The following is a 56,167-nucleotide window of genomic DNA, read 5'->3' on the forward strand; positions in this document are numbered from 1 at the left end:
CGGCGCTGGCCCGCGAGCGCGGCCGGGCCGACGTGGCGCTGCTGGACGAGGACGGCTGGGAGCAGCTCGAAGCCCGCTCGCCCAGCCCCTTGCCCGACCCGCTCGCGGCCCTGGGCGCGCGGCGCGAGCAGGTGCTCGTGGACGCCGCCCTGCGCCAGCTGACTCCGCCGATGCGCGAGGTCATCGTGCTGCGCGAACTCGAAGGCCTGGACTACCGCGACATCGCCTACATCGCCGGCATCCCCATCGGCACCGTGATGTCGCGGCTGTCGCGCGCCCGCGCCCAACTCAAACGCGAGCTGCAACTCGCAGGTCTGCCCTGATGAACGACGACGACCTCACCCGCCTGCTGCAGCAGCACGCCAGCCGCCACCCGGCCGGCGAGGGCCTGCGCGCCAAGCTGCGCACGCAGCTGACGCTGCAGGCCGCCGCGCAGGAGCAGCCACGCCCGAGGCCGGGTTGGCGCGAACGACTCGCTGCGTTGACACGCATCCACCCGGCCTTCGCCGGCGCCGGTGGCCTCGTCGCCGGTGTCGCGCTGACGCTGGCGGCCGTGCTCGTCGCGCCGCGGCTGATGCCCGACGGCCAGTTGCCCGACGAACTCGTCGCCGCCCATGTGCGCGCGCTGCAGGTGGGGCCGCTCTACGAGGTCGCCTCCAGCGACCGCCACACGGTCAAGCCCTGGTTCCAGGGCCGGCTGGACTACGCGCCCACCGTGCTCGACGCGCCGCTGCGCGAGCAGGGCTTCGCGCTGCTCGGCGGGCGCGTGCAGGCCCTGCAGGGCCGGCCCACGGCGGTGCTGGCCTACCAGGTGCGGCTGCACAAGATAGCCCTCTACCAATGGCCGGCCGAGCGCGGCACGGCGCCCGAGAAGCTGCAGCGCCGCGGCTTCAACCTCGTGCGCTGGAGCGACGGCGCGATGCAGTTCTGGGCCGTGTCGGACCTGGACGGCGCCGAGCTGGAGCGTTTTGCCGCCGCCTGGCGCAAGGCTCAGAACCTGTAGCTCAGGCCCAGCGTCAGGTAGCGGCCGACGGCGCCCTCCTGGTGCAGCGACGGGTTGTAGTGCGCACCGCCCGACGACACGCCGCCACCCGTGGAGCCCGACGCGAACGCGTCGATGGGCGCGGCGCGGTCGAACAGATTGGCCACCGACGCACGCAGGCTGAAGCGCTCGCTGACCTGCCAGCTGCCGCTGAGGTTGACCGTCGTGAACGAGGGCACGCGGCACAGCGGCGAGCCGCCGGCCGGCAACCCATTGGGGAAGATCGTCGACAGCGCCGAGGCGCAGTCCGGCAGGTTGTAGCTGGCGTCTTCCACGCGCATGCCGCTGGTGTAGTTCAGCGTGCCGGTCAGCTCCACGGGGCCGCGCGCCCAGGTCAGCGCCAGCGCGCCACGCTCGCGCGGCGTGCCGGTGTTGGTGGACACGAAGCTCGGCCCATGCGTGCCCGCCAGCTCGTAGACCTGGCCCGGGCCGCGGTCGATGGTGTAGCGGATCATGTGCGTCCACTGCAGCTGCGGCGTGAACCGGCCCCAGGCGCCGCCGTCGAGCTTGAGGCGCAGGTCCAGGTCCAGGCCGCTGCTGCGGGCGCTGCCCAGGTTGATGAAGGGGTAGGTGCCGTAGAGGATGGTGTCGTCCGGCCCGGTGGGCGCGGCGTTGGCCGTCGTCGGGCTGTGCACGCGGTAGAGCCTGGTGCCGTAGGCATCGGGCGTGTCGATCTGGTACTGGCCGAACAGACCCACCGACACGATCTGGTTGCTGATCTTGACGTCGTAGTAGTCCAGCGACAGGTTGAAGGCCGGCCCCGGTTCGAACACCAGGCCCAGCGTGTAGCTCTTGCTCTTTTCGGGGCGCAGATCCTTGCCCGGCAACTGCAGCTGGGTGCCGCCCACGTAGATGTCGCAGGGCTGGCCGGGCTTGACGACGGCGCACAGCGCCGTGTCCAGCAGCGGCGGCAGATAGCCGGCGCTGGAGCCCGAGATGCCGATCTCGACCGGGTTGGGCGCGCGGAAGCCGCCGGCATAGGTGCCGCGTAGCGTCAGCTCGCGCAACGGCAGGAACTTGAAGCCGAGCTTGGGCGTCGTCGACGAGCCATAGGTGTCGTAGTGGTCCACGCGCGCGGCGGCGTCCACCTCCAGCTGCCTGGTCAGCGGCGCGGCCAGCTCGACGTAGGCCGCCGAAATGGTCTGCTTGCCGACGCCGAAGGCGTAGATGTTGCTGGCCTGCAAGCCGCTGGCGAAGCCATCGGGGAAGCGCTCGTCCAGCGAGCGCTTCGTGAACTCGAGGCCGGTGCCCAGCGCGAGGTTGCCGCCGGCCAGCTTCATCAGGTCGCGGCTGGCGCGCAGCGACACGAAGTTCAGCGTGTTCGACGACGTGGAGCGCCCCTCGGGCGTCAGGCTGGCCAGCACGTCGGCGGGGTTGTTGGCGCCGATGACGTATTTGCCGCTGTTCAGCGCCGCCTGCAACGCCGGCAGGCTGATGAAGTTGCGCATCGTCAGCTCGGTGGCCACGCGGGTCAGGCCGAGCGCCGCCTGCACGTCCCAGCCGGCCCAGCCGCCGGAGAGCTCGGCGACGAAGCGGGTCGAGCGCGTGGCGGTGCGCGAGCGCTGCGCCGGCAGGTCGGCGAAGGTCTGGTCCACCGGGTTGCCGCTGACGGGGTCGATGACGTTGCTGCCGTTCAGCGCCGTCGGCGTGGGCAGCGGGTGGTCGGGACCGAAGGCGAAGGTCGTGATGCCCCCCTTGGGCGACACGCCGTTGAGCAGGCCCACCTGCGTGGCCGAGCTGCCCAGCACCGAGCCGGCCAGCGACAGCGTCCAGTCCTGCGGCAGCAGCGCCGTGAGCTTGCCGAGCAGGCTGTAATTGCGCGTCTGCGGCGACACCTGCAGCTCGGGGTTGGCCGTGAGGCCCAGGTTCTGGCCGCCGTAGCGCGTCCAGTCCGAGCCGCCCAGGGCCGGCCGGTCGCTGAGCAGGATGGGCTGCTGGCGGCGCGCGCTGGCGGCCACATAGCCGGCCATGCCGTCGCGGTCCAGGTCGCCGAAGCCGCGTGCGCCCGAGAGCTTGACCGAGCGGCCATCGCCCCGGCTGGCGCTGCCCACCTCGGCATGCAGCGCCCCGCCCTGCTGGCTGCGCTTGAGGATGACGTTGACGACGCCGGCCATCGCGTCGGAGCCGTAGATGGCCGAGGCGCCGTCCTTCAGCACCTCGACGCGCTCGACCGCGTCCACCGGGATGGAGGCGATGTCGACGAAATCGCGCTGGCCGTCGTCGGGCAGCGGGTAAGGGGCCATGCGGTGGCCGTCGATCAGCACCAGCGTCGCGCCGACCGTCATGCCGCGCAGCGAGATGCCCGAACCGCCGGCCCCGAAGGCGCCCGGCGTGGCCTGGCCCAGCGAGCCCATGTTGTTGGCCGACAGATGCTGCAGCACCTCGCCCAGCGTGCTGTAGCCGCTGCGCGCGATGTCATCCGCCGTGAGCTTCTGCACCGGGCTGGGCGTCTCGCCGTCGCTGCGGCGGATGTTGGAGCCGGTGACGACCACGCGGGCCAGCGCCGCCTTGTCACCCTCGCCCGCCGCGCCGTCCCCGGTGGCCGACTGGGCCCACAGCGCCGGGGCAAAGCAGGACAGCAGGGCCGCGGCGAGCGGCAGCAGGGGCGAGCGGACGGGCATGTTCACGGCGGGTTCACCTGTGGGGGAGGGCTGAAAGGGCGCGATTCTCGGATCAGCAAGAAGCGCGCCGCACGCTGGCCACGACAAATCCGCCGCCAGCGTCGGCTCCTGACAACGCCGGCCGGGCTCAGGCGCTGGCGATCCAGCCTTCCAGCGGGTCCACGCCCTCGGGCCAGCCGTAGCGCGGCCGGCCGGCCGCCCAGGCGGCCTGCAGCATCGCCAGCACCGCGTCCAGGCTGTCGCCGCTGGCGTCGGCCACCAGCGCGTCGCGCTGCGCATGGCTGAGCTTGAGGCGCAGCCCGAGGCGGCTGCGGCCCTGCTCCAGCGCATCGACGACATCCTTGCGCGCGATCAGCCGCTCGGGCGTCTGCGCGGCCCTGGCGTCGCTCTTGTAGGAGCGCCGCGCGATCAGCTCGCGCGCCAGCAGCCCCGGGTAGGTCTCCAGCGCGACGCGGCCCGGGTCGCCGTCCAGCAGGCCGGGCAGGTGCACGCCGGCCGCGATGAGGCGCGGCACGCCGGCATGCAGCATCCAGGCCACCGGCGGGTTGACCCATTTCATGCTCGGGCTCGCGCCGGCCGGCCCGTCGCAGCCGCGGTGGGCGAACTTGGCGCCGGCCGGCCGCGCGTCGCAGAAGGCCGCGAAGCGGTCGCGGATCTCGGCCCGGCTCAGCGCCGCGTAATGGGCCATCAGCGCGGCATAGCCGGTCGGCCAGCCCAGGGTCTCGACGAGTTCGCGCGGCAGCCCGAAGGGCAGGTCGAAACCCGCCACCCAGGGCCCCGGGCGCGTCAGCCAGGCCGAGAAGGCGTCCAGGCTGCCCAGCGCCTCCAGGCCGGCCAGGCGCACGACACCGCCCTGGCGCTGGCCGGCCGCGACGCGGATGGGCTTGCGCGCACTGGGCGCACTCGTGAAGTCGATCCCGAAAAAGCTGGCGTCACGCATGGCCGGCATTCTGGGCCTTGGCACAATCAGGAATTCCCCATGTCAGACCTGCTCGACCTCCCAGCCACGCCCGCCGATGCCGTCGGCTTCGAGGCCGCTGCCTTCGATCGGGCGCTGGCCGAGCAACGCCGCCGCGCCGCGGCCGGCGCCTACCAGGCGTCCACCGAGGCGCTGGAGCAGTTGCTGCAGGCCTGCCCGGCCACCGAGCTGCGCCGCCGCGCCGACGCGCTGACGCTGCTGGCCCAGCAATACCCGCGCATCGGCCGGCTGACGGCCAGCGCGCGCTGCGCGGCCTCGGCCCTGGGCCTGGCCGAGCGCCTGGAGGACGACGGCCTCGTCGCCGACGCGCTGACCGCCCAGTCCTTCGTCTACGGCCAGTTGCTGATGGCCCGCGAGGCGCTGGAGGCCGGCATGCGCGGCCTCGCCGCCGCGCGCCGGGCGGGCGACGCCGTCCGCGAGGCCTGGGCGCTGAACCGCGTCGGCGCGGCCTATTGCAGCCTCGAGAACCCGGTGCAGGCCTGCGCGTCGACGGAGCAGGCGCTGGAGATCGCCGCGCGCGCCGAGTCGGCCGAGGTGCTGTTCTCCTGCCAGAACAACCTGGCCTATTTCTGGCTGCGCCGCGTCGACGATGCCGCCGCGCTGCGCCAGGCCGAGCCGCTGGCCGAGGCCATCGCCGAGGCCCGCCGGGCCGCCGAGCACGCCCATGCCATCGCCTGCCGTTCGGGCAGCGCCTTCAAGGTCGCCGTGGCGATGTCCAACCTCGTCAACGCGCTGCTCGCGGGCGGCCATGTCGACGCGGCCCTGCCCCTCATCAACGAGTTCAGCCACCTCGCGCACAACCACGGCTACCCCATGCTGGCCATCGAGGCCGACGTGCAGCGCGCCATCTTCCTGCGCCTGAGCGGCGAACCCCTGCAGGCCACGCGCATGCTCAAGGCCCTGCTGCACGCGGTGGCCGAGCCGCCGCCGCGGCTGCGCCGGCTGCTGGTGCGCTCGCTGTACGAGACGCACAAGGCCAGCGGCGAGTTCGGCGAGGCGCTGGGCTGGCTGGAGGAACTGCTGCGGCTGGACCTGCAGATCCGCCGCGACAACCTCGTGCTGCAGACCGAGGTCATCCTGATCCGCGACCAGGTCGAGCAGGCCCAGGCCCGCGCCGACAGCGCCGTCGCCGATGCCCGCCGCGAGCGCGCCCGCGCCGCCCACCTCGAGAGCGAGCAGCAGCGCCTGCGCGAGCACGCGATGGCGCTGGACCGCGCCGCCCACGAGGACGTGCTGACCGGCCTGCACAACCGCCGCCATGCCGAGTTCGCGCTGCCGCTGCTCGTCGAGGGCGCGCGCGTGGCCGGCCAGGTCATCAGCGTCGCGGCGCTGGACGTCGACCATTTCAAGCGCATCAACGACAGCCACGGCCACGCCGTCGGCGACGCGGTGCTGCAGCAGCTCGCCCAGCTGCTGCGCCACCGGCTGCGCAGCGCCGACCTGATGGCCCGCATCGGCGGCGAGGAATTCCTGGCCGTGCTCGTCGGCATCGCGCCGCCGCAGGCCGCCGAGATCTGCGAGCGCCTGCGCCTGGCCGTCGCCGAGCATGACTGGGCCGCGATCGCGCCGGGCCTGGTCGTGCGCATCAGCGTCGGCATCGCGGGCGGCACGCCGCCGCTGCAGGCCGACGCGCTGCTGGACCGCGCCGACCACGCCCTCTATGCGGCCAAGCGCGGCGGGCGCAACCGGGTGCACGTGGACTGATCTGCGGATTCCGCGCTCGACGAGCACAGGCAGGCAACTACGGCAGGGGTCACTCGCCCAACGTCAGCCGCAGGCTGGAAGGAGTCGCTGCCGTGAGAATAGTTGTCTTACTCTCGACAGAGACCATGGATGATCTTTACAGCCTGCTGCGCGAAGAGGCCTTGCAACTTTCGAGCGAGTTCCGCAAGGCTTCTATCCAAGGGCGAGGCACCTCCCAAGAGGTAGCAGATTTCCGCGAGAACGCCGTCCAAGCATTTCTAGGGCGGTACTTCCCCTTTCCGCATCGGATCGCCAAAGGAAAAGTCCGTGACTCGTTCGGCAACGTCTCGGCGTCGATTACCCGGTTTTGACGACCCACAAGTCCGCCAAGCTCTTCGAGCAATCACTCACCCGCAGGGATAGCGGTTCGATATTGGTCGTTTCATGTCTGGACGCCGCTCCGACCGTCGGCTTCCGCTGCAAACAAGCCATCCGACTCACACCACGGCCGCCGGCAGCGTCCGCCGCGGCAGCCGCATGAACGCCAGCGCCGACAGGCAGGCCCCGATGCCCAGTGCGAACGCGCCGATGAAGAGCCAGGCATAGCTGGAGAACGCGTCGTAGATCAGCCCGCCCAGCACCGGCCCCAGCGCCATGCCGATGCTGCTGGCCATCGTCGTGCCGCCGATCACCGTGCCCATCATGCGCAGCGGGAAGTTCTCGCGCGCGATGACGGCGAACAGCGGCATCACGCCCGCGTAGGTGAAGCCGAACAGGGCCGCCACGGTGTAGAAGCTGCCCAGCTTGCGCGCATAGAGGTAGCCGAGCACGACGACGGCCTGCCCGAGCAGCGCCAGCACCAGCGTGCGCGCGGCGCCGAAGCGGTCGCCCAGCAGCCCGAACACGAGGCGGCCGCCCATGCCGGCCAGGCCCTCCAGGCTGTAGATCGACACGGCCGCCATCAGCGGGATGCCGCAGCTGACCGCATAGCTCACCGTGTGGAAGATCGGCCCCGAGTGCGTGGCGCAGGTCAGGAAGCTCGTCAGCACCAGGATCAGGAAGGGCGCGGAACGCAGCGCCTGCCCGACCGACGGGCCTGGCTCATGCGGCGTGGCCGCGGCCTGGGCCAGCGCGGGCGGGCGGCGCACCAGCAGCGCCACGGGCAGCATCACGCCCGCCACCAGGGCCGCGACGATCTGCAGCGTGCTGCGCCAGTCCTGCCCCTGCACCAGCCAGGCGACCAGGGGCGACATGGTCAGCGGCGCCATGCCCATGCCGGCCGACACCAGGGACACGGCCAGGCTGCGCCGCGTGTCGAACCAGCCGGTGACGCAGGCCATCAGCGGCACGAGGACCGCCGCCGCGCTGACGCCGACGAGCGCGCCGAAGCCGAGTTGGAAGGCCGGCAGCGAGGTCGCGAGGCTGGCCAGCACGAGGCCGGCGGCCAGCAGCAGCGCGCCCGCCAGCACGACGATGCGCGGGCCGACGCGGTCGGACAGCGCGCCCCAGCCCATGCTGCCGACCGCCAGCGCGACGAAGGCGAGGGTCATCGCGGCGGAGATGCCGGTGGTGGACCAGCCCGTGTCCCGCGCGATGGGCCGCAGCAGCACGGGCAGGCAGAAGAGCGCGCCGATCGCGACGCAGCCGAGCAGGCCGCCCGCGGCCACGATGACCCAGCGGTAGTGCTCGCGCAGGGCGTTCGTCCGGGAAGACATGGCCGTTCCTTTGCGGGTTGGATGCGTCATGGCGAGCATCAGGCCTTGCAGCCGAATTCCGGGCCGTCGAGCTGGCGCACCTCGCACTCGATGTCCCAGTCGCTGCCATGCACCTGCAGGAAGCGCCGCGTCAACGCGAGCGCCTCGTCGCGCGACCCCACCTCCAGGATGGCATAGCCGCCGATGACCTCCTTGGTCTCGGTGAAGGGGCCGTCCAGCACCGACAGCCTGCCGCCCCGCTGCAGCCGCACGCGCACGCCTTCCGACGTGGGCCGCAGCCCGGCGGTGCTGACCAGTTGCCCGCTGCGGGTCAGCTCCTCGATCAGCCGGCCCATGTCGGCCATCAGCTGCTCGCTGGGCGCCTGGCCGGCGGTCTCGTCGATGCGGATCATGGAAAGGAATCTCATGCTCAAGTCTCCTGGATCACGGCGCGGCGGACCGATTTCCGCCGCTTCACCCGCTACGACGAACGAGGCCCCGCCGAATCGACAAGCGGCACGCCGCCTAGACTCGCCGCATGAACCCCATCCTCATCGAAGTGCTGCGCGGCGGCACGGTCGAATCACGCCACGCCGGCGCGCTGGCCATCGTCGACGCGTCGGGCACCGTTCACACGGCGCTGGGCGACATCGACCGGCCCGTCTTCCCGCGCTCGGCCGTCAAGCTGCTGCAGGCCCTGCCGCTGGTGGCCAGCGGCGCGGCCGAGGCCTTCGGGCTGGGCGACGCCGAACTGGCCCTGGCCTGCGCCTCGCACAGCGGCGAGCCCGAGCATGTGGCCACGGCCGCCGGCCTGCTGGCCAGGCTGGGGCTGGACGAGACGGCTCTGGAATGCGGCACGCAATGGCCCAGCCGCGAGCCGGTGCTGCGCGGCATGGTCGCGCGCGGCGAGCTGGCCACGCCGCTGCACAACAACTGCTCGGGCAAGCACAGTGGTTTTATGTGCGTCGCCTGTTTGATGGCGCGCAACGCGGGCGCGGAAGCCGCCGAGTTCGCGCGCGGCTATGTCGCGGTCGGCCACCCGGTCATGCGCGAGGTGTCGGCCGCGCTGTCTGCCGCGACGGGCCTGGACGTCGAGCAGGCGCCGCGCGGCACGGACGGCTGCTCCATCCCGACCTTCGCGCTGCCGCTGCGCGCGCTGGCGCTGGCCTTCGCGCGCTGCGGCACCGGCCAGGGCCTGTCGGACGGCCACGCCCGCGCCGCGCGCCGGCTGCGCCAGGCCGTCGCGGCCGCGCCCTTCATGGTCGGCGGCACGGACCGCTTCGACACGCGCGTGATGCAGGCCTTCGGCGAGCGACTGTTCTGCAAGGTGGGCGCCGAGGGCGTCTATTGCGCGGCCCTGCCGGAGCTGGGCCTGGGCGTCGCGCTGAAGATCGACGACGGTGCCGTGCGCGCGGCCGAGGCCGCGATGGCCGCCGTCGCCCAGGCGCTGCTGCGGACCGAGGACGAACTGCTGCGGGGCTACAGCCACCTGGCGCTGCGCAACTGGCGCGGCCTGGACGTCGGCGCGCTGCGGCCGGCCGCGGCGCTGGCAGCTCTCAGCCGAGCTTGAACACCGCCACCGAGCGCGCCAGCTCGTCGGCCTGCTGCTGCAGGCTCTGGGCGGCGGCCGCGGATTCCTCGACCCGCGCGGCGTTCTGCTGCGTCATCTCGTCCAGCCGCGAGATGGCCTGGCCGATCTGGCCGATGCCGGTGCTCTGCTCGCCGGTCGCATGGCTGATCTCGGCCACGATGCCGCTGTCGACGTTCTCGCCGCTGCGCGTGATGAGGGCCTTGATCTCCTTGGCCGCCTCGGCGCTGCGCTGGGCCAGCGTGCGCACCTCGGCGGCGACGACGGCGAAGCCGCGCCCCTGCTCGCCGGCGCGCGCCGCCTCGACAGCCGCGTTCAGCGCCAGGATGTTGGTCTGGAAGGCGATGCCGTCGATGATGTCGCCGATCTTGTGCGAGCTGCTGCTGATGCGGTCCATCGTCGCGACCACCTCGCCGACGACATCGCCGCCGCGGCGCGCCACCTGGGCCGCGTCGCCGGCCAGCCGGTTGGCGCGCGCCGCCGCCTCGGCGTTGTGCGTGACGCTGGCGGTCAGCTCCTCCATCGCCGACGCGGTCCCCTGCAGATTGGACGCCGCCTGCTCGGTGCGCGAGCTGAGATCCTGGCTGCCGACGGCCACCTCGCGGGACGCGGTGGCGATGCTGTCCGTCGCGCCGCGCACCTGGCGCGCGATGCCGGCCAGCGCGTCCTGCATGGCCGCCATGCCGTGCATCAGCTGGGCGGTCTCGTCGCGGCCGCGGGCCTGCACCTCGCCGGTCAGGTCCTGGCGCGCGATGCGCTCCGCCGCAGCCACGGCGCGCCGCAGCGAGCCGAGGATGGACTGCGAGTTGGCCTGCAGCAGCAGCAGCACGACGACGGCCACCACCAGCAGCGCGATCAGGCCGGTGCGCGACGACGCGAAGCGCGCGTCGATCTGCGCGATCTGCGTCTCGGCGTTGTCGTCGATCAGCTTGGTCAGCGCGGCCAGCTCCTTGTCCAGCGCGCGCACCGGATCCTTGATCGCGCCCATGCCCTTGTTGGCCTCGGCGGTGTCGGCGAACTCGCCCCTGCCGACCCGGTCGGCAAAGGGCAGGAAGCCCTCGCGGCAGGCCTTCAGCGCGCGCTGGGCCCCGGCGCCTGGATCTCGGCGCTGAGCTTCAGCGCCGCCGCCTTGTCGAGGGCGGCGCGGGCCTTGGCCTCGGCCTCGTCCCAGTCCCGGCGGTATTTGGCGACGGTCTGGGCGTCGGCCATGTTGATCAGCGTGTCCTTCTCGTAGCGCCGCAGGTTGCCGACCGCGGCACGCGCATTGGACAGCTGGGCCAGGGCCTGCACGTCGTTGTCGACGAAGCGCCTGAGCTGCTCGCGCGCATCGGACTGGGCCAGCAGGCCGGAGCCGCCGATCAGCAACATGCCCAGGCCGGCCAGCACGCCGACGGCGGCCAGCCTGACCCCGATCGGGAATTGATTCATGTCGATCATCGCAACCTCCGCGCCGCCCCAGCGGATGAAGGAAGCGTAGCTATTTCTTTCTGATCGATCCGTGTCATTCCGTCGCCCAAAGCTCGCGCATGGCGGCCCCGAACGCCTCCCCCACTCGGGTGGGTGCCCGCCAGGGGTGGGCCCGGCCGGCGACCCAGACCGACTGCCAGGGCGAGCCGTTGCTGCCGAAGACGACGGCGTCGAGCAGGGCCTCGTCGGGCAGGCCGCGCAGCGCGTCGGCATCGCGGTTCAGCACCAGTGCGTCGGCGCGCGCGCCGGGCGTGAGGCCCCAGTGCGCGAAGCCGGCCGCGCGCGCACCGCCGGTGACGGCCGCGTCGAACAGCCGCGCCGCGCTGGAGGGCTGCACGGCCGGCTCGGCAGCGACATTGCGCTGGCGCAGCACGAGGCGCTGGCCGTATTCCAGCCAGCGCAGTTCCTCGACCCAGCCACGCGTGACCTGGCTGTCCGAGCCCAGGGTCAGCGGCACGCCGCCGGCCAGCCAGCGCGGCAGGTCGGCCAGGCCGTCGCCGAGGTTGGCCTCGGTGCCGGGGCAGATGACGATGCCGGCGCCGCCGGCGGCCACCGCGGCGATCTCGGCCGGCAGCGCATGCGTCGCATGCACGAGCTGCCAGCGCGGGTCCAGCCCCGCCTCGTCGGCCAGCCACCGGATGGGGCGGCGGCCGGTCGCGGCGACGCAGTCGTCCACCTCGGCCGTCTGCTCGGCGACGTGGATGTGGATGGGCAGATCGGTGTCGCCCACGAGGCCACGCAGCCGCGCGATGTCCTCGGGCGACGCGCCGCGCAGCGAGTGCAGGGCCAGGCCGGCGTTCAGGCGCGGCAGGCCGGCCGCATTGATGCGCTGGCAGGCATTCCAGGCCCAGTCGGCATCGGCCGCGAAGCGGTGCTGGTCCGGCCTGAGCCCGGCGGCGCCGAAGCCGCTGCGCGTGTAGACCACGGGCAGCAGCGTCAGGCCGATGCCGGCGTCCTCGGCGGCCTCGGCGAGCGCCCAGGCCATGGCCAGCTCGTCGTCGAAGTGCTCGCCCCGCGCCGGATGGTGCAGGTAGTGGAACTCGCAGACCTGGGTGTAGCCGCCGCGCAGCAGCTCGCCGTAGAGCTGGGTCGCGACCGCGCGCAGCTGCGCCGGCGAGATGCGCAGGGCCAGCGCATACATGCGGTCGCGCCAGCTCCAGAAGTCGTCCTGGCCGGCCTCGCGCCGCTCGGCCAGGCCGACGAAGGCGCGCTGGAAGGCGTGGCTGTGCGCGTCGACGAGGCTGGGGATCAGCGGGCCGGCCAGTCGCTCGGCATCGGGCGGCTGTGGCCGGTCGGGCTCCACCTCGGCCCAGCGGCCGTTCACGATGCTGAGCAGCACGTCGCGCTGCCAGCGGCCGTCCACCCAGGCCAGGGGGGCATGGAGACGCTTCATACCGGGCATGCGAGCAGCTCCTGCAGCATGCGCTCGATCAGCGGCGCGACCTGGGCCGCGCGCGCCTCGTCGTAGGCCGAGCGCGGGTCGGCCGCCTCGTCCATATAGCAGCGCTGGCACATCTCCAGCTGCACCGCGTGCACGCCGCGGCCGGGCTGGCCGTAGTGGCGCGTGATGTAGCCGCCCTTGAAGCGGCCGTTGACGACCTGGCTGAACTGCGTCTGCCCGGCCAGCAGCGCGCCCAGGCCCTCGGTGATCGCCGGCGCGCAGGCCGCGCCGTCGGCCGTGCCGAGGTTGAGCGCCGGCAGCTCGCCGTCGAACAGCCAGGGCAGCTCGGAGCGGATGCTGTGGCCGTCGAACAGCAGCGCGCGGCCGTGCGCGGCGCGCAGGCGTTCGAGCTCGGCGGCCAGGGCCTCGTGGTAGGGCCGCCAGCAGGCCTCGCGGCGCGCGGCGACCTCGGCCGCGTCGGGCGCGGCGCCGTCGCGGTAGAGCGGCTCGCTGCTGAAGAAATGCGTGGGCACCAGGCCGGTGCCGCCGGCCGCGCCGGGGTAGAGGGGCCGGTCGTCCGGCGGCCGGTTCAGGTCGATGACGTAGCGGCTGTAGCGCGGCACGATGAGGCTGGCGCCGAGCTTCTCGGCGAGCGGCCGGTACAGGCGCTCCAGATGCCAGTCGGTGTCCTCGCTGGCCAGCGCGCGCGGCACGAGGCGCTCGTGCAGCTCGGGCGGCAGCTCGGTGCCGACATGGGGCAGGCTGATGAGCAGCGGCGCGCGGCCCTGCTGCAGACGGTAGACGCTCATGACTCTCCCTGATGGCTTCCCTGCCAGACCCGTTCTTTCAGCGGGTTATGGCCGAAGCATGCTGCCAGCTCGCGCGGATGCGCGCTATCCCAGATGCAGAAGTCGGCGCGCTGGCCGGCGACGAGGCGGCCACGGTCGTGCAGGCCCAGCGCGCGTGCGCCGTTGACGGTCAGGCCGCGCAAGGCCTCCTCGGGCGTCAGCCGGAACAGCACGCAGGCCATGTTCAGCATCAGCAGCGGCGACAGCGTCGGCGAGCTGCCGGGGTTGTGGTCGGTCGCGATCGCGATGGGCACGCCGGCCTCGCGCAGCGCGGCGATCGGCGGCAGCTGGGTCTCGCGCAACGCATAGAAGGCGCCGGGCAGCAGAACGGCCACGGTGCCGGCCTGGCCAAGAGCCTGCACGCCGGCAGGGCTGAGAAACTCGAGGTGGTCGCAGCTCAGCGCCCGGTAGCCGGCGGCGAGCTGGGCGCCGCCCTGGTCGCTGAGCTGCTCGGCATGGAGCTTGACGGGCAGGCCCAGGCGCTGGGCCGCGTCGAAGACCCTGGCCGTCTGCGCGGGGCTGAAGGCGATGTGCTCGCAGAAGGCGTCCACCGCGTCGACCAGGCCCTGCTCGTGCAGCTCGGGCAGCCACCGGCAAACGGCGGCGATGTATTCGTCGGCATCGCTGAACTCGGGCGGCAGCGCATGGGCGGCCAGGTAGGTCGTGCGCACGTCGATGCCCAGGCCGCCGAGCTGGCGCGCGACGCGCAGCATGCGCGCCTCGGTGGCAGCGTCGAGACCATAGCCGGACTTGACCTCCAGCGTCGTCACGCCTTCGCGCATCAGCGCCCGGGCGCGCCGCGTGGCGCCGGCCAGCAGCTCGGCCTCGCTGGCGGCGCGCGTGGCCGCCACCGTCGAGCGGATGCCGCCGCCGGCCTTGGCGATGTCGGCATAGCTCGCGCCCAGCAGGCGCTGCTCGAACTCGTTGGCACGGCTGCCGCCGTAGACGAGGTGGGTATGGCAGTCGACGAAGCCCGGCGTGACGAGGGCGCCGCCCAGCTCGACGACCTCGGCCCCGGTGGCCTCGGGCGGCAGTTCGCCCGCCGGGCCGACCCAGCGCAGCCGGCCCTCGTCGACGAGCAGCGCGCCGTCGTCGACCAGGCCCCAGCCGCTGTCGCCGGCCAGCGTGGCCAGCAGGCCGCCGCGCCACAGCCTCATTCGCCGCTCCAGGTCAGCCACCAGGCCTCGCCCTCGCCGGTGAAGACGCAGCTCTGCACCACCGGCGCCTCGCACCAGGCCAGCGTCAACGGCGCCATCGGCATCGCGCGGTGGCCATGCTCCAGCAGGCCGCCCTTGACGGTGAACAGGCCCACCCAGGGCGTGCGCGGCAGCAGCACATGGCGGGCCGACTCGACCTGCAGATTGCCGCGCCTCTCCATCACGTTGAAGACCTGGGTCTCGCCGTGGATGAGCTCGGCCGCGGGCGCGAGGCCGCCGTCGAAACGCAGCGGCTCGTCGCCCACGCCCTGCGGCCAGTCGAACAGGCGCAGGCCCGCGCCGCCGATGACGGCCAGCCAGCGGTGCACGCCGGGATAGGCCGAGAACGACCCGTCGCGCTCGACGCGGGCGACGCTGACGCGCAGCGCCCAGTCGTGGCTGTGCGGCCAGGCGAGCAGCTCGCGCGTCGTGCCGCCCTGGTTCTTCCAGGCCTGCGGCTGCACATCCGCCGCGCTGACCTTGCTCCAACTCATGCTCTCAACCTCGCACTTGGCCCGGCTTGCGGTGACCCGGGCATTTTGCGCAGACCCATGCCGTCCGGATCATGCCGAGAAGCTCCCTTGCAATTGGTAACGCGCCCCGGGGTGGGTCAGCTTCACGCTCGTGACCGCGACGCCGCGGCTGTAGGTGATGCGCTTGACGACCAGGCAGGGGGCGCGCCGGCTGATGCCCAGCAGCCTGGCCTCGACCTCGCCGGGCAGGGCCGCCTCGATCATGTAGCGCGCCTCGGACAGCGGCGCCACGTCCAGCAGATAGTGGGTCGGCGTGAGCCGCGTGAAATCCTGGGCCAGGTAGTCCGGCGCGCAGGCCGGGTTGACGACGCGCTCCTCGCACTGGATGGGATGGCCGTTCTCCAGATGCGTGATCAGGCTCAGGAAGACCGGCGCGCAGCGCTTCATCCCCAGCTCGGCGGCCTGCTGCGGCGTGGCCTTGCCGCGCGTCAGCGCATGCACGCGCGACTCGTAGGCATGGCCGCGCTCGACGATCTCCTCGTGCACGTCGCGCACGTTCAGCGTGGACGAGATGCGGTGCAGCTGGGCGACGAAGCTGCCCACGCCCTGCACGCGCTCGATCAGCCCCTCCTGCACCAGCTCGCGCAGCGCCCGGTTCACCGTCATGCGGCTGACCTCGAACTGCGCCACCAGCGCGCCCTCGCTGGGCAGCAGATCGCCGGCCACCCAGTGGCCGCTCGCGATGCCTTCGCGCAGATGGTTCTTGACCTTGAGGTATTGCGGCTCGGGGCCGGCGGCGTTGCTTCTGGCAGTTCTTGCAGCTCGGGACATGGGGACATCCTAGTTGACTTGACTTGTATATACAACTAGAGTCCACCCCACTTTCAGGAGAACCTGCATGACCTCCCTGCCCCGTCCCCATCCTCGTGAAGTCCGGGCACCCACCGGCACCCAGCTGCATTGCAAGAGCTGGCTCACCGAGGCCGCCTACCGCATGATCCAGAACAACCTCGACCCCGCCGTGGCCGAGAACCCGGACGCCCTGGTCGTCTACGGCGGCATCGGCAAGGCCGCGCGCAGCTGGGAGGCCTTCGACGCCATCCTGAAGTCGCTGCGCGAGCTGAACGACGACGAGACCCTGCTCGTGCAGTCGGGCAAGCCGGTCGGCGTGTTCCGCACGCACCCGGATGCGCCGCGCGTGCTGCTGGCCAATTCCAATCTCGTCCCCGCCTGGGCGACGTGGGAACACTTCCACGAGCTGGATCGCAAGGGCCTGATGATGTACGGCCAGATGACGGCCGGCAGCTGGATCTACATCGGCAGCCAGGGCATCGTGCAGGGCACCTACGAGACCTTCGCCGAGGCGGCGCGCCAGCACTACGGCGGCGTGGCCACCGGCCGCTGGGTGCTGACGGCCGGTCTGGGCGGCATGGGCGGCGCGCAGCCGCTGGCGGCCACCTTCGCCGGCTTCTGCTCGCTGAACATCGAGTGCCAGCAGAGCCGCATCGACTTCCGCCTCAAGACCCGCTACGTGGACGAGCAGGCCCGCGACCTGGACGACGCGCTGGCCCGCATCCAGGCCCACACCGCGGCCGGCCGCGCGGTGTCCATCGCGCTGCTGGGCAATGCGGCCGAGATCCTGCCGGAGATGGCCAGGCGCGGCATCAGGCCCGACCTCGTCACCGACCAGACCAGCGCCCACGACCTCATCCACGGCTATTGCCCGCCGGGCTGGAGCGTCGAGCAGTGGAAGGCCGCCGCGGCCGACCCGGCCCGCCATGCCGAACTGAAGGCCGCCGCCGCCGCCGGCTGCGCCACGCATGTGAAGGCCATGCTGGCCTTCAAGGCCCAGGGCATCCCGACGGTGGACTACGGCAACAACATCCGCCAGGTCGCCAAGGACCAGGGCGTGGCCAATGCCTTCGACTTCCCCGGTTTCGTGCCGGCCTATGTGCGACCGCTGTTCTGCGAGGGCAAGGGGCCGTTCCGCTGGGTCGCGCTGTCCGGCGACCCCGAGGACATCCGCAAGACCGACGCGAAGCTGAAGGAACTCTTTCCGAAGCACGCCGCCCTGCACCGCTGGCTGGACATGGCCGCCGAGCGCATCGCCTTCCAGGGCCTGCCGGCGCGCATCTGCTGGCTGGGCCTGGGCGAGCGCCACATCGCCGGCCTGGCCTTCAACGAGATGGTGAAGAACGGCGAGCTGAAGGCGCCCATCGTCATCGGCCGCGACCATCTGGACAGCGGCTCGGTCGCCAGCCCCAACCGCGAGACCGAGGGCATGCGCGACGGCTCTGACGCCGTCTCGGACTGGCCGCTGCTGAACGCGCTGCTGAACACCGCCGGCGGCGCGACCTGGGTGAGCCTGCACCACGGCGGCGGCGTCGGCATGGGGTACTCACAGCATTCCGGCGTCGTCATCGTCTGCGACGGCACGGACGCCGCGGCCGAGCGCGTACGCCGCGTGCTGTGGAACGACCCCGGCACCGGCGTCATGCGCCATGCCGATGCCGGCTACGAAACGGCCATCGCCTGTGCCCGCAAGAACGAACTGAACCTGCCTTCCCTGTGAAGCCCCCTATGAAACTCATCCCCGGACAACTGACCCTCGCCCAGCTCGCCGACATCGCCACCGGCAGCGCCGCGCTGCAGCTCGACGACTGGAGCGCCGTCGACAAGAGCGCGGCCCTGGTGGCCGCCGCCGCCGCGGGCGACGCGCCGGTCTATGGCGTCAACACCGGCTTCGGCAAGCTGGCCAGCACCCGCATCGCCAAGGACCAGCTCGCGGCCCTGCAGCTCAACCTGATCCGCAGCCACGCGGTGGGCGTCGGCGCGCCGATGTCGCCCGAGGTCGTGCGCCTGATGCTGGCGACCAAGGCCGGCAGCCTGGCGCGCGGCTTCTCCGGCGTGCGCGACGAGGTCGTGCAGTCGCTGCTGGACGCGCTGAACGCCGGCTTTGTTCCCTATGTGCCCGCCCAGGGCTCGGTCGGCGCCAGCGGCGACCTGGCGCCGCTGGCCCACCTGACGCTCGCGCTGATGGGCGAAGGCGAGGCCCTGGTGGACGGCCGCCGCGTGCCGGCCCGCGACGAACTCGCGCGCCTGCAGCTCAAACCGCTGACGCTGGCCGCCAAGGAAGGCCTGGCCCTCATCAACGGCACCCAGGCCAGCACGGCCCTGGCCCTGCATGCGCTGCTGCGCTTCGAAGGCCTGTTCGCCACGGCGCTGGGCTCCGGCGCGATGACGCTGGATGCCGCCCGAGGTTCCGACGGCCCCTTCGACGCCCGCATCCACGCGGTGCGCGGCCAGCCCGGCCAGATGGAGGTCGCCGCCGTCTACCGCGAGCTGCTCGCCGGCAGCGCCATCCGCGCCAGCCACCGCGAAGGCGACGAGCGCGTGCAGGACCCGTACTGCCTGCGCTGCCAGCCCCAGGTCATGGGCGCCTGCCTGGACCAGGCCCGCCACGCGGCCGAGGTGCTGGTGCGCGAGGCCAATGCCGTCACCGACAACCCGCTGGTGTTCGACGACGCGATGATCTCCGGCGGCAACTTCCACGCCGAGCCGGTGGCCTTCGCGGCCGACAACCTGGCCCTGGCCATCGCCGAGGTGGGCGCCATCGCCGAGCGCCGCATCGCGATGCTGATCGACCCGGGCATCTCGCGCCTGCCGCCCTTCCTGACGGCCGATGCCGGCCTGCACAGCGGCTTCATGATCGCCCACGTCACGGCCGCGGCCCTGGCCAGCGAGAACAAGAGCCTGGCCCACCCGGCCAGCGTCGACAGCCTGCCGACCAGCGCCAACCAGGAGGACCATGTCTCCATGGCCACCTTCGCCGCGCGCCGCCTGCACGCGATGCTCGACAACACGGCCCACATCGTCGCCATCGAGCTGCTGGCCGCCGCCCAGGGCATCGACTTCCTGCGCCCGCTGAAGAGCTCGGCGCCCGTCGAGGCCCTGCATGCACGGCTGCGCCAGGACTGCGAGAGCATGCCGGCCGACCACTACCTCGCGCCGGACATCGAGCGGGCGGCGGCGCTGGTGCAGGGTGGCCAGCTGAAGGCGGCGCAGGCCCCCGGCTTCGGTCAATAACGGCCTGCCGCTCCCGCGACGCGCAGGAAGACATAGGCGAACCAGGCCACGACGGCCCGGTGCAGCATGGCGCGCAGGCCGGTGCCGCCGGCCTGGCCGACGCGGCTGGACACGGCGAGGGCCGCCTCGATCTCGCCGGCCAGCCGCGCCGCGAAGCCGGCGTCGCGCAGCACGACATTGGCCTCCAGGTTGAGCAGCAGGGACAGCGGGTCGATGTTGGAGCTGCCGACCGTCGCCCAGGCGCCGTCGACGACGGCGACCTTGGCGTGCAGGAAGGCCGGCGTGTACTCGTAGATCTCGACGCCGTGGCCGATGAGCTCGGCATACAGCGCCTCGGCGGCCCAGCCGGCCAGGCGGTAGTCCAGCTTGCCCTGCAGCAGCAGGCGCACGCGCACACCGCGGTCGGCGGCCTGGCGCAGCGCGAGGCGGATGCGCTGGCCGGGGTAGAAGTAGGGGCAGATCAGGTCGACGCGCTCGCGCGCGCCGCGGATCGCGTCGACATAGGCATGCTCGATGGTGCGGCGGCGGCGCAGGTTGTCGCGCATGACGAAGGCCGCGCAGACCGGCGCCATCCGCGGCACGGCCTGGGGCAGGCGCTGCGGGCCGCGCCAGAGCTGGGCCAGCCAGCGGCGCAGGCGGCGGCGCAGCGGGATGTAGTCGAGCAGCGCGTCGTCGAAGTCGCGGCCCAGCCAGGCACGCGACCAGATCGAGCGCAGGCCATGGCCCACCGGCTCGACCAGCGGCCCGTGCAGCTGCACGGAGAAGTCCAGCCGCGGCAGCTCGCTGAGGCCGTGGTGGATGTCGAGCCGGTCGTCGATGATGTTGACGCCGCCGACGAAGGCGGTCTCGCCGTCGACGACGCAGAGCTTCTGGTGCAGGCGGCGCAGCTGGCCGGGCTGCAGCCAGTGCCACCAGCGGTCCATCGGCCGGAACACGGCCAGCGCGACGCCGCTGCCGGCCAGGCGCTGGCGCAGCAGCGGCAGGCTGGCCTTGCTGCCGAAGCCGTCGACGACGACACGCACGCGCACGCCGCGGCGGTCGGCCGCGGCGAGGGCGTCCGCCAGCGCCAGCGCGGCGGTGTCGTCGTGGAAGATGTAGGTGGCCAGCCAGACCTCGGCATGGGCCTGCCGGATGGCGGCGAGCATGCGCGGGAAGAGTTCATCACCGCCGCGCAGCAGCTCCGCCACGTTGCCGCCGACGAAGCCGGGGTCGGTGCGGACATGGCGCCGCCGCGCGCCCTGTCGCCTCATTCGAGCACCAGCTCCACGAGCAGCGGCAGATGGTCGGACATGCGCGCCCAGGCCGCGCCGCGCGGCACCTGCACGCCGGTGCAGCGCAGGCCGCGCATGTAGACGCGATCCAGCGCGAACACCGGCAACCGCGACGGGAAGGTGGCCGAGCGTCCGCGGCCGTGCGGCAGCGCGGCGCGGCGCAGGCCGTGGCCGCGCATCGGCGCGTCCAGGCGCTCGCCCCAGTCGTTGAAGTCGCCCGCCACCAGCACCGGCGCACCGGCCGGCACATGCTCGCGCACGAAGGCCGCGAGGCGATCGACCTGGCGCACGCGGCTGGCATGGATCAGCCCGAAATGGGCGACGACGACATGCAGCTCGGCGCCCTGCCAGCGCACCGGCACATGCAGCAGGCCGCGCTGCTCGAACTGGTGGTCGGACACGTCGTGGTGGCCGATGTCGCCGATCGGCCAGCGCGACAGCAGCGCATTGCCGTGCTCGCCGTACTTCGTCGTCGCATTGGTGCGGTAGGCCACCTCGTAGCCGTCGGGCGCGAGGAACTCGGCCTGGCCCTGGTCGGGCCAGCCGAACCAGGTGCGGTCGAACTGGGCCGCCTCGCGGTGATGGAAGTGGCGCACCTCCTGCAGGCAGACGAGGTCGGCGTCCAGCGCCTCGACGCCCATCTGCAGGTTGTGGATCTCCAGCCGCTTGGCCGGCCCCATGCCGCGCACGCCCTTGTGGATGTTGTAGGTGGCCACGCGCAGCACGGCGCCGGGCGCATGCGGCGCGGGGCGCGCCACCGACCTCATGGCGCGACCTCGGCCGCGGCGAAGCGCGGCAGCTGCAGCACGGCCTCGGCGTTGGACGGCGAGAAGCAGCGGTCGGCGGCCTGCGCCCAGGGCAGCCACTGCCAGGCCAGGTGCTCGCGCGGCGACAGCCGCGGCACGACCGCCTCGGGCAGCAGCAGGCCGAAGACATGCTCGGTATTGCGCGTCACGCCGGGCGCATAGCGGTGCCGCCACTGCGGGTAGATGTCGTAGACGTTGGCGAGCTTCCAGTCGGTCAGCGTGCCGGCCGTGATGCCGGTCTCCTCCTCGACCTCGCGCCGCGCCGTGACGACCAGCGGCTCGTCGGCGCCGTCCCTGGAGCCGGTCACGCTCTGCCAGTAGCCGGGGTGGTCGGCGCGCTCGATCAGCAGCACCTGCAGTTCGGGCGTGTGGATGACGACGAGGACCGACTCGGGGATCTTGAAGGGCTTGGCCGACTGCATGCGGGAAGCATAGCGGCGCGGGAGGCCCTGCGCAGAAGTGGAAAAGCCCCGCCAGGGCGGGGCTCCGAAGCGCCGAAGCGAGGCCGGGCTTACTGGGCCGCGGCCGCCGCGTTGCGCAGGCGGATGTGCAGCTCGCGCAGCTGCTTCTCGTCGACCAGCGAGGGCGCGCCGGTCAGCAGGCACTGGGCGCGCTGGGTCTTGGGGAAGGCGATCACGTCGCGGATGGAATCGGCCTTGGTCATCATCGTGACGATGCGGTCCAGGCCGAAGGCCAGGCCGCCGTGCGGGGGCGCGCCGTACTGCAGCGCGTCCAGCAGGAAGCCGAACTTGATGCGCTGGTCTTCCGCGCTGATGTTGAGCGCCTCGAAGACCTTGGCCTGCACCTCGGCGCGGTGGATGCGCACCGAGCCGCCGCCCAGCTCCCAGCCGTTCAGCACCATGTCGTAGGCCTTGGCGATGCACTGGCCCGGGTCGCTGACCATCAGGTCCTCGTGGCCGTCCTTGGGCGCCGTGAACGGGTGGTGAACGGCCGCCCAGCGGTTGTTCTCCTCGTCATGCTCGAACATCGGGAAGTCGACCACCCACAGCGGCGCCCACTTGTCCTCGAACAGGCCGTTGGCCTTGCCGAACTCGCTGTGGCCGACCTTCAGGCGCAGCGCGCCGATGGCGTCGTTGACGACCTTGGCCTTGTCGGCGCCGAAGAAGATCAGGTCGCCGTCCTGCGCGCCGGTGCGCTTCAGGACTTCGGCGACGGCCTCGTCGTGCAGGTTCTTGACGATGGGCGACTGCAGGCCTTCGCGGCCCTTGGCGACTTCGTTGACCTTGATCCAGGCCAGGCCCTTGGCGCCGTAGATCTTGACGAACTCGGTGTAGGCGTCGATCTCGCCGCGGCTCATGGCCGCGCCCTTGGGCACGCGCAGCGCGACGACACGGCCGCCCGGCGTCGTGGCCGGGCCGCTGAAGACCTTGAAGTCCACCGTCGTCATCGCGTCGGTCAGCTCGGTGAATTCGAGCTTCACGCGCAGGTCGGGCTTGTCGGAGCCGAAGCGATGCATGGCCTCCGCGTACTTCATGACCGGGTAGTCGCCCAGCTCGACATTCAGCGCCTTGCGGAAGACGTGGCGGATCATGCCCTCGAACATCGAGCGGATCTCTTCCTCGGTCAGGAAGCTGGTCTCGATATCGATCTGCGTGAACTCGGGCTGGCGGTCGGCGCGCAGATCCTCGTCGCGGAAGCACTTGGTGATCTGGTAGTAGCGGTCGAAGCCCGCGACCATCAGCAACTGCTTGAACAGCTGGGGCGACTGAGGCAGCGCGAAGAAGTGGCCGTCATGCACGCGGCTGGGCACGAGGTAGTCGCGTGCGCCTTCGGGCGTGCTCTTGGTCAGCATCGGCGTCTCGATGTCGATGAAGCCGTGCTCGTCCAGGAACTTGCGGACTTCCATCGCCACGCGGTAGCGCAGCATCAGGTTGTTCTGCATGTAGGGGCGGCGCAGGTCCAGCACGCGGTGCGTGAGGCGGGTCGTCTCGCTGAGGTTTTCCTCGTCGATCTGGAAGGGGATGGGCACCGAGGGGTTCAGCACCTCGATCTCGTGGCACAGCACCTCGACCTTGCCGCTGACGAGGCCGGCGTTCTCGGTGCCGGCCGGGCGTGCACGCACCTTGCCGATGATCTTGAGGCAGAACTCGCTGCGAACGTCTTCTGCAATCTTGAAGCTGTCGGCGCGGTCGGGGTCGCAGACGATCTGGACCAGGCCTTCACGGTCACGCAGGTCGATGAAGATGACGCCGCCGTGGTCGCGGCGGCGATGGGCCCAGCCCATCAGGGTCACGGTCTGGTCGAGCAGCTTCTCGCTGACTTGGCCGGCATAGCAGGTACGCATGGTGTTCTTCTCCGAATTCTTTGCAGGGGGTGTCTGGTGGGCGCTGGCGGGCACTGTCGGCCCTCAGGATTGAACGCCTGCCGGGGCGCTCAACCCGGCTGATTTGACCGCCCCTGCGGGTCGGCCGAACCCTGCGGGTTTCGCGCGGGATCGAGTGGCGCACAGGGGCTGTCGGGCTGCACCTGCGGTGCCACCGTGCCCATCGAGATGATGTATTTCAGCGCCTCGTCCACCGTCATCTGCAGCGGCCGGATGTCGGCCGTCGGCACGATGAGGAAGAAGCCCGAGGTCGGGTTGGGCGTCGTCGGCACGTAGACGCTGGTGTGCTCGCCGTCCAGGTGGCAGGCCACCTCGCCGCTGGGCGTGCCGGTGACGAAGGCGATGGTCCAGCTGCCGGCACGCGGGTACTGCACCAGCACGGCCTCGCGGAAGGCGTTGCCGCTGCTGGAGAACAGCGTGTCCGACACCTGCTTGACCGAGCTGTAGATGCTCTTGACGATGGGGATGTGGGACATCAGCCGGTCCCACTGCGTCAGCAGCCACTGGCCGAAGATGTTGGCGACCAAGACGCCCGTGGCCAGCAGGCCGCCGGCCAGGATGAGCAGCCCCAGGCCCGGCACATGGCCCAGCTCCAGCAGGCCGTCGCGCAGCGAGGCCGGCACGACCAGGGCCAGCGCCGACAGCAGCGAGCCGAACACGCCGTTGACGACGCCCAGCGCCTGGGTCAGCACCCAGAGGGTGATGGCCAGCGGCAGCCAGACCAGCAAGCCGGCGACGAGGTATTTGCGAAGCGAGGCGCCCACGTCGAGCCCGTTCAATGGCAGGCGCAGGAGCCGCCGCAGGGGGTGGAGGGCGTGGGCGAGCTGGCCTCGGCCTTGGGCGCATCGGTGGCGGCAACCGCAGGGGCGGCCGCCGCGGCACCGCCCTTGAAGTCGGTCGCGTACCAGCCCGAGCCCTTCAGCTGGAAGCCGGCCGCCGTGATCTGCTTGGAAAAGCTCTCGGCCGCGCAGGCCGGGCAGGTGGTCAGCGGCGCATCGGACAGCTTCTGCAGCACGTCCTTGGCGTGGCCGCAGGCGCTGCAGCGGTAGGCGTAGATAGGCATGGCAAGCGGATGAGGGGCGAAAAGCCCGACATTTTAGCCGCTGCCTCCCAGCCTCAGCCGTGGGGCTGCAGATGGTGGCTGACGTGCTCGTGGCGGTTGGCCAGCAGCTGCGGCATCAGCGAGCCGACGACCATGCCGACGAGGGCCGCCAGCAGGCCGGCGAGCTGGCCCGGGAAAAGCTCGCCCCAGGTCGTCACCTGCGGGAAGTAGGCCACCCAGACGGCGATGCCGGCAAAGATCGAGAAGATGGCGCCCTGGGTCGTCGCGCGCGGCCAGTACAGGCCGAAGACCAGCGGCACGAAGGCGGCGACCAGCGTGACCTGGTAGGCCGCGCTGACGAGGTCGTAGATGGACGTGCCCTGCAGCGCGATCGCATAGGCCAGCACGGCGAAGGCGAAGACGACCAGCGTCACGCGCATCGCGACGAGCTGCTGCCGGTCGCTCATGCCGGGGCGGATCTGCTTCAGGATGTTCTCGACGAAGCTGGTCGTCGGCGCCAGCAGCGTGGCCGAGGACGTGCTCTTGATGGCCGACAGCAGCGCGCCGAAGAACAGGATCTGCATGAACAGCGGCATATGGCCCATGACGAAGCTGGGCAGCACGCGCTGGTAGTCGTTCTGGGCCAGCGCCAGCGCCTTGTCGCCCATGACGGCCACGGCCGCCAGCACGATGAACATGGGCACGAAGGCAAAGGCGATGTAGCTGAAGCCGCCGATCATCGCGCCGCGCTGGGCGGTCTTGGAGTCCTTGGCGGACATGACGCGCTGGAAGACGTCCTGCTGCGGAATCGAACCCAGCATCATCGTCAGGCCCGAGCCGATGAACATGGCCAGCTGCGTGAAGCCGGGCTCGGGCAGGAAGCGGCCCAGGTCGCGGCTTTTGGCCAGGTCCAGCACCTTGCCCGCGCCGCCGGCCAGGTCGGCCGCGAACACCGCGATGACGCCCAGGCCGATGACCAGCACGATCATCTGGATGAAGTCCGTCCAGGCCACGGCCAGGAAGCCGCCGATGACGACGTAGACCAGCACCGCAGCCAAGCCGACGATCATGCCGGTCTGCGGGCTCATCGCGCCGTCGGTCAGGATGTTGAAGACCAGGCCCAGCGCCGTGACCTGGGCCGCGACCCAGCCGAGGTAGCTCAGGATGATGGCCAGCGAGCAGAAGATCTCGACGCCCTTGCCGAAGCGCTGGCGGTAGAAGTCGCCGATGGTCAGCAGGTTCTTCTGGTAGAGCCGGGCGGCGAAGAAGGCACCCACCAGCACCAGGCACAGGCCGGCGCCGAAGGGGTCTTCGATGACGGCGTTCAGGCCGCCCTGCACGAACTTGGCCGGCAGGCCCATGACGGTCTCGGCGCCGAACCAGGTCGCGAAGGTGGTCGTGACAACCATGACGAGCGGCAGGCTGCGGCCGGCGACGGCGAAGTCGGACGTGTTCTTGACCCGCGTGCCGGCCCAGACGCCGATGCCCAGCGTGCCGAGCAGGTAGAGCACGACGAAAACGATCAGCGTGGTGTTCATGGGCAGAGCGCGACGGAAGGGCCGAAAAAATTGGCGCGGATTATGAAGGCGCCGTCAAGGACAGCGGCTCAGAGGCCAATGCCCAGAAAGCGCGCGGTCAGCCAGGCCAGCAGCACGCCCAGCACGAAGCCGATGACGGCCCAGAACAGGCCGGACAGCAGGCGGTTGGTGCTGCGCAGCTCCTGCACGAGTGCGCGCAGCTGCGCATCGCCGCCGCGAGCCGCCTGGGCCTTGAGCGCGTCGTGCAGCAGGCGCGGCAGCTCGGGGATGAGCTGGGCGAAGCGCGGTGCCTCCTTCATCAGCTGCTTGTTCAGCGCCGGCCAGCCGACCTGCTCGTTCATCCAGCGCTCCAGGAAGGGCTTGGCCGTGGCCCAGAGGTCGAGCTCGGGGTCGAGCTGGCGGCCCAGGCCCTCGACGTTGAGCAGGGTCTTCTGCAGCAACACGAGCTGGGGCTGGATCTCGACGTTGAAGCGGCGCGAGGTCTGGAACAGGCGCATCAGCACCTGGCCGAGCGAGATGTCCTTCAGCGGCCGGTCGAAATGCGGCTCGCAGACCGCGCGCACGGCGCTCTCCAGCGCATCGACGCGGGTCTCGGGCGGCACCCAGCCGGAGGCGATGTGCAGCTCGGCCACGCGCTTGTAGTCGCGCTGGAAGAAGGCGATGAAGTTCTGCGCCAGGTAGTCCTTGTCCACCTCGGTCAGCGTGCCGATGATGCCGAAGTCCAGCGCGACATAACGCCCGAAGGTGGCGGTCTCGACGCTGACCTGGATGTTGCCCGGGTGCATGTCGGCGTGGAAGAAGCCGTCGCGGAAGACCTGGGTGAAGAAGATGGTCACGCCGTCGCGGGCCAGCTTCTTGATGTCGATGCCGGCGGCCTCCAGCGTGGCGCGCTGCGAGATCGGCACGCCCTTCATGCGCTCCATGACGATGACCTCGGAGCTGCACAGCTCCCAGTGCATCTCCGGCACGAGCACGAGGTCCAGGCCGTCCATGTTGCGGCGCAGCTGGGCCGCATTGGCCGCCTCGCGCACCAGGTCCAGTTCGTCGTGCAGATAGGTGTCGAACTCGGCGACGACCTCGCGCGGCTTCAGGCGCCGGCCGTCGGCCGAGAAGCGCTCGATCCAGGCGGCCAGCCGGCGCATCAGCGCGAGGTCGTCGTCGATGACGTCCAGCATGCCGGGCCGCAGCACCTTGACGGCGACCTCGCGGCCGTCCGGCAGCGTCGCGAAGTGGACCTGGGCGATGCTGGCGCTGGCGACCGGTTCGGCATCGAAGCTGGCAAAGAGTTCCTCCAGCTTGCGACCGAAGGCGCGCTCGATCATCTCGCGCGACTGCGCGGCCGGGAACGGCGGCACGCGGTCCTGCAGCTTGGCCAGCTCCAGCGCGACATCGTTGGGCAACAGGTCGCGCCGCGTCGACAGCACCTGGCCGAACTTGACGAAGATGGGGCCCAGGCGCTCCAGCGCCAGGCGCAGGCGCACGCCGCGCGGCTCCCGCCAGCTGCGGCCCAGGCGCGTGAAGCGCCTCAGCAGCCGGAAACGGCGCCGGCGCAGGCCGGACAGCGCCAGGTCATCGAGGCCGAAGCGCCAGACCGTCCACAGGATGACGAGCAGCCGCGAGACAAACCTCATGCGGCGCTGCCGGCCGCGGTGGGCGCCATGCGCTGCGCCAGGCCGGACAGCGTGCGCCGCAGCGCGCGCCCGAACTGCGCCAGCTGGCGCGCCGGCAGCGGACCGACGATGCCGGCCAGGTCGTCCTCGATGTCCCAGCGCAGGTTGTCCATCAGCCAGTGCATCTCGCCGGCGAAGGCGGCATCGCCCTGCACGGTGACACCGGGGAGCTCGCCGCCGAGCGCGCCCAGGGCCAGCCTGGCGGGGTTGGACGCGTCGACCTCGATGCGCAGGCCGCCCGCACCGGCCGGCGCGGCCTCCGGGCGCTCGAACAGGCCGGCCGGCGTGACGCCCAGCACCAGGTCGGGCACGGCGGGCAGCAGCGCCGGCCAGCCGGCCAGGTGGACGACCAGGCCCCGACCCGCCAGCGGCTGCAGGCGCCGCGCCGCGATCGGCTCGCGCGACAGAACATGGTTGATCAACAGCACGAGGCGGTCTTGCAGGGCCGGCATCAGCAGCGGCGTGAGGGCGGGCAGGGGCGGCATGGGCCAGGGGGCAGGCATGCGCGGGATTGTAGGCAGCGGACCATGAACAGGGTGCCCGCGCGATGGGACTGTCAAATTTGATGATGGAGAATGCCGGATCGCCTTTTCGCCAGCCCCTCCTCCCGTGCTCCGGGACGCCAGCAACGCCAAGATGTTTGAGGACCGAAGCTACAAGAGGACGTTCTACAGCGCACCGCAGTCGGTCGAGTCGCTGATCGCGGCTTTCCTCGAACCCGGCATCATCGTGCTGACCTTCCTGGTCGTGAACGGCGAATTCAACGAGCCCGTCATGCGCCCGACGCTGACGCTGTGCCTGCTGGTCTTCGCCCTCACCTTTCCGGGCCGCAACCGCTTCAACGACCACCCGGCCAGCGCCCTGGTCGACGTGCTGTCGTCCTGGCTAGTGCTGCTGGGCATCCTGCTGCTGTGCGGCTATGCGACGAACAGCCTGCATTATTTCGAGGACAAGGTGCTGATCTGGTGGGCCGTCCTGACGCCCGTCATCCAGATCGTCGCGATCGCACTGGGGCGGCGCATCCAGCAGTGGCGGGCCAGCGACCCGGGCGCACGCCGCACGGCCGTGGTCATCGGCGCCGGGCCGCTGGGCCACAAGGTGGCGCGCGCGCTGCGCGACACCCAGGGCGTCATCTGCCTGGGCTATTTCGACGACCGCGGCCGCGAGCGCCTGCACCCCGACGCCGGCACCGAGCTGCTGGGCACGCTGGCCCAGCTCAGCGACTTCGTGCGCGACAAGGGCGTGCGCGAGGTCTACATCACGCTGCCGCTGGGCTCGCAGCCGCGCATCGTCGAGCTGCTGGAGCAGGTGCAGGGCACGACGGCCTCGCTGTTCTACGTGCCCGACGTGTTCGGCATCAGCATCATCCAGGGCCGGCTGCAGGACATCAGCGGCGTGCCCGTCGTCGGCATCTGCGAGACGCCCTTCACCGGCACCAACCAGCTCGTGAAGCGGCTCAGCGACATCGTGCTGGCGGCGACCATCCTGATCCTGATCTCGCCGCTGCTGCTGCTGCTCGCGATCGGTGTCAAGCGCAGCTCGCCCGGTCCCATCATCTTCAAGCAGCGCCGCAACGGCCTGGACGGCGACGAAATCATCGTCTACAAGTTCCGGTCGATGCGCACCCAGGACAATGGCAGCGTCGTCAAGCAAGCCACCAAGGACGATCCGCGCATCACGCCCTTCGGCGCCTTCATCCGCCGCACCTCCCTGGACGAACTGCCGCAGTTCGTCAACGTGCTTCAGGGCCGCATGAGCATCGTGGGCCCGCGGCCGCATGCGGTCGCCCACAACGAGGAGTACCGCAAACTCATCAAGGCCTATATGGTGCGGCACAAGGTCAAGCCCGGCATCACCGGCTGGGCCCAGGTCAACGGTCTGCGCGGCGAGACCGACACCATCGACAAGATGAAGGCGCGCGTCGAATACGATCTCGAATACTTGCGCAACTGGTCGCTGGCCCTCGATCTGCAGATCATCCTGCGCACGGTGCGGCTGGTGGTGTTCGACCGACATGCCTATTAAGCCCTCCCGTCCTCCCCGTCGCCGCATCCTGCTGGCCGCCCTGTCCACCGCCGCAGCCCTCTCCCAGCCGGCGCAGGCCCAGACGGACGATTCGGCGCCCTTCTATGTCGGCGCGTCGCTGGGCGTCTCGCATGTGTCCAACATCTACCGTCTGTCGGACGCGACCAACAGCGACACCGTCGTCAGCGCCGGCGTGCTGGGCGGCCTGGACCATCGCCTCGGCCGCCAGCACCTGAAGCTGGACGGCTCGCTGCAGGACAACCGCTATGCCACCAACAGCGGCCTGAACAACCACTCCTACTCGGTGAAGGCCGCGCTGGACTGGCAAACCGTCGGCGACCTGTCCGGCACGCTGAGCGCCAAGTCCGACCGCTCGCTGGCCGACTTCAACATCGGCAGCGGCGCCAAGCAGATCTCCCGGAAGAACACCGAGAGCAACGACGAATACCGGGCCATCGCGCGGCTGGGCGTCGGCACGCGCTACAGCCTCGAGGCCGGCTGGGCCTACCGCAGGCGCAACTTCAGCGCCCAGGAATACGACATCTTCGTGTTCCGCCAGAACACCGCCTCGCTGGGCCTGTACGCGACGCCGGCCGGCAATGTCACGCTGGGCCTGGTCGGCCGCCACACGCGGGGCCAATACCCGCGCTATCCGGTCGCGCTTGGCTCTTTGACTTTCATCCTGCCCAACGACTTCACGCGCAACGATCTCGACTTCACGACGCGCTGGAACACCAGCGGCAGCAGCACGCTGGACACGCGTATCAGCCGCAGCCGCACCAGCAACAGCCTGGATGCGCTGACCAACTTCGGCGGCACGACGGGTGCCATCGGCTGGAACTGGCAGGCGACGTCCAAGCTGCAGCTGGGCCTGCAATATTCGCGCGACACCGGCCAGGAGAGCCAGGTCCGCGCGGCCGACGTGAACCGCCTCTACACGACCTGGCAGGTCAACGGCAGCTATGCGCTGACCGGCAAGCTCAGCCTCAACGCGAGCGCCAGCGCCAACCGCAACCACCGCTCCAGGGACTCCGGCACCAGCCTGTTCGACGCCTTCGAGAACAACCGGTTCTACAGCGTCGGCCTGCGCTGGGCCTACTCGCGCAGCTTCAGCCTGGGCTGCCAGTACGACCACGCCAGCCGCGACAGCAGCGTGCCACAGTACGTCTACAGCGCCGGCAGCTACGGCTGCACCGGCCAGGCCATCCTGTACTGATCTGATCGGACCTCAGATGACCACCGTCTTGCTCACCGGCGCCGCCGGCTATATCGCTTCGCACACCTGGCTGGCGCTGCAGCGCGCCGGCTACCGGGTCGTCGGCGTCGACAACTTCGCCAACAGCTCGCCCGTCGTGCTGGAACGGCTGGCCGAGCTGGCCCCGGCGCCCATCGAATTCGAGCGCGCCGACGTCTGCGACGCCGCGATGCTGGACGAGGTCTTCGGCAGCTACCGCCCGGCGGCCGTCGTGCACTTCGCGGCCTACAAGGCGGTCGGCGAATCGGTCAGCCAGCCGCTGGCCTATTACCGCAACAACCTCGGCGGCCTCGTCAACACCTGCGAGGCGATGAAGCGCCACGGCTGCCTGCGCATGGTCTTCAGCTCCAGCGCCACCGTCTACGGCGCGCCCGAGCAACTGCCGCTGCGCGAGGACGCGCCGACCTCGGCCACCAACCCCTATGGCGCGACCAAGCTGATGGGCGAGCAGATCCTGCGCGACCTGGGCGTGGCCGACGCCCTGGCCATCAAGGGCGGGGCCGCCGGCCCCGCGTGGCAGACCGCCTGCCTGCGCTACTTCAACCCCGTCGGCGCCCACGAGAGCGGCCGCATCGGCGAAGACCCACGCGGCACGCCCAACAACCTGATGCCCTATGTCGCTCAGGTCGCCGTGGGCCGGCGCGACAAGCTCTCGGTGTTCGGTGGCGACTACCCGACGCCCGACGGCACCGGCGTGCGCGACTACATCCATGTGACCGACCTCGCCGAGGGCCATGTCGCCGCGCTGCGGCGCCTGCTCGACACGCCCGGCTCGCTGACCGTCAACCTCGGCACCGGCCAGGGCTACAGCGTGCTCGACCTCGTGCGCGCCTACGAGGCGGCCAGCGGCCGCAGCGTGCCCTACGAGATCGTCGCGCGCCGCCCCGGCGACGTGGCCGCCTGCTGGGCCGACCCGGCGCTGGCGCGGGAGCTGCTCGGCTGGCAGGCCCGCCTCGACCTCGCCCGCATGTGCGAGGACAGCTGGCGCTGGCAGCACCTCAATCCCCACGGCTTCAACTGATCCCGACCGATATGACCTCCCCCCCCAACAAGATCCCCGTGCTGCCCGTCATCATGGCCGGCGGCTCGGGCACGCGGCTGTGGCCGCTGTCGCGCGCCGGCTATCCCAAGCAGTTCCTCGTGCTGTCCGGGTACCGCTCGGCCCCCAGCGCCGGGCAGAAGCCCGGCGCGCCCCCCAAGGGGGTCAGTGATCTTGGGAGCGGCCCTGCGATCCCTGAGAGCCTGTTCCAGCTCGCCGCACGCCGCCTTGCCGCCCTGGCCTCGCCCGAGTTCGAGCTGAGCGGCCCCTGCATCGTCGGCAACGACGAGCACCGCTTCCTCGTGCTGGACCAGCTCCGCGAAACCAGGCTGGAACCGAGCAGCGTGCTGCTGGAGCCGCTGGGCCGCAACACGGCGCCGGCGCTGACGCTGTCCGCGCTGCAGGCGCTGGAGGGCGGCACCGATCCCGTCCTCGTCGTCACGCCGGCCGACCAGACCGTCACCGATGCCGCCGCCTTCACGGCCGCGCTGCAGCAGGCGGTGCGCATCGCGGCCGAGGGCGCCATCGCCATCCTCGGCATCACGCCCGACCGGCCCGAGACCGGCTATGGCTACATCCGCACGACGGCCGACGCCGCCGGCCTGGCCGTGGCCCGGTTCGTCGAGAAGCCCGACCTCGAAACCGCCCGGCGCTATCTCGCCGAAGGCGGCTACTACTGGAACAGCGGCATGTTCGTGCTGCGCGCCAGCGTCTGGATGCAGGCCCTGGAGCGCTTCCGCCCCGACATCGCCGCGGCCACCCGCGCCGCCTGGGCCGTGCGCAAGACCGACGCCAAGTTCGTGCGTCCCGGCAAGACCGAGTTCGCCGAAGTACCGAGCGAATCGGTCGACTACGCCGTCATGGAGCGCTGCCCCGGCACCGACATCCCGCTGCGCATGGTCGCGCTGGATGCGGGCTGGAACGACCTCGGCGCCTGGGAGGCCGTCTGGCAGGTGGCGGACAAGGACGAGGCCGGCAATGCCTGCGTCGGCGACGCGCTGATCGCCGACAGCCAGAACACGCTGGTGCATGCCACCAGCCGCCTGGTCGGCGTCGTCGGGCTGAAGGACGTCGTCGTCGTCGAGACGGCCGATGCGGTGCTGGTCAGCGACCGCGCGCGCAGCCAGGAGGTCAAGCAGATCGTCAACCGCCTCGGCGCCGAGCAGCGCGGCGAGCATGCGCTGCACCGCAAGGTGCACCGGCCCTGGGGCTGGTACGACAGCATCGACCAGGGCGAGCGCTTCCAGGTCAAGCGCATCATGGTCAAGCCGGGCGCGGCCCTGAGCCTGCAGATGCACCACCACCGCGCCGAACACTGGATCGTCGTCAGCGGCACGGCCGAGATCGTCAACGGCGACAAGACCATCCTGCTGACGGAGAACCAGAGCACCTACATCCCGCTGGGCCAGACCCACCGCCTCGCCAACCCGGGCAAGGTGCCGCTGGAAATTATTGAGGTCCAATCGGGCTCCTATCTGGGCGAAGACGACATCGTCCGTTTCGAAGACACCTACGGCAGGGCATGAGCCCACCCCCTACCGGCTTCGCCGGCCCCCTCAAGGGGGCGCACCCAGTGGCCCGGCAAAGCCGGTTCCGCGGGTGCTGCTTGGGAAGGCACTAGCCTGCGACAAAATCCACTCATGACCATACTTGTTACCGGCGGCGCCGGCTTCATCGGCAGCAATTTCGTGCTGGACTGGCTGCGCCAGTCCGACGAGCCCATCGTCAACCTCGACGCGCTGACCTATGCCGGCAACCTCGAAAACCTCGCCTCGCTGGCCGGCGACGCCCGCCACGTCTTCGTGAAGGGCGACATCTGCGACCGCGCTCTCGTCGACGGCCTGCTGGCCACGCACCAGCCGCGCGCCATCGTGCATTTCGCGGCCGAGAGCCATGTGGACCGCTCCATCCAGGGCCCCGGCGCCTTCATGAAGACGAACGTCGACGGCACGTTCACGCTGCTGGAAGCCGCCCGGGCCTACTGGAGTTCGCTGGAGGGCGACGCCAAGGCGGCTTGGCGCTTCCACCACGTCTCGACCGACGAGGTCTATGGCTCGCTGAAGCCCGCGGACCCGCCCTTCGCCGAGACCCATCCCTACGAGCCCAACAGCCCCTACTCGGCCAGCAAGGCCGCCAGCGACCACCTCGTGCGGGCCTGGCACCACACCTACGGCCTGCCCGTCGTCACGACGAACTGCTCGAACAACTACGGGCCCTATCACTTTCCCGAGAAGCTGATCCCGCTGATGATCGTCAACGCGCTCGCCGGCAAGCCCCTGCCCGTCTATGGCGACGGCCAGCAGATCCGCGACTGGCTCTACGTGACCGACCACTGCAGCGGCATCCGCGCCGTGCTGGCCGGTGGCCGTGTCGGCGAGACCTACAACATCGGCGGCTGGAACGAGCAGGCCAATATCGACATCGTCAAGACGGTCTGCGCGCTGCTCGACGAGCTCCGCCCTGCAGCCGACGGTCCCTACGAGCGCCTCATCACCTATGTGAAGGACCGCCCCGGCCACGACCGCCGCTACGCCATCGACGCGCGCAAGATCGAGCGTGAGCTCGGCTGGCGCCCCGCCGAGACCTTCGAGACCGGCATCCGCAAGACGGTGCAGTGGTATCTGGACCACCCCGACTGGGTCGCCCGCGTGCAGAGCGGCGCCTACCGCGACTGGGTGGCCAGGCAGTACGGGTGACGCGATGAAGATTCTTCTGCTCGGCAAGGGCGGCCAGGTCGGCTGGGAACTGCAACGATCGCTCGCCGTGGCCGGCGACGTCGTGGCGCTGGACTTCGACGACGGCGCCGACTTCACGCAGCCCGACCAGTTGCTGTCCCGGGTGCAGGCGCTGGCCCCCCAGGTCATCGTCAACGCTGCGGCCCACACGGCCGTCGACAAGGCCGAGAGCGAGCCCGAGCTGGCGCGCCGGATCAACGCGGCCACGCCGGCTCTGCTGGCCATCGAGGCCAAGCGCCTGGGCGCGCTCTTCGTGCACTACTCGACCGACTATGTCTTCGACGGCAGCGGCAGCCAGCCGCGCGACGAGGAAGCCCCCGTCGCGCCGCTGAGCGTGTATGGCAGCACCAAGGCCGAGGGCGAGGACGCCGTCCGCGCCAGCGGCTGCCAGCACCTGATCCTGCGCACCAGCTGGGTCTATGCGGCGCGCGGCGGCAACTTCGCCAAGACCATGCTGCGCCTGGCGGCCGAGCGCGATCAGCTCAAGGTCATCGCGGACCAGATCGGCGCGCCCACCGGCGCCGACCTGCTGGCCGACCTGACGACCCATATGCTGCGCGCGGCCCGCGTGAACCCGGCACTCACCGGCACCTACCACGCCGTCGCCGGCGGTGAAGTGAGCTGGCACGACTACGCCCGCTTCGTCATCGAATTCGCGCGCGCCCGCGGCGTCGCGATCAAGGTCGCGCCCGAGCAGATCCTCGGCATCCCCACGAGCGACTACCCGACGCCCGCCCGGCGCCCGCTGAACTCCCGCCTGTCCACGGCCAAGCTGCAGCAGCGCTTCGGCCTGCGGCTGCCGCACTGGCAGCAGGGCGTGGAGCGCATGTTGAACGAAATCCTCTGAAAGGCCCGCCATGAAACACCGCAAGGGCATCATCCTCGCCGGCGGCTCCGGCACGCGGCTGCACCCGGCCACGCTGGCCGTCAGCAAGCAGCTGCTGCCGGTCTACGACAAGCCCATGGTCTATTACCCGCTCAGCACGCTGATGCTGGCGGGCATCCGCGACATCCTGCTGATCAGCACGCCGCAGGACACGCCGCGCTTCGAGGCCCTGCTGGGCGACGGCTCGCGCTGGGGCATCCGCATCAGCTATTGCGTGCAGCCCAGCCCCGACGGCCTGGCCCAGGCCTTCATCCTCGGCCGCGACTTCGTCGGCGACTCGCCCAGCGCGCTGGTGCTGGGCGACAACATCTTCTACGGCCACGACTTCGCCGGCCTGCTCGGCAGCGCGACGAGTCAGGCCACGGGCGCCAGCGTCTTCGCCTACCACGTCCACGACCCGGAGCGCTACGGCGTCGTCGAGTTCGACGCGGCCCAGCGCGCGCTGTCCATCGAAGAAAAGCCCAAGGCCCCGAAGAGCCACTACGCCGTCACGGGCCTGTATTTCTACGACGAGCAGGTCTGCGACATCGCGGCCGGCATCAAGCCCAGCGCGCGCGGCGAGCTCGAGATCACCGACGTCAACGCGCAATACCTGCGCCAGGGCCAGCTCAATGTCGAGATCATGGGCCGCGGCTATGCCTGGCTGGACACCGGCACCCACGACAGCCTGCTGGAGGCCGGCCAGTTCATCGCGACGCTGGAGAAGCGCCAGGGCCTGAAGGTGGCCTGCCCCGAGGAAATCGCCTTCCGCTCGGGCTGGATCGACGCCGAGCAGCTCCAGGCCCTGGCCCAGCCGCTGGCCAAGAACGGCTATGGCCAATACCTGCTCAAGCTGCTGACCGACAAGGCCTTCTGATCCCGATGCAAATCACCCCCACCGCCCTGCCCGAAGTCCTGCTGATCGAACCCAAGGTCTTCGGCGACGCCCGCGGCTTCTTCATGGAGAGCTGGAACGAGGCGCGCTTCAACGCCGCGCTGGGCCAGGACGTGCATTTCGTGCAGGACAACCACTCCCGCTCCGCGCGCGGCGTGCTGCGCGGCCTGCACTACCAGCTGGCCCCGCATGCCCAGGGCAAGCTGGTGCGCTGCGTGTCCGGCGCCGTCTTCGACGTGGCCGTGGACATGCGTCGCGCCAGCCCCAACTTCGGCCGCTGGGTCGGCTTCGAGCTGTCCGCCGAGAACCACCGCCAGATGTGGATCCCGCCCGGCTTCGCCCACGGCTTCGTCGTCGTCAGCGAGACGGCGGACTTCCTCTACAAGACCAGCGGCCGCTATGCCCCCGAATGCGAGGGCGCCGTGCGCTGGGACGACCCCAGCATCGGCGTGGCCTGGCCGCTGGACGGCATCACGCCCCAGCTGTCGGCCAAGGACGTCGCGGCCCCGCTGCTGGCCGAAGCCAAGACCTTCGACTGATCAACCCCTGCCGATGCCCCGGTATTCGATCCCCAGCGCCTTCATCAGCTTGGGGTCGTAGAGATTGCGGCCGTCGAAGACGACGGGTGCCTTCAGCGTGCCCTTGATCGCGTCGAAGTCCGGCGTGCGGAACTCCTTCCACTCGGTCACGATCAGCAGCGCGTCGGCGCCCTGCAGCGCGGCCTCGGCGCGCTCGACCAGGCTCACGTCGTCGCGCGGACCCAGCACGCGGGCCGCCTCGGCCATGGACACCGGGTCGTAGGCCGCCACCGTCGCGCCGCGCCGGGTCAGCTCGTCGATGACGACCAGGGACGGCGCCTCGCGCATGTCGTCGGTATTGGGCTTGAAGGCCAGGCCCCAGACAGCGAAGCGGCGGCCCTTCAGGTCCGCGCCGAAGCGCTCGACCACCTTGTCCACCAGCACGCGCTTCTGGCGCTCGTTGGCCTCTTCCACGGCCGTCAGCACCTTCAGCGGGATGCCGGTGTCGGCCGCCGTCCTCACCAGCGCCTTCACGTCCTTGGGGAAGCAGGAGCCGCCGTAGCCCGTGCCGGCGTAGAGGAACTGGTAGCCGATGCGCGTGTCGCTGCCGATGCCGCGGCGCACCAGGTCGATGTCGGCGCCGACCTTCTCGGCCAGCAGGGCCAGCTCGTTCATGAAGCTGATGCGCGTGGCCAGCATCGCGTTGGCCGCGTACTTGGTCAGCTCGGCGCTGCGCACATCCATCACCAGCATGCGGTCCTGGGTGCGGTTGAAGGGCGAGTAGATGGCGCGCATCAGCAGCGTGGCCTGCTCGTCGTCCGAGCCGACGACGACCCGGTCCGGCTTCATGAAGTCCTCGACGGCCGCGCCTTCCTTCAGGAACTCGGGGTTGGACACCACGGCGAAGGACATGTCGCCCAGGCCGCGCTTGACCAGTTCTTCCTTGACCGCCGCGCGCACCTTGTCGGCCGTGCCCACCGGCACCGTGCTCTTGTCGACGATGACCTTGTAGTCCGTCATGCGCTGGCCGATGGAGCGGGCCGCGGCCACGACGTATTGCAGGTCGGCCGAGCCGTCCTCGTCCGGCGGCGTGCCCACGCCGATGAAGAGCAGCGTGCCGTGCTGCACGGCCATGTCGACATCGGTCGTGAACTGCAGGCGGCCCGCGGCCACGTTGCGCTTCACCACCTCCTCCAGCCCCGGCTCATGGATGGGGATGCCGCCCTCGTTCAGGATGCGGATCTTCTCCGGGTTCACGTCCAGGCAGACCACATGGTTGCCCATCTCGGCCAGGCAGGCGCCTGTGACCAGGCCGACATAGCCGGTGCCGATCGCGGTGACTTTCATTGCTCGTCCTTGCTCAGAAGCGGTTCATGCGTTTGTAACGCCGGTGCGTGACAGGGGCGTGGAGGTCAGACCTTGTAGTAGTCCCGGTACCAGGCGACGAAGCGCTGGATGCCCTCGGGCACCGGCATCGCGGGGCGGAAGCCCGTCCACGCCGCCAGCTCCTCCACGTCCGCATGCGTGGCCGGCACGTCGCCGTCCTGCATCGGCATGAAGTTCTTCACCGCCTCGCGGCCGACGGCCTGCTCGATGGCCTCGATGAAGCTCATCAGCTCGATCGGCGCATGGTTGCCGATGTTGAACACGCGATACGGTGCGCTGGAGCGCGCCGGGTCGGCCCGGTCGGGGTCGTAGCCGGGGTCGGCCGTCGCGGTGCGGTCCAGCACGCGCACGACGCCCTCGGCGATGTCGTCGATATAGGTGAAGTCGCGGATCATTCGGCCGTGGTTGAACACGTTGATCGGCCGCCCTTCGATGATGGCCTTGGTGAACAGGAACAGCGCCATGTCCGGCCGGCCCCAGGGCCCGTAGACCGTGAAGAAGCGCAGGCCCGTCGTTGGCAGGCCGAACAGATGGGAATAGGTGTGGGCCATCAGCTCGTTGGCCTTCTTCGTCGCGGCGTAGAGGCTGATGGGGTGGTCGACGCTGTGATGCTCGGAGAAGGGCATCAGCGTGTTGCCGCCGTAGACGCTGGAGCTGGACGCATAGGCCAGGTGCTGCACGCCGCCGTGGCGGCAGCCTTCCAGGATGTTCGTGAAGCCGACGATATTGCTGTCGATATAGGCGTGCGGGTTCTCGATGGAATAGCGCACGCCGGCCTGGGCGGCCAGGTGCACGACGCGGTCGAAGCGCTGTTCGGCAAACAGCCGGGCCATGCCTTCACGATCCGCCACGTCCATCTTCACGAAGCTGAAACCGGGCTTGTCCGTCAGCCGTGCGAGCCGGTCGTGCTTGAGCTGGGGCGAGTAGTAGTCGTTCAGGTTGTCCAGGCCGACGACCTGATCGCCGCGCGCCAGCAGGATCTGGCTGACATGCATGCCGATGAAGCCGGCGGCGCCGGTGACGAGGACTTTCAAAGGGGCATCCCGAAGTGAGGAGGAACGCGGCATCGCCGCGGCCACTATTCTGGCCCACCCGGTCTGGCCGGCAGTGGTCGTCGCCCGCCTGAACAGGCGGTTCCGGCGCCTGCCACACGGCAGGCGCGGCATCGACGTTTCACACGATGCCAACGGGCCGGACCTAACATCCACATCTGCCATGCCGCCATCGACCTTGCATCGCCCCCTCCAACCGACGGAACTATTCGGCGTTCGCGTCGATGTGGGCGATACGGGCTCCGCGGTGGAGGCCATCTGCGAGCGAGGAGCGTGCCGACAGGGCGGGCTGGTGTGCGTGGCCAATGTCGACATGCTGACCCGCGCCAAACGCACACCGCAGCTCGCCGCGCTGATGCGCGGCGCCGTTGCCGTCGTCACCGATGGCATGCCCCTCGTCTGGGCCCTGAAGCGGCTGCGTCAACACGCCGAAGCCAGCCGCGTCTATGGCCCGGGGCTGGTCTTGGCGGTTTGCGAGGCGGCTGCCAAGCGGGGCCTGAGCGTCTTTCTTTATGGCGGCACGCCGGACGAGCTGACGCTGATGCAGGCGCGGTTGCTCCAGCGAATTCCGGCGCTGAAGATTGCAGGCGCCGTGTCGCCACCCATGCTTCCCGCGGAACCTGCGTTCGACCAGGAAATCACCGACACCATCAACCGATCCGGCGCCGCCGTCGTCTTCGTCGGGCTGGGCTGTCCCAAACAGGAGTTCTGGATGGACGCCCATCAACGGCAGTTGAAACCCGTCTCCATTGGCGTGGGCCTCGCGTTTGCGCTGATCGCCGGTACCAAGTCGCAGGCGCCGCGCTGGATGCGCGATCACGGCCTGGAATGGCTGTACCGGCTCTGCCAGGAACCCGGCCGGCTCTGGCGCCGCTACCTCGTCGGCAATACGCTCTTCATCGGCTATGTGCTCCGGGATCTGATGCGGCCCGCCGGGCGCTGAGCCGCGTTTCGCACCAGCGTCCGCGGCCGCGCCATTACGGCAGCCGTGCCGATGCCACAGGGACGATTCTTCAGCCCGGCCCCTGCTTCCTTCCGCCGCCGTCCACCGCAACCGGCCCACCACCATGAATATTGCAAGCTCCCAGGTCGAGCCCCCCCGCCACACCATGCACGACCTCGCCGGCGCCCTGCTGACGACGCTCGCCCTGGCCGCCTGCGGAGGCGGCTCGCCCAGCAGCGAAGCCAAGCCCCAATCCACTGCAGCCGACGCCGCGGCCGCGGCCGCCGCTGGCATGACGCGCGTTGCGAATGCGGCCGATACCGCTGCTTCCGGTGCATCGGCACCCGACCCGGCCGCCAGCACCGCCTTGGCCAAGCCGGCTTCAGCCACCCGGACCAGCCTCCCCCCCACGCCGCCAACCAAGGCTGCGGCGACGCCGACGGCCAACGCCGCCGCGGCCACCGCCCCGGCAGTCGCCGTCAGGTCAACCGCAGCGGCTCCAACCGTCGCGGGCACCTCGCCGCCGGCAGGCCTCGCCACCGCTGCGACAGCTGTCGGCGCCAGCCAGCAGGCCGCCCTCACCGCGAGCCTCGCCAGCACCCAGGTCGACAGCCTGCTGAAGTCGGGCGGACTGCTGCTGCCCGTGCGGACCGCCACCGAAAACTGGGCCCGTGCACGCAAGACCATTGCCAGCGACAGCGACTGGGCCACCTGGCTCAACCAGAAGCGCGCGGCGGTGGACCACTGGTTCGGCCAACCCCGAGACCGTGCGGACCTGGTGGCGGGCCTGCCCAACGACTACGTCGATCTGCAGACCGGGGCCGCGCTGCCATGGTCCGACGACAACGCCGAGCCCGCTGCCGGCACCACGGACCGGCAAAGGGCTTTCAAGGCGGCCTGGGTCGCGATCCTGCGTCAGGTCAACATCGGCTACGCGCTGGACGCCGCGCGCCTCTACCAGGTCACCGGCGACGACAGGATGGCCGAGACCGCAGCCAGCCAGCTCGACTTCTATGCCGACAACTACGGCAAGTGGCCGCTGCGGACGGCCATCGGCAACTCACGCATGTTCGGCCAGACGCTGGATGAAGCCACCACGGTGCTGAGCATGCTGGAGACCGCCCATGCGCTCGCGCCCTATGTGACGGCGGCGCGCAAGGCCAAGTGGCGCGACGGGCTGTTCCTGCCGCTCGCCACCAACCTCCAGGCCTATTCCTGGGGCAGCCTCAACAACATGAACCTCTGGTGCGCCGTGGCCACCGCCGCGATCGGCATGGAGCTGGGCAATGCCACCTGGACCGATGCCGGGCTCAACGGCCCGCGCGGCGTGGCCGCCGTCATGGCCCAGGGCGTCACCACCGACGGCATCTGGTACGAAGGCTCGTTCGCCTACAACAACTACGTGCTGCTCGCGCTGGCACGGCTGTTCGATATCGCGGCGATCAATGGCCGCGGCGATGTCGTCGCGAAATACGCCCCCATGGTGCAGCGCATGCTGCTGGCCCCGGTGCTCTACCGCTTCGACGACGGCAGCCTGCCCAGCCCGAACGACACGCGGTCTGCCGTTGCGCCGGTCGACAAGCCCACGCACGGCGCGCTCTACCGCCATGTGCCGACGACCATCGGCATGCAGTACGCATCGGTGGTCAGGACCTGGGCCCGCCTGTCGGATGCCCCGACGCCACCGGCCAGTGATCCGCAATTGCCTTCACCACAGACCATCTATTCGCCCGACATCGGCTTCACCAGCCTGCGGGCCGGCGCGTGGCAGGCCTTCATCCATTACGGCCAGAAGACCCAGGCCCATGCGCAGGCCGAAGCCCTGAATTACGAACTGGCCCAGGGCGGCACGAACATCACGCGGGACGCCGGCACCTCCAGCTCCTACGGTTCCCCCGTGCATCTCGAGTATTTCTCGCAGGGACTGGGCAACAACGTGCCGCTGGTCGACGGCCAGGGCCCCGACGGCTACACGATGGGCGAGGTCAAGTCCTTCGACCCCATGGCCGCCAGCCTCGACGTGCTGCAGGCCAGGTACCGCAGCGACGCCGGCGCCCGCCGCACCTACAAGGTGGATGCCTCCGGCTTCAGCGAGACCACGCGCCTCACGCTCAGCCAGCCCGGCGCAACGGCCAGGCGCCTCGCGATCGTGTTCAACACCACGTGTGGCGTGCAGGTCAGCGACCCGCGTGCCGGCACGGCCAGCGCGGCGGCGGCGCCGAGCGGCGCGCCCGGCTTCAAATACTGGACCGGCGTGACCCGGCAGACCGCGCAGGCCGCCTGGTCGGCCCGGCTGAACTGCGGCGGCAAGGCCTACGAGATCAGCTTCACCGGCCCCGCCGGCCACAGCGTCTACAGGGCCACCGCGCCGAGCACGCCGCTGCCGAGCACCCGCAACGCCATCTATCTGGAGGCGGTTGGCGTGGACGCCACCTTCACCACTCGCATCCGGGCGCTCTGATCAGCGCTTACGGGGCGCCACCACGCAGGCGGCCAGCCCGTCGGCAAAGCGCTCCACCATCGCATCCAGCGTGTAGTGGCCCGCGTCGGCCTTCGCCTGGGTGGCGAGCGCCTCGCGGCGGGCCGGCTCCTCCACCAGCGCCTGGACGGCCGCGGCGTACGCATCCGCCGTGCCGTCGGTGACCAGCCCGTTCACGCCGTCGCGCAGATAGGCGACCTCCGGACTGTGCTTGGCATCGCGCGTCGTGATCATCGGCACACCGGCAACAAAGCTGTCCAGGATGTGCAGCCCGACCAGGCCCGGGTTCAGAAAGAGCTGCGACGCACGGAACCACGCCGCCTTCTGCCGGCCGCGCTGTGCGCCCGCCCAGTGAAACCAGGGTTTGTTCATCACCCCCTCCAGCAGCGGACGGCTCGGGCCGTCTCCAATGACCACCATGCGGAACCCCGGGTGCTTGGCAACGACCTTTTCGCAGGCGTCGATCATCAGTTCGAGCCGCTTGTCCGGATAGAGCGAGCCGCAATACAGGCCCACGCAGGCGCCGTCTGCCGCGCCGATCGACGCCCTCAGGCTGCGAACCTCGTCGTCGGGCACGGACGCCAGGTCGGCCTCGAAGCTGCGGTTGTCGATGGCGTTGTTCAAGACGGTCACACGGCTCGACGGGAACCCCGCCTGAGTGAGGATCGACGCTGTCATGTCGGTATAGGCAAACCACCAGTCCACCGAGGTCAACAGCTTGCCTTTCCAACGCTCCCGCCAGCCATCAGGCGCATCGCTCTGAAAATTCCGGCCGTGGCCCCAATAGCCCACACGGGTTGCCTTGGGGCCCCAGCCAAACAGCCAGGGGTAGTTGGACAGCAAACGGCTTTCCTGCATCAGGACAACCAGATCAAAGCCCCGCACCTCATTGCGAAACGGTTGCCACAGGAGATCCCTGCCACCGATGTTCCAGACTCGGTTCTTGATCTGCGTGGCCCAAGGCAGCGTGCCTGTGTCCTTGCGCACTGCCTCATTCGGCGTTGCATCACCATGGATCAAGTGCAGATCAAGACCGCGAGCCTCACAAGCCAAGCGCAATTGCTCGAACAAGCCGAGGCGGTAATGAAGAAGTCGGTGCTGCAGCACGGCGACCTGGGGGCGTTTGACATTCATTCGACTGCTCCGGGCTCGACCACCCAGTGTTCATATCCAAGCTCGGAAAACTCGAAGCGCCCGGCGGCCATCATCGCCTCGTGGCGATGGCGCGCGAACGCATCGCCATATCGACGCCCGACCGACCGGGCAGGCACACCAGCGACGATTTCATAGGGCACCACATCGCGGGTCACGACCGTCCCCGCAGCGACGATGGCACCACGGCCGATGCGGACGCCTGACAGGACGACGGCGCCAAACCCGATCCAGACATCGTCTTCGACCACGATGCCTTCACGCCTGACCTCTGGCGCCGCATCCTTGCTGCCAACCCAAGGCCCGAAGCGCATCGGCACGCCAAGACGATCCGTTCCATGGTCGTGGCGACCGACGAAAGCGGCACGGCTCGCAATGAGCGCAAAATCACCGATGCGCGCATTCGTTTCGATGACCACATCCTTGCCGACATAGCACTGGCGCCCGAAGTGGATGCCCTCTGCCGCCCAGAAGCGGCAGCCCTTACCAATGTGCAGACCGTCGCCGACGCTGCGGATCGAAGGGTGCCGCCAGACCCGCCAGCGCGTCGCAAGCCGACGCAAACCCGCCTTCAGGGCGGCCGCCGAAAATAGGCTCAAGGAAACGCCTCAAGCATTGGTGATACCGAATTCATCAAGCCATAGCGCGGCCATGATGAAGCGCCACGCCGGGAAGCCCTGCAGCGCGGCTTGAGGGTCCGAGAGCTTCGCGGCCAGCGGCCCGGCCCGCCACAAGCTGCGCTGCTTGAAACTTGGCGAGTTGACGAGTTCCCGGACGAAGGCTTGGAGCGCGGCCCCCTTGAGCCAGTCGGCAAACGGCGTCGCAAATCCCAGCTTCAACTTGGAATCGATGATCTGCCGGGGCACGCGGGGACGGAAGGCATCGCGAAGAATTTTCTTCGTAATGCCACCCGAGAATTTGTCCTCGTCCGGAAGCGAGAAGGCCAGTTCCATCAGCCGGTAGTCGACGAAGGGCGAGCGGATCTCGATGCCCTGGCTCATCGAGGACTGGTCCTCGTAGTGCAGGATCTGGTTGAAGCCGTAGTCGTGGAGCTGGCCGCGCAGATGCCGGTCCAGGTTGCGGCCCCCGCCAGCCATCGGCAGGTCAGGCAGATAGCCATCGTGCGCCCGCCTGAACTCGGGGCTCAGCATCGCCGAAGACCCCTCCACGAAACGCGCGCGCAACTGGGACGCCAGGCGCCGGCCCAGCATGGCCTTCACGGTCTGCGTCAGCAGGCCGCCCCAACCGAAGGGCATGTTGCCGCGGATCGCCTTGGCTTCCGCCCAGGCCGCGCCCGAGTGGGTCTGCAACAGGTCCAGCATCCGGTAGCCGCGGATGTAGTAGCCGTAGCCGGCGAGTGCCTCGTCGGCGCCCTGCCCGTTGATCACGACCTTGATGCCCTGGGCCCTCACCGCCTGCATGAGCTTCCAGTGAGCATACGACGGCGCACTGCTCATGGGCTCCTGCATCGCCCGGACATAGGCCCGGAAGTCCTGGGCCAGCGCCTCGCCACCCGGCGTGAGCTCCACCGAGCGGATATGCGGGCAGGTGCCCATCAGTGCACGCACGTTGGCGGCCTCGTCGTAGGCATGTCCCGGGTGCGTGGCGGTGAATGCCGTCACCGTCTCCAGGCTCCCGAGGTGGCCTGCGTCGATCTCGTCGTTGACGATGGTGCAGATGACCGAGGAATCGATGCCGCCGCTTTGCAGCAGCGCCACCGGCACGTCGCTGCGAAAGCGCAGCCGCACCGCGTCGCGCAGCAGGTCGGCAAACATGTCCGCACGCTCTGCCGGGGGCGGCAGCGCCACATGGGTCGCGTCGAGGTTCCAGTAGCGCCGCCTTTCGGCGCCACGCCCTTCGAGGCGCCAGACCATCTCGTGCCCAGGCAGCAGCTCGCGCACGCCTTCGAACATGGTCTCGCCATTGTTCGTGCGATAGCCATAGGCGAGATAGTCGTGCAGCTTCGCGAGATTGGCCCGGTTCAAGGGCTTGACCGCACGCAGGCCGGCGATCTCGCTGCTGAACAGAAGCTCCTGCTCGCTCTCGACGTAGAAGAAAGGCTTCACGCCCAGGCGGTCGCGCGACGCGAACAGCTTGCGCTCGGCCTCGTCCCAGATCGCGAACGCCCACATGCCGTTGAAGCGGCGCACACAGCCCTCGCCCCATGTGCGATAGGCATGCAGGATGACCTCGGAATCGCTGTGAGACTGGAACTCGCAACCCAGGGCCTGCAGCTCCTGCATCAGTTCCAGGTAGTTGTAGATCTCGCCGTTGAACACCAGCGTCAGCGCGCCGTCGCGGCTGCGCATGGGCTGGGCCCCGGCGTTGCTCAGGTCGATGATGGCCAGCCGCTGGTGGCCGAGCGCCACGCCTTCGCGCTCGAACACTCCACTGCCATCCGGGCCCCGGTGGGCGATGGCCGCATTCATCGCGGCGACGCGTTCGCCCAGTTCTCCCTGCCTTGCCGCGAGCCGCGTCAGGCAGCCATTGATTCCGCACATGTTCCTAACCTTGTGAACCCGGCGGCTTCGATGAGCTCGCCCCATACTCGCGACTCACGGGTGTCCAAGCCGCCAGCACCTTGCCTAGTCCGCCCTGGAGTTTCCCCTCGTAAAGAAACATGTCTGTGACACGCAGCAGGCGCGCGCCATAAATCAGCGGGGCCAACAGCAGCACGATCACCAACCCCCGCAGTGCGAAGAGCAGATAGGTCGTCCGGCCCTTGCGATGGGCATGCAGACGAACGTAGTTCTGGCCTTCCAGATAGGCCCGTCGGCGCAGATAGGCCCGGGTCATGCGGTGCGGCGGCACGGCCTCGTGCGCCACGGCTTCGTCGCACCAGACAAAACGCGCGCCAACGTCCAGGCAGCGCCAGAAGAAATCACAGTCCTCCGAGCCCGATTGCGCAAAGGCAGGGTCGAAGCCGCCGACGTCCACGGACAACTGGCGGCGGAACAGCACATTGCCGCTCGCGCACTGCGACCAATGCAGTTGCGTGCCCGTGGCCCGGCGCGGCCGTTCGTACACGCGGCTGCGCAGCAACCATTCGGGTGGTGTCGTTTCATAGCTCGCCAGCACGGGGCCGAACACGCCATCCGCTTCCAGGGCCGTGCGCGTCTGCCACAGCGCCTGCAGCCATTGCGGCTCGGCCCATTCATCGTCGTCGATGTAGGCGATCCAGTCGCCGCGGGCCTCCTCCACGCAGCGCGCCCGCGCATGGCCCACGCCGGGGTGCGCTTCCACCACATACCTCGCAGGCCAGGGCCAATCGGCGGTGATGCGGTCGAACACGGCCTTCGCGGAAGCGCCGGCATCGTTGTCCACCGTCACCAGCTCCAGCGCAACGCCGTCCGGAATGACGATCGCACGCAGCGTGGCCAGCAGGCGCTGCAGGCCTTCAGGCCTGCGGAAGGTGCAAACGCAAACGCTGATCAGCGGCCGGGCCGGCAGGGTCATGGTTGATCCTTCGCGCGCAGGTCGCCAAAGCCCTGGGGCAGGCGCAAAACACGGTGGATCTCGGCCTGGATGCGAGCGATCTGCCGCTCCCAGGTCATTTGCTCGGCACGGGCCAGCGCGCCTTGGTGCAGCCGCTGCCAATGCGCATCCGAGGCCGTCACGGACTGGATGGCATCGGCCAGCCGGACGACCAGTTCCTGTTCGTCGCGCGCGTCGCGCGCGGGCACGACGACGCCGCAGCTCGCGTCGACAAAGCTCGGCGGCCCTCCCAGCTTCAGGCACACCACGGGCACCCCGGCCGACAAGGCCTCCTGGACGACGTTGCCGCCCGCATCCCGCAGGCTGGGGAAGACGAACACATGCGCGGCGGCATAACAAGCAAACAACTCCTGCTGCGGCAGGAAGGGGATGAAAGCCAACTCGCCCGCACTCAGGCGCAGGGACTGCGCGAGGGCCTGCAGCGCCGCCTCCATCGGGCCGCTGCCGATGACGGTCAACCTCACGGAGGCGCCGCGGTCGCGCAGCAGGGCAACCGCACGAAGGGCGAACTGCACCCCCTTGAGCCCCAGCAGCCGGCCCGCGAACATCAGTTCGATGCGCTGCCCCTCCTCGGGTGCGCGGGCGATGGGCAGCAAGCCGTGGGGCGCGCCAGTCTCCTGGGCCACCAGCGTGCGCAGCCGCACGGCTCGCGGCAGCCGAGCCTTGGTTTCCTCGGTGCGAGCGAACACCAGGTCCGTCCGCGACAACGCCCAGTGCCACAGCGGGTTGGCCGTGGCCAGCCGGTTCACCAGCGAACGGGCCAGCTCGCGCTGCTTCTCGCCGCGTGGGAAGCTGCGCTTCAGCCGCCAGGGCGCGTCTTCGCCCCCCCCCACCGGGCCGAACACGAAGGGCGGGCCGACGAAGCCCAGCCAGGAGGCCTGGCGGAAGGCGCCGTAGGAGATGTGATGGCAAAGGTCGAACGGTTGCTCTCGGTGCAGCTTGCGCGCGTAGAACATCAGCCCGAACTGCCACTGGCCAAAGACGAACTGCGAGGTCTTGCTCGTGACGCGCATCCGCGTGATCCACCACGGCCGGTAATACAGCACCGTGAGCCGCGGCTGCTTCAACTCGGCCACCTTGGCGCCGATCCGGCGCAGGTTGTGGCCGTCAGTGACCACCACGACATCATGGGTCCTGGCCAGTTCGTTGGCCCAGCGCCAGGCACCGCCAGACTCGCTCCCTTCATCCGGGCCGAAACCAAACGCTGAAAGCAGGATGCGCATGTCTGCCTCCGCCCTCAGTCTTTAGCCAATTGAACCAGCAGGCGCCGGCGACGCACTCGATAGCGCGCAGCGTGCATGAACTGCTCGGGCCAGGATCGGCCGGCATAGCGCAGTCTGACGGCATGGTCTTCCTCGAAGGAGGCCAGTTGGTTCTTCACCGTCGTGCTGCCGGCATGGACACGAAACACCGAAAGGGCCTCCTTCAGCGCCAACGGTTGCGCGCGCTGTCCCAGGCGCAGGAAGAACTCATAGTCCATCGCGTACTTGAGGTCGGTGCGAAAGCCACCCAGTTCCCTGAATAGGGCGGTACGGACGAACGTGGCGGGATGAGGCACGAAATTCCGCCTGAGCAGTCTGTCGTAGCTGTATTCCGGCACGATGAAAGGCTCGGGCAGCAGGGCTCCGTCGCTGTCGAACAGGATGCGTCCGAACAACCAGTCAGACCGGCTCGCCGCGAAATGCTCATCGACGCGCTGCAGCACGCGCTCGTGCAAAAAATAGTCGTCCGAGTGCAAGTGGCAGAGGTATTCGCCCCGCGCGGCTTCCGCGCCTGCATTCATCGCCTTTGCGATGCCGCCCCCAACGCCTTCCAGGATGACAGGCGAATGGGGCAGTTCGCGCAGATATTCCAAAGTGCCGTCGGTGGAGCCGCCGTCCACGACGATGTGCTCGAACGACGCGTTCTTCTGGGCCAGCACGGATGCTACGGTCTGAGGCAGCGTGGCCATGCTGTTCCAGGTGCAGGTGATGACTGAGATCATGCGAGGCTCCGCAGCTCAGTCGCCCGCGGCTGTACATCACGACGGCGACGCGCCGCCCTCAAGCGTTCCATTGGAATATCGACAAGCCTATACAGCGAATACGACAGCACGAATGCAGTCGCAAGCGCTATCAGCGAAAAACTCCATTCTCCGAGGTCCAAGCTCGCGTAGTGCAGCCAGCCGATCACCAGTACATGGGACAAATACAGCGGGTAGGACACCTCCCCGATACGCCGATCCCAGGCATGGTCCGACGAAAACCGCAACAGCGCGGGCAAGCTCAAAAAGAGGGCGCCAAGAAACAACCAGTAGAAACCTCCACCGAACGGCAGCCGGCTGAACACAAGCGCGAACCCGATGACACCAATCACCTTGGTCCTGGGCTGCCACATCTCACCAAGCACGGTGAAACTGTCGCGCCAGCGATAGGCGAGCGCCCCTGTCAGGAAGAGAAAAAGCTCAGCGGGGAAAAAGCGGTAGTCCCAAGGGTCGTGCCAGAGCCCAGCCGCGAAGAGCCCGACCTTCAGAGACATGGACGCCACGCAGATCGCGACAAGCCCGGAACTGCGCAGACGCAGCAGCCAGGGGGCCAACGCATAGAACGCAATCTCGACGCCTAGCGACCAAGCCTGAGGGATGAGCAGCGCGCCATAGAGCGGCGGATAACAAGTCCGGAAATCGCTGACCCAATGCAGGCCGTGCCCCCCATCGCACATGAACATGGTCATGTCCTGGAAGAACACGGTCATGTTGGTCAACAGCAGGAAACCAATGGCCGACGGACTGAATTCTGAGAGCGGAGCGGCGCTTTCCGGAAAGGGTTTGATGCCTATCACCAACCAGGACGCCAGGCTCGCAGCGGACACCACCACGTAGATGGGCATTAGGCGCAGATAGCGATTGACGTAGAAATCGCTTGGGCGGCGGTAATTGCGTTCCAACACCAGCGCGACGTAAAAGCCCGAGATCATGAAGAAGGCCTCGACAGCCAACCGACCACCCGTCAACGCCATGTGCAATGGTGTGTGGGCAAACACAACCGCGGCAGCGAGGATGAGTCTCAGCAGGCCCATAACGATTAGGCCTCTGCGGAAGATTTTTTTTCTTCCCCGGATCGGGCCGACAACATCAGCGCCAGGATGCAGCCCACCGCCGCCGTACCGCTAGACGTGGACAGGTCGGCGCTCGTGAGCATGCTGACGAGCAGGAGGACCAAGCTGGCGAAGCCAGCCGTCCCGACCACTTGGCTGGAGCCGAATCTCGCAGTTCTCAAGTGCCAACCGACAACAAGCAATGCAGCCGGCAGCACCAAGCCGAACACCCCCAGCTTGAGCCACAACGACAAATAGCCGTTATGGATGAAGCTGGTTTCGATATCAAAGCCGCCCGCTGTTGACAGCTGGCGATACACCCTCTTGTACTCGCCGCCCAACCCGGTGCCCACCAGCGGGCTGTGCCGCAATGCCTCAAGAGCCTGCTGGTTTTCATCGAAGCGAAAGCCCAGGGACGAGCCTCGTTGGCCTTCCTCATTGATGCTGGTGATGCGCTCGACAAGCGCATCTGCGGCACGCGGTTTTGCAATGAACAAACTCGCCGCGCCGAAGCCCGCAAAGGTGAACAGGACAATCACGGGCAATACCGCCGAATGACGGGTGCGAGGCTTGAGGATGAGCAACAGGAATGCCCCCACCGCAAAGCCTGCCCAAATGGCGCGATTGAAGCTCGCCACGATGCCGCCGATGGCAATCAGGGAGCCGAACAGGGCTGTCCAGCGCCAGCGCTCGCCGTCGCAGACGTGCAGGAACAGCCGGTAAGCGGCATAGGCCAGGAAGAAGAGCCCGCCGCCAATGGCGCTGCGGGTCACGTCGCTGAAGTCCTTTGACAGGTTCTCGGCGCCGCGGAAGCCGAAGATCAGCTGCACGCCCAGACCGAATTGAAGAATCATCAGCGTGGCGGCCAGCAAGGCAATGCCAATGACGATGCGCTGTAATCGATCCGGGTAGACCACCGTGAACCAGAGGCCCACGGGCAGCGCGAGCCACCCGACGTATTGACGGGCATCGGCCAGGGCCAGCGTGTTGTGAGCCATCAACTTGCCCTTGACCAAGCCCAATACGACCCCGCAGCCAAGCATGAGCAGGGGCCAGCGCAAGGGGCGCAGCAAGCTCCAGAGGTCGATTCCACCGAGCAGCGAGCGCGTCAGCACAATAACGAAACAGAAGATCAGCACGAGTTCGGCCGGCCGCAGCGTGGCCCCGCCCAGCGGCAGTGCGCCCATGATGAATTCGGGCATGACGCCGAACAGCAGCAGCAGCGCGGCGACAAACAGCACCGTGGGCATTGCAATGCCGACGAGAAGCAGCACGGGCAGGCTGAGCATGCCGACGAGGATCTGCCAGGGAAGCACGGCAGCGGCCAGCCCGAAGAAGATTGCGAAGAAAAGACCGAACGCCGGCACGACGAAAGCCGCAGCGCCGGCCCCGCGGGCGGGCTGACGGTGGATGGAGGGCAACTCGGGTACGCCCTTGCGCCAAGGTAAGGTCAGCTTCATGTTCATGGGGATGAACGCTCCAGGCGACGACGCAGCTTGCCCGAGGCTTCGGCCAACCAGGCAAGCGAGGCCGGGGGCAGCAACACTCGACGAAGCGCCACGAGCAACAAAACGATGGCAGCCAGGCCGCCGCAAAGGCCGGCAAGGCTTGCGCTGCCGGCACCCAGCCCCAGCGACGCCAGGGCATGCGTCAGCGCCTGGGAAACGCCGACCTGGACGAGCGCGAGCAGCAAAGGCAGAACAACCGTGGGCAGAAGGGTGCTGCCGCGCTCGCCGACGCGGCGCAGGCTGAGCCAGGCCAGCAGCAGGGCACGCAGCAGATAGACCGTGGCGACAGCCCAGGCCGCCCACAGCACCGACGAACTCACCAATGCCCACACGAGCACAGCGAGCAGCAGAGCCGTAACGACCTGGCTGACGGCCGATGAGCCGGCAGTGCCTCCCGACGTGAGCACGGCATTGGCGGCAGAGGACACGCCAAAGCTCACGGCAGCCATGCAGAACGGCGGCAGGTAGACGGCACCGTCGAGCCAACGCGGGCCGTAGATGAGCCCCACCCAGAGTTCGGGGGCTGCGGCGAAAACGCCGTAGAGCAGCCCGAACAGCAGCGTGCTGAGGTGCAGGTAGATAAGGGTGCCGCGCCGCCGCGCCGCATCGTCCGACTGGGCCGAAACCGAGAAGGCCACGGTACTGAGCGACGACGACAGCTGGCTCACCGGCGTGGACATCAGGTTGAGCATGGTGTTGTAGTAGCCGATGTCCACCGGCGCGGCCTGGCGAGCGACGAGCAGGCGGTCCACGCTGGTGGACACCCAGTTCGCAACATTGCCCAGGCCGACCTCGCCGCCGTAGCAAAGAAAGGGGCGCCAGCCGTCGAAGTGCAGTGAGGCTGCTATGGGGTGCCTGGCCCAGGCGTACTGCAGACCCGTGGTGACGAAGGACTGCACCAGCCAGGCCAGCACGAGCACATGGTGACTGCGCTGGCCGGCCAGGGCGAGCGGCACGGCGCACAGCCCATAGCCGACGACGTAGCCAAGGAGCTGCGCGAGCTGGATCTCGCGGTAGCGGAGGTTGCGGCGCAGCAGCGACAGGGAGACCCCTCCCCAGCCCGTGACAAAGATTCCAGCGGCCACCAGCCCGAGGCTCAGGCCAAGGCCCGCTGTATGAGGAAAGGCCGCCCGGAAGAGCGGCAGGCTGAAGAGACTGAGCAGAGCCACCACGGCCGAGCCCAGCCACTGAAGCCCACAGGCAAAGCGCAGCGCTGCGGCGTCCAGCGCAGGCATCTGGATGACCGGCGCGCTGACAAGGTCGGCGGCCAGCACGCTGACGCCGATCAGCAGCATCAACGCGGAGAAGACGCCGAATTCCTGCGGACCCAGCAAGCGCGCGAGGATGGCCTGCGCGCCGATCTGCGTGGCCATGCGCGCAAGGCTTCCGCCATAACCCCAGGCGACGGCCCGAACCGCGCGCGTGCGCAGCGGCGCACCGTCAGGCGCGCTCATGGGCCGGGCGAGCGTGGACGTCACGGCGCATCGCTCGGTTCAGGGCTGGCGGGCCAGGAAATCCGCATAAGCCAACGCGATGCCCTCGCGCAAGCCCGTGCGCGCGCGCCAGCCGCGGCTGGCCAGCAGGCTGACGTCCATCAGCTTGCGCGGCGTGCCGTCGGGCTTGGCTGGATCGAAGACGAGCCGGCCCTGGAAGCCGACGACCTCGCAGACGAGTTCGGCCAGTTGACGGATGCTCACGTCCTCGCCCACGCCGATGTTGGTCAGCACGTCGTCGGAGCCCGATTCCATCAGGTGCACGCAGGCGTCGGCCAGGTCGTCCACGTACAGGAACTCGCGCCGCGGCGTGCCGCTGCCCCAGACGACGAGCTCGCTGTCGCCGCGCTGCCTGGCCTCGTGGGCCTTGCGGATCAGCGCAGGCAGCACGTGGCTGTTGGCGAGGTCGTAGTTGTCGTTGGGGCCGTAGAGGTTGGTCGGCATCGCGCTGACGTACTGCCGGCCGTATTGCCGGTTGTAGCTTTCGCAGAGCTTGATGCCGGCGATCTTGGCGATGGCGTAGGGCTCGTTGGTGGGTTCCAGCGGGCCGGTCAGCAGGCTGTCCTCGCGCAGCGGCTGCGGCGCGAGCTTGGGGTAGATGCAGCTGGAGCCGAGGAACATCAGCCGCTGCACGCCCGCGAGATGGGCGCCGTGGATGAGGTTGGCCTCGATCATCAGGTTCTGATAGAGGAAGTCGGCGCGGTAGACGTTGTTGGCCTGGATGCCGCCGACCTTGGCCGCCGCGATGAAGAGGTAGTCGGGCCGCTGCTCGGCCAGGAAGGCGTGGACGGCGGCCTGGTCGAGCAGGTCGAGTTCGGCGCGGCCTGCGCTGATGACGCGGCCGTAGCCGCCCTGCTGGAGACGGCGCACGAGGGCCGAGCCCACCATGCCGCGGTGGCCGGTGACGAAGATCTTGGCGTTCTTGTCCATCGTGATTCGCCGCGGGTCATTCGTTGTAGTCGTAGGCCTGAAAGCCGGCGAGCTTGACGAGGCTGTCGCGGCGGGCGGAGGTGTAGTCGGCCTGCACCATCTCGGCCACGAGTTCGCGCAGCGTGGTCTTCGGGGTCCAGCCGAGCTTGTCCTTGGCCTTGGTCGGGTCGCCCAGCAGGGTCTCGACTTCGGTGGGGCGGAAGTAGCGCGGATCCACGCGCACGATGACGTCGCCGACCTTGCACTTGGCCTTGTCGCCCTGGACCTGGGCGACGCGGCCGATTTCCTGCTCGCCCTCGCCTTCGAAGGCGATGGTGATGCCGAGTTCGGCGGCCGCGAATTCGACGAACTGGCGCACGCTGTATTGCACGCCGGTGGCGATGACGAAGTCTTCGGGCTGGTCCTGCTGCAGCATCATCCATTGCATCTCGACGTAGTCCTTGGCGTGGCCCCAGTCGCGCAGGGCGCTCATGTTGCCGAGATACAGGCAGTCCTGCAGGCCCAGCGCGATGCGTGCAACGGCGCGGGTGATCTTGCGGGTGACGAAGGTTTCGCCGCGCAGCGGGCTTTCGTGGTTGAAGAGCACGCCGTTGCAGGCGTACATGCCGTAGGCCTCGCGGTAGTTGACCGTGATCCAGTAGGCGTACATCTTGGCCACCGCGTAGGGGCTGCGCGGGTAGAAGGGCGTGGTTTCCTTCTGCGGGATTTCCTGCACCAGGCCGTAGAGCTCGGAGGTGCTGGCCTGGTAGAAGCGGGTCTTCTTGGTGAGGCCCAGGATGCGGATGGCTTCCAGGATGCGCAGCGTGCCGATGCCGTCGGCGTTGGCGGTGTACTCGGGCTCCTCGAAGGACACGGCCACGTGGCTCATGGCCGCGAGGTTGTAGATCTCGTCGGGCTGGACCTGCTGGATGATGCGGATCAGGTTGGTCGAGTCCGTCAGGTCGCCGTAGTGCAGCTTGAAGCGCTGGTTGTCGACGTGCGGGTCCTGGTAGAGGTGGTCGATGCGGTCGGTGTTGAACAGGCTGCTGCGGCGCTTGATGCCGTGCACCTCGTAGCCCTTGGACAGCAGGAGCTCGGCGAGATAGGCGCCGTCTTGGCCGGTGACGCCGGTGATCAGGGCTACTTTCGATTTCATGACTTCTCGGAACCGTTGAAATTGACCTTGCCAACGACCCGCTCGCGATCCTGCAGGGGCACGCTTGCAACCAGGTCATCGATGAAACGCGCATGCAGGGCGATGGCTTCGTCCATGTTCGGATTGATGGATGAGACCCGCACCAACATGCCCTCTGGAATCAGCCGACGGAGCCCGAAGCGGATGGCAACCAGCCGCCTTTGGGTGTTGGAAACGGTTGCCTCATCACCCATCAAGACCCAGTAGGTGACCGGCTCGACGCGCGGCCCCAGTGTGGTCAACAAATGTCGCACGGGGATGACAAAGCCCGGCGATACGGCCAGACGGTCATCCCTGGAATCGGTGACCTTGAAGCCCTGCCCGGGATAGCAGATGTCCGGAATGTGTACCGTCAGCCCGTCCGACTGGTCGCCGCCATAGGCCACGGACAGCATGACATGCTCGTCACGGCCGTTCAC

General features: G+C 69.4%; 51 protein-coding genes (2 of these 51 cut by a window edge). 17 read left to right on the plus strand and 34 right to left on the minus strand.

Annotated features, from left to right (window positions below):
* Together NYP07_RS02840 and NYP07_RS02845 are read left to right on the plus strand one after the other, a co-directional pair.
* Positions 1-323: the 3' portion of a sigma-70 family RNA polymerase sigma factor gene (locus NYP07_RS02840; protein ID WP_268147205.1), read on the plus strand. 208 nt of this gene lie to the left of the window's left edge; 323 of the gene's 531 nt are visible here — the last part of the coding sequence; its start codon lies beyond the left edge, outside the window; its stop codon occupies positions 321-323.
* Positions 323-1,003, plus strand: coding sequence for an anti-sigma factor family protein (locus NYP07_RS02845; protein ID WP_268147206.1), 681 nt, complete (start codon positions 323-325; stop codon positions 1,001-1,003). The genes NYP07_RS02840 and NYP07_RS02845 overlap by 1 nt, the downstream gene beginning before the upstream one ends.
* On the opposite strand, the gene NYP07_RS02850 is transcribed toward NYP07_RS02845, so the two are convergent.
* Entirely contained in the window at positions 991-3,663 is a 2,673-nt protein-coding gene (locus tag NYP07_RS02850) for a TonB-dependent receptor (protein ID WP_268147561.1), read from the minus strand. The genes NYP07_RS02845 and NYP07_RS02850 overlap by 13 nt on opposite strands.
* A 127-nt stretch (positions 3,664-3,790) precedes the next feature.
* Positions 3,791-4,603: a DUF429 domain-containing protein gene (locus NYP07_RS02855; RefSeq protein ID WP_268147208.1), complete on the minus strand. Its 813-nt coding sequence runs from the start codon at positions 4,601-4,603 to the stop codon at positions 3,791-3,793.
* Between the two features lie 39 nt (positions 4,604-4,642).
* On the opposite strand from NYP07_RS02855, the gene NYP07_RS02860 reads away from it, so the two are divergent.
* Entirely contained in the window at positions 4,643-6,346 is a 1,704-nt protein-coding gene (locus NYP07_RS02860) for a GGDEF domain-containing protein (protein ID WP_268147210.1), read from the plus strand.
* 125 nt (positions 6,347-6,471) lie between these two features.
* Positions 6,472-6,696 carry a hypothetical protein gene (locus NYP07_RS02865; protein ID WP_268147212.1) on the plus strand — a complete coding sequence of 75 codons (225 nt, stop codon included), beginning with the start codon at positions 6,472-6,474 and terminating at the stop codon, positions 6,694-6,696.
* 126 nt (positions 6,697-6,822) lie between these two features.
* Here NYP07_RS02865 and NYP07_RS02870 read toward each other — a convergent pair whose 3' ends face one another.
* Complete coding sequence (locus tag NYP07_RS02870; RefSeq protein ID WP_268147214.1) at positions 6,823-8,040, minus strand: MFS transporter; 1,218 nt, start codon at positions 8,038-8,040, stop codon at positions 6,823-6,825.
* Between the two features lie 38 nt (positions 8,041-8,078).
* On the minus strand, positions 8,079-8,447 hold the full coding sequence (locus NYP07_RS02875) for a YciI family protein (protein WP_268147216.1): 369 nt from the start codon (positions 8,445-8,447) through the stop codon (positions 8,079-8,081).
* Positions 8,448-8,557: 110 nt separating this feature from the next.
* Between NYP07_RS02875 and NYP07_RS02880 the strand changes: the two genes are divergently transcribed.
* Positions 8,558-9,589 carry an asparaginase gene (locus NYP07_RS02880; protein ID WP_268147219.1) on the plus strand — a complete coding sequence of 344 codons (1,032 nt, stop codon included), beginning with the start codon at positions 8,558-8,560 and terminating at the stop codon, positions 9,587-9,589.
* Here the strand turns inward: NYP07_RS02880 and NYP07_RS02885 are convergent.
* The 7 genes from NYP07_RS02885 to hutC all read right to left on the minus strand — a co-directional run bounded on the left by NYP07_RS02885 (position 9,576) and on the right by hutC (position 15,803).
* Positions 9,576-10,595 carry a methyl-accepting chemotaxis protein gene (locus NYP07_RS02885; RefSeq protein ID WP_378990187.1) on the minus strand — a complete coding sequence of 340 codons (1,020 nt, stop codon included), beginning with the start codon at positions 10,593-10,595 and terminating at the stop codon, positions 9,576-9,578. The genes NYP07_RS02880 and NYP07_RS02885 overlap by 14 nt on opposite strands.
* 83 nt (positions 10,596-10,678) lie before the next feature.
* Positions 10,679-11,035, minus strand: a complete 357-nt coding sequence (locus tag NYP07_RS02890; RefSeq protein ID WP_268147221.1) for a Tar ligand binding domain-containing protein — start codon at positions 11,033-11,035, stop codon at positions 10,679-10,681.
* 73 nt (positions 11,036-11,108) lie between these two features.
* On the minus strand, positions 11,109-12,467 hold the full coding sequence (hutF, locus tag NYP07_RS02895) for a formimidoylglutamate deiminase (RefSeq protein ID WP_268147223.1): 1,359 nt from the start codon (positions 12,465-12,467) through the stop codon (positions 11,109-11,111).
* Positions 12,464-13,264, minus strand: a complete 801-nt coding sequence (gene hutG / locus NYP07_RS02900; RefSeq protein WP_268147225.1) for an N-formylglutamate deformylase — start codon at positions 13,262-13,264, stop codon at positions 12,464-12,466. The genes hutF and hutG overlap by 4 nt, the downstream gene beginning before the upstream one ends.
* Positions 13,261-14,460 carry an imidazolonepropionase gene (gene hutI, locus NYP07_RS02905; protein WP_268147227.1) on the minus strand — a complete coding sequence of 400 codons (1,200 nt, stop codon included), beginning with the start codon at positions 14,458-14,460 and terminating at the stop codon, positions 13,261-13,263. The genes hutG and hutI overlap by 4 nt, the downstream gene beginning before the upstream one ends.
* A complete protein-coding gene (locus NYP07_RS02910) occupies positions 14,457-14,993 on the minus strand; it encodes a HutD/Ves family protein (protein ID WP_268147229.1) in 537 nt (178 codons plus the stop codon). Before NYP07_RS02910 ends, hutI begins: the two co-directional genes overlap by 4 nt.
* Positions 14,994-15,062: 69 nt before the next feature.
* Complete coding sequence (hutC, locus tag NYP07_RS02915) at positions 15,063-15,803, minus strand: histidine utilization repressor (RefSeq protein ID WP_268147231.1); 741 nt, start codon at positions 15,801-15,803, stop codon at positions 15,063-15,065.
* A gap of 67 nt (positions 15,804-15,870) precedes the next feature.
* Here hutC and hutU point away from each other — a divergent pair, with 67 nt between their 5' ends.
* Together hutU and hutH are read left to right on the plus strand one after the other, a co-directional pair.
* Complete coding sequence (hutU, locus tag NYP07_RS02920) at positions 15,871-17,544, plus strand: urocanate hydratase (RefSeq protein ID WP_268147233.1); 1,674 nt, start codon at positions 15,871-15,873, stop codon at positions 17,542-17,544.
* Positions 17,545-17,552: 8 nt separating this feature from the next.
* Positions 17,553-19,058, plus strand: a complete 1,506-nt coding sequence (hutH, locus tag NYP07_RS02925) for a histidine ammonia-lyase (protein ID WP_268147236.1) — start codon at positions 17,553-17,555, stop codon at positions 19,056-19,058.
* Here hutH and clsB read toward each other — a convergent pair.
* The 9 genes from clsB to NYP07_RS02970 all read right to left on the minus strand — a co-directional run bounded on the left by clsB (position 19,052) and on the right by NYP07_RS02970 (position 28,232).
* The gene (gene clsB / locus NYP07_RS02930; protein ID WP_268147238.1) at positions 19,052-20,308 is read right to left on the minus strand and encodes a cardiolipin synthase ClsB; all 1,257 of its coding nucleotides are present in this window, start codon (positions 20,306-20,308) and stop codon (positions 19,052-19,054) included. The two genes, hutH and clsB, sit on opposite strands and share 7 nt — an antisense overlap.
* Complete coding sequence (locus NYP07_RS02935; protein WP_268147240.1) at positions 20,305-21,096, minus strand: endonuclease/exonuclease/phosphatase family protein; 792 nt, start codon at positions 21,094-21,096, stop codon at positions 20,305-20,307. Before NYP07_RS02935 ends, clsB begins: the two co-directional genes overlap by 4 nt.
* The gene (gene nudB / locus NYP07_RS02940) at positions 21,093-21,557 is read right to left on the minus strand and encodes a dihydroneopterin triphosphate diphosphatase (RefSeq protein WP_268147243.1); all 465 of its coding nucleotides are present in this window, start codon (positions 21,555-21,557) and stop codon (positions 21,093-21,095) included. The genes NYP07_RS02935 and nudB overlap by 4 nt, the downstream gene beginning before the upstream one ends.
* Positions 21,558-21,646: 89 nt before the next feature.
* A complete protein-coding gene (aspS, locus tag NYP07_RS02945) occupies positions 21,647-23,440 on the minus strand; it encodes an aspartate--tRNA ligase (RefSeq protein WP_268147245.1) in 1,794 nt (597 codons plus the stop codon).
* Positions 23,441-23,529: 89 nt separating this feature from the next.
* Positions 23,530-24,243 (minus strand): DUF502 domain-containing protein, encoded by a 714-nt coding sequence (locus NYP07_RS02950; protein WP_268147249.1) that lies wholly within the window; start codon positions 24,241-24,243, stop codon positions 23,530-23,532.
* Between the two features lie 11 nt (positions 24,244-24,254).
* A complete protein-coding gene (locus NYP07_RS02955) occupies positions 24,255-24,542 on the minus strand; it encodes an FmdB family zinc ribbon protein (protein WP_268147251.1) in 288 nt (95 codons plus the stop codon).
* A gap of 53 nt (positions 24,543-24,595) precedes the next feature.
* The gene (locus tag NYP07_RS02960; RefSeq protein WP_268147253.1) at positions 24,596-26,059 is read right to left on the minus strand and encodes a high affinity choline transporter 1; all 1,464 of its coding nucleotides are present in this window, start codon (positions 26,057-26,059) and stop codon (positions 24,596-24,598) included.
* 68 nt (positions 26,060-26,127) lie between these two features.
* Positions 26,128-27,690, minus strand: a complete 1,563-nt coding sequence (gene ubiB / locus NYP07_RS02965) for a ubiquinone biosynthesis regulatory protein kinase UbiB (RefSeq protein ID WP_268147255.1) — start codon at positions 27,688-27,690, stop codon at positions 26,128-26,130.
* On the minus strand, positions 27,687-28,232 hold the full coding sequence (locus tag NYP07_RS02970; RefSeq protein WP_268147257.1) for a hypothetical protein: 546 nt from the start codon (positions 28,230-28,232) through the stop codon (positions 27,687-27,689). Before NYP07_RS02970 ends, ubiB begins: the two co-directional genes overlap by 4 nt.
* Positions 28,233-28,365: 133 nt before the next feature.
* Between NYP07_RS02970 and NYP07_RS02975 the strand changes: the two genes are divergently transcribed.
* The 8 genes from NYP07_RS02975 (at position 28,366) to rfbC (ending at position 37,082) form a co-directional block, all read left to right on the plus strand.
* On the plus strand, positions 28,366-29,754 hold the full coding sequence (locus NYP07_RS02975) for an undecaprenyl-phosphate glucose phosphotransferase (protein ID WP_268147259.1): 1,389 nt from the start codon (positions 28,366-28,368) through the stop codon (positions 29,752-29,754).
* Positions 29,744-30,970: an outer membrane beta-barrel protein gene (locus NYP07_RS02980; protein WP_268147261.1), complete on the plus strand. Its 1,227-nt coding sequence runs from the start codon at positions 29,744-29,746 to the stop codon at positions 30,968-30,970. The genes NYP07_RS02975 and NYP07_RS02980 overlap by 11 nt, the downstream gene beginning before the upstream one ends.
* Before the next feature lie 16 nt (positions 30,971-30,986).
* Positions 30,987-32,030, plus strand: coding sequence for a UDP-glucose 4-epimerase GalE (gene galE, locus NYP07_RS02985; RefSeq protein ID WP_268147263.1), 1,044 nt, complete (start codon positions 30,987-30,989; stop codon positions 32,028-32,030).
* A 53-nt stretch (positions 32,031-32,083) separates the two neighbouring features.
* A complete protein-coding gene (locus NYP07_RS02990; RefSeq protein ID WP_378990223.1) occupies positions 32,084-33,574 on the plus strand; it encodes a mannose-1-phosphate guanylyltransferase/mannose-6-phosphate isomerase in 1,491 nt (496 codons plus the stop codon).
* A gap of 114 nt (positions 33,575-33,688) precedes the next feature.
* Positions 33,689-34,744 (plus strand): dTDP-glucose 4,6-dehydratase, encoded by a 1,056-nt coding sequence (rfbB, locus tag NYP07_RS02995; RefSeq protein ID WP_268147268.1) that lies wholly within the window; start codon positions 33,689-33,691, stop codon positions 34,742-34,744.
* A gap of 4 nt (positions 34,745-34,748) precedes the next feature.
* A complete protein-coding gene (gene rfbD, locus NYP07_RS03000; RefSeq protein WP_268147270.1) occupies positions 34,749-35,630 on the plus strand; it encodes a dTDP-4-dehydrorhamnose reductase in 882 nt (293 codons plus the stop codon).
* A gap of 10 nt (positions 35,631-35,640) precedes the next feature.
* Positions 35,641-36,525, plus strand: a complete 885-nt coding sequence (gene rfbA / locus NYP07_RS03005; RefSeq protein WP_268147272.1) for a glucose-1-phosphate thymidylyltransferase RfbA — start codon at positions 35,641-35,643, stop codon at positions 36,523-36,525.
* 5 nt (positions 36,526-36,530) lie between these two features.
* Positions 36,531-37,082, plus strand: a complete 552-nt coding sequence (gene rfbC, locus NYP07_RS03010; RefSeq protein ID WP_268147274.1) for a dTDP-4-dehydrorhamnose 3,5-epimerase — start codon at positions 36,531-36,533, stop codon at positions 37,080-37,082.
* Here rfbC and NYP07_RS03015 read toward each other — a convergent pair whose 3' ends face one another.
* Both NYP07_RS03015 and NYP07_RS03020 read right to left on the minus strand, forming a co-directional pair.
* The gene (locus NYP07_RS03015; RefSeq protein WP_268147276.1) at positions 37,083-38,408 is read right to left on the minus strand and encodes a UDP-glucose dehydrogenase family protein; all 1,326 of its coding nucleotides are present in this window, start codon (positions 38,406-38,408) and stop codon (positions 37,083-37,085) included.
* A 65-nt stretch (positions 38,409-38,473) separates the two neighbouring features.
* Complete coding sequence (locus NYP07_RS03020) at positions 38,474-39,481, minus strand: NAD-dependent epimerase (protein WP_276596856.1); 1,008 nt, start codon at positions 39,479-39,481, stop codon at positions 38,474-38,476.
* On the opposite strand from NYP07_RS03020, the gene NYP07_RS03025 reads away from it, so the two are divergent.
* Together NYP07_RS03025 and NYP07_RS03030 are read left to right on the plus strand one after the other, a co-directional pair.
* On the plus strand, positions 39,441-40,442 hold the full coding sequence (locus NYP07_RS03025) for a WecB/TagA/CpsF family glycosyltransferase (protein ID WP_268147281.1): 1,002 nt from the start codon (positions 39,441-39,443) through the stop codon (positions 40,440-40,442). The genes NYP07_RS03020 and NYP07_RS03025 overlap by 41 nt on opposite strands.
* A 124-nt stretch (positions 40,443-40,566) precedes the next feature.
* Positions 40,567-42,903, plus strand: coding sequence for a heparinase II/III domain-containing protein (locus NYP07_RS03030; RefSeq protein WP_268147283.1), 2,337 nt, complete (start codon positions 40,567-40,569; stop codon positions 42,901-42,903).
* On the opposite strand, the gene NYP07_RS03035 is transcribed toward NYP07_RS03030, so the two are convergent.
* The 12 genes in view from NYP07_RS03035 to epsI are tightly spaced (at most 16 nt apart) and all read right to left on the minus strand, a layout consistent with a single transcriptional unit that may run on beyond the window.
* Positions 42,904-44,055: a glycosyltransferase family 4 protein gene (locus NYP07_RS03035; protein ID WP_268147285.1), complete on the minus strand. Its 1,152-nt coding sequence runs from the start codon at positions 44,053-44,055 to the stop codon at positions 42,904-42,906.
* Positions 44,052-44,672: an acyltransferase gene (locus NYP07_RS24185; RefSeq protein WP_276596857.1), complete on the minus strand. Its 621-nt coding sequence runs from the start codon at positions 44,670-44,672 to the stop codon at positions 44,052-44,054. The genes NYP07_RS03035 and NYP07_RS24185 overlap by 4 nt, the downstream gene beginning before the upstream one ends.
* Positions 44,673-44,681: 9 nt before the next feature.
* Positions 44,682-46,619 carry an asparagine synthase (glutamine-hydrolyzing) gene (gene asnB, locus NYP07_RS03050; RefSeq protein WP_268147287.1) on the minus strand — a complete coding sequence of 646 codons (1,938 nt, stop codon included), beginning with the start codon at positions 46,617-46,619 and terminating at the stop codon, positions 44,682-44,684.
* Positions 46,579-47,529, minus strand: a complete 951-nt coding sequence (locus tag NYP07_RS03055) for a glycosyltransferase family 2 protein (protein ID WP_268147289.1) — start codon at positions 47,527-47,529, stop codon at positions 46,579-46,581. The genes asnB and NYP07_RS03055 overlap by 41 nt, the downstream gene beginning before the upstream one ends.
* Entirely contained in the window at positions 47,526-48,791 is a 1,266-nt protein-coding gene (locus NYP07_RS03060) for a glycosyltransferase (RefSeq protein WP_268147291.1), read from the minus strand. The genes NYP07_RS03055 and NYP07_RS03060 overlap by 4 nt, the downstream gene beginning before the upstream one ends.
* Before the next feature lie 14 nt (positions 48,792-48,805).
* Positions 48,806-49,552, minus strand: a complete 747-nt coding sequence (locus tag NYP07_RS03065; protein WP_268147293.1) for a glycosyltransferase family 2 protein — start codon at positions 49,550-49,552, stop codon at positions 48,806-48,808.
* Positions 49,549-50,625: an acyltransferase family protein gene (locus NYP07_RS03070; RefSeq protein WP_268147295.1), complete on the minus strand. Its 1,077-nt coding sequence runs from the start codon at positions 50,623-50,625 to the stop codon at positions 49,549-49,551. Before NYP07_RS03070 ends, NYP07_RS03065 begins: the two co-directional genes overlap by 4 nt.
* A 5-nt stretch (positions 50,626-50,630) precedes the next feature.
* Positions 50,631-52,109, minus strand: a complete 1,479-nt coding sequence (locus NYP07_RS03075; RefSeq protein ID WP_268147297.1) for an O-antigen ligase family protein — start codon at positions 52,107-52,109, stop codon at positions 50,631-50,633.
* Positions 52,106-53,629 (minus strand): oligosaccharide flippase family protein, encoded by a 1,524-nt coding sequence (locus NYP07_RS03080; RefSeq protein ID WP_268147300.1) that lies wholly within the window; start codon positions 53,627-53,629, stop codon positions 52,106-52,108. Before NYP07_RS03080 ends, NYP07_RS03075 begins: the two co-directional genes overlap by 4 nt.
* 15 nt (positions 53,630-53,644) lie before the next feature.
* Positions 53,645-54,574 carry a GDP-L-fucose synthase gene (fcl, locus tag NYP07_RS03085; protein ID WP_268147302.1) on the minus strand — a complete coding sequence of 310 codons (930 nt, stop codon included), beginning with the start codon at positions 54,572-54,574 and terminating at the stop codon, positions 53,645-53,647.
* A 16-nt stretch (positions 54,575-54,590) separates the two neighbouring features.
* The gene (gmd, locus tag NYP07_RS03090; protein WP_268147305.1) at positions 54,591-55,709 is read right to left on the minus strand and encodes a GDP-mannose 4,6-dehydratase; all 1,119 of its coding nucleotides are present in this window, start codon (positions 55,707-55,709) and stop codon (positions 54,591-54,593) included.
* A protein-coding gene (gene epsI, locus NYP07_RS03095; protein ID WP_338091291.1) for an exosortase-associated protein EpsI, B-type crosses the window boundary here: on the minus strand, positions 55,706-56,167 show its 3' portion. Its footprint extends 294 nt past the window's final position; 462 of the gene's 756 nt are visible here — the last part of the coding sequence; the start codon falls outside the window, past its right edge; it ends in the stop codon at positions 55,706-55,708. The genes gmd and epsI overlap by 4 nt, the downstream gene beginning before the upstream one ends.

Origin of the sequence: Pelomonas aquatica (assembly GCF_026712205.1) — a bacterium.
GTDB classification, from domain to species: Bacteria; Pseudomonadota; Gammaproteobacteria; order Burkholderiales; family Burkholderiaceae_C; genus Pelomonas; species Pelomonas aquatica.

Bases quoted from the DNA above. Each gene is read 5' to 3' on its own strand.
- NYP07_RS02845 (WP_268147206.1), top strand. From the start codon at position 323: ATGAACGACGACGACCTCACCCGCCTGCTGCAGCAGCACGCCAGCCGC.
- NYP07_RS02850 (WP_268147561.1), bottom strand. From the start codon at position 3,663: ATGCCCGTCCGCTCGCCCCTGCTGCCGCTCGCCGCGGCCCTGCTGTCC.
- NYP07_RS02855 (WP_268147208.1), bottom strand. From the start codon at position 4,603: ATGCGTGACGCCAGCTTTTTCGGGATCGACTTCACGAGTGCGCCCAGT.
- NYP07_RS02860 (WP_268147210.1), top strand. From the start codon at position 4,643: ATGTCAGACCTGCTCGACCTCCCAGCCACGCCCGCCGATGCCGTCGGC.
- NYP07_RS02865 (WP_268147212.1), top strand. From the start codon at position 6,472: ATGGATGATCTTTACAGCCTGCTGCGCGAAGAGGCCTTGCAACTTTCG.
- NYP07_RS02870 (WP_268147214.1), bottom strand. From the start codon at position 8,040: ATGTCTTCCCGGACGAACGCCCTGCGCGAGCACTACCGCTGGGTCATC.
- NYP07_RS02875 (WP_268147216.1), bottom strand. From the start codon at position 8,447: ATGAGATTCCTTTCCATGATCCGCATCGACGAGACCGCCGGCCAGGCG.
- NYP07_RS02880 (WP_268147219.1), top strand. From the start codon at position 8,558: ATGAACCCCATCCTCATCGAAGTGCTGCGCGGCGGCACGGTCGAATCA.
- NYP07_RS02885 (WP_378990187.1), bottom strand. From the start codon at position 10,595: ATGGGCGCGATCAAGGATCCGGTGCGCGCGCTGGACAAGGAGCTGGCC.
- NYP07_RS02890 (WP_268147221.1), bottom strand. From the start codon at position 11,035: ATGAATCAATTCCCGATCGGGGTCAGGCTGGCCGCCGTCGGCGTGCTG.
- hutF (WP_268147223.1), bottom strand. From the start codon at position 12,467: ATGAAGCGTCTCCATGCCCCCCTGGCCTGGGTGGACGGCCGCTGGCAG.
- hutG (WP_268147225.1), bottom strand. From the start codon at position 13,264: ATGAGCGTCTACCGTCTGCAGCAGGGCCGCGCGCCGCTGCTCATCAGC.
- hutI (WP_268147227.1), bottom strand. From the start codon at position 14,460: ATGAGGCTGTGGCGCGGCGGCCTGCTGGCCACGCTGGCCGGCGACAGC.
- NYP07_RS02910 (WP_268147229.1), bottom strand. From the start codon at position 14,993: ATGAGTTGGAGCAAGGTCAGCGCGGCGGATGTGCAGCCGCAGGCCTGG.
- hutC (WP_268147231.1), bottom strand. From the start codon at position 15,803: ATGTCCCGAGCTGCAAGAACTGCCAGAAGCAACGCCGCCGGCCCCGAG.
- hutU (WP_268147233.1), top strand. From the start codon at position 15,871: ATGACCTCCCTGCCCCGTCCCCATCCTCGTGAAGTCCGGGCACCCACC.
- hutH (WP_268147236.1), top strand. From the start codon at position 17,553: ATGAAACTCATCCCCGGACAACTGACCCTCGCCCAGCTCGCCGACATC.
- clsB (WP_268147238.1), bottom strand. From the start codon at position 20,308: ATGAGGCGACAGGGCGCGCGGCGGCGCCATGTCCGCACCGACCCCGGC.
- NYP07_RS02935 (WP_268147240.1), bottom strand. From the start codon at position 21,096: ATGAGGTCGGTGGCGCGCCCCGCGCCGCATGCGCCCGGCGCCGTGCTG.
- nudB (WP_268147243.1), bottom strand. From the start codon at position 21,557: ATGCAGTCGGCCAAGCCCTTCAAGATCCCCGAGTCGGTCCTCGTCGTC.
- aspS (WP_268147245.1), bottom strand. From the start codon at position 23,440: ATGCGTACCTGCTATGCCGGCCAAGTCAGCGAGAAGCTGCTCGACCAG.
- NYP07_RS02955 (WP_268147251.1), bottom strand. From the start codon at position 24,542: ATGCCTATCTACGCCTACCGCTGCAGCGCCTGCGGCCACGCCAAGGAC.
- NYP07_RS02960 (WP_268147253.1), bottom strand. From the start codon at position 26,059: ATGAACACCACGCTGATCGTTTTCGTCGTGCTCTACCTGCTCGGCACG.
- ubiB (WP_268147255.1), bottom strand. From the start codon at position 27,690: ATGAGGTTTGTCTCGCGGCTGCTCGTCATCCTGTGGACGGTCTGGCGC.
- NYP07_RS02970 (WP_268147257.1), bottom strand. From the start codon at position 28,232: ATGCCTGCCCCCTGGCCCATGCCGCCCCTGCCCGCCCTCACGCCGCTG.
- NYP07_RS02975 (WP_268147259.1), top strand. From the start codon at position 28,366: ATGTTTGAGGACCGAAGCTACAAGAGGACGTTCTACAGCGCACCGCAG.
- NYP07_RS02980 (WP_268147261.1), top strand. From the start codon at position 29,744: ATGCCTATTAAGCCCTCCCGTCCTCCCCGTCGCCGCATCCTGCTGGCC.
- galE (WP_268147263.1), top strand. From the start codon at position 30,987: ATGACCACCGTCTTGCTCACCGGCGCCGCCGGCTATATCGCTTCGCAC.
- NYP07_RS02990 (WP_378990223.1), top strand. From the start codon at position 32,084: ATGGCCGGCGGCTCGGGCACGCGGCTGTGGCCGCTGTCGCGCGCCGGC.
- rfbB (WP_268147268.1), top strand. From the start codon at position 33,689: ATGACCATACTTGTTACCGGCGGCGCCGGCTTCATCGGCAGCAATTTC.
- rfbD (WP_268147270.1), top strand. From the start codon at position 34,749: ATGAAGATTCTTCTGCTCGGCAAGGGCGGCCAGGTCGGCTGGGAACTG.
- rfbA (WP_268147272.1), top strand. From the start codon at position 35,641: ATGAAACACCGCAAGGGCATCATCCTCGCCGGCGGCTCCGGCACGCGG.
- rfbC (WP_268147274.1), top strand. From the start codon at position 36,531: ATGCAAATCACCCCCACCGCCCTGCCCGAAGTCCTGCTGATCGAACCC.
- NYP07_RS03015 (WP_268147276.1), bottom strand. From the start codon at position 38,408: ATGAAAGTCACCGCGATCGGCACCGGCTATGTCGGCCTGGTCACAGGC.
- NYP07_RS03025 (WP_268147281.1), top strand. From the start codon at position 39,441: ATGCCGATGAAGCCGGCGGCGCCGGTGACGAGGACTTTCAAAGGGGCA.
- NYP07_RS03030 (WP_268147283.1), top strand. From the start codon at position 40,567: ATGAATATTGCAAGCTCCCAGGTCGAGCCCCCCCGCCACACCATGCAC.
- NYP07_RS03035 (WP_268147285.1), bottom strand. From the start codon at position 44,055: ATGAATGTCAAACGCCCCCAGGTCGCCGTGCTGCAGCACCGACTTCTT.
- asnB (WP_268147287.1), bottom strand. From the start codon at position 46,619: ATGGGGCGAGCTCATCGAAGCCGCCGGGTTCACAAGGTTAGGAACATG.
- NYP07_RS03055 (WP_268147289.1), bottom strand. From the start codon at position 47,529: ATGACCCTGCCGGCCCGGCCGCTGATCAGCGTTTGCGTTTGCACCTTC.
- NYP07_RS03060 (WP_268147291.1), bottom strand. From the start codon at position 48,791: ATGCGCATCCTGCTTTCAGCGTTTGGTTTCGGCCCGGATGAAGGGAGC.
- NYP07_RS03065 (WP_268147293.1), bottom strand. From the start codon at position 49,552: ATGATCTCAGTCATCACCTGCACCTGGAACAGCATGGCCACGCTGCCT.
- NYP07_RS03070 (WP_268147295.1), bottom strand. From the start codon at position 50,625: ATGGGCCTGCTGAGACTCATCCTCGCTGCCGCGGTTGTGTTTGCCCAC.
- NYP07_RS03075 (WP_268147297.1), bottom strand. From the start codon at position 52,109: ATGAACATGAAGCTGACCTTACCTTGGCGCAAGGGCGTACCCGAGTTG.
- fcl (WP_268147302.1), bottom strand. From the start codon at position 54,574: ATGGACAAGAACGCCAAGATCTTCGTCACCGGCCACCGCGGCATGGTG.
- gmd (WP_268147305.1), bottom strand. From the start codon at position 55,709: ATGAAATCGAAAGTAGCCCTGATCACCGGCGTCACCGGCCAAGACGGC.